Raw genomic sequence first — 55,071 nt, 5'->3', positions numbered from 1 at the left:
GACTCTCCGATAACACTATCGGTTTCTTCCGTTTCCGCTTCGAGCGTCCGCCCGCCATATCACTGTCCATGCAAGGAAAGGCATGGACATGGGCAAGACAAAAATTCTGATCGTCGGCGGCAGTTCCGGGATGGGGCTGGCTCTCGCCAGGCGATACCTCGATGAAGGCGCGACGGTCATTATCGCCGGGCGCGGCGAAGCGAAGCTGAGCGCCGCGCAGGAAGAACTCAGCTATTCGGGCTCACTCGAAATCGCAGTGGTCGACATCAGCCGCGAGGACGACGTCGCGGCACTGTTTCAGCGCATCGGCCGGCTCGACCATATCGTTAGCACCGCGGCCGACATCGCGGGCGCCTACCGGCTGTTGCCCGAAATCGAGCTGTCAGCGGCGCAAAGGGTGGTGGAGAGCAAGTTCTACGGACCGTTGCTGCTTGCCAAGCACGGCGCGCCGAAGCTGTCGGCCAACGGCTCGCTCACCTTCGTCTCCGGCATCGCCGCCTACCGGCCAGCGGCGCGCGGCGCGGTCGTCGCCGCCGTCAACGCGGCGCTCGAGGGGCTGGTGCGGGCCTTGGCCATCGAGCTGGCGCCAATCCGCGTGAACGCGGTGTCGCCCGGCTGGGTCGACACGCCGATCTGGCAGTTCGTCGCCGGCGATGCGAAGGACGAGACGCTTGCCGCCATGGCCAGGCGCCTGCCGGCGGGACGCGTCGGACGGCCGGAAGATATTGCCGACGCGCTTTGCTTCCTGATGGGCAACGGTTTCACGACAGGGACGACATTGCATGTCGAGGGCGGGCACCGGCTGGTCTGACGAAGCTCTCGCCTGCGGTTGCAAGCACCAATTTCAGTGCCGGCGGCTGGACGCGCCGGCGGCGCCAGATCATGACGAGGTCCGCCGACCGGCCAGGATCCGGCCAGGCCACCTCCGCCACCGCTCCACGATCGAGCGCCTCGGCAACCGCGAGCCGCGGCACCAGGCCAAAGCCCGCGCCGGCCGCCACCAGGCCCGCGATAGCGTCGATGCTGCCGACCTCGGCCGCGAGCTTCGGCCCGCCAAGGCCCGCCTCGGCGAAAGCCATGTCGACCATGGCGCGGTAGACGCATCCGGTTTCGGTGGCGACGAAGCGCTTTTCGGCAAGCTCGGCCAGATCGACATCCATCCGGTTCTCGCCGGGCGGCGCGATCAGCACCAGCGGCTCGGCCGCGACGACGCGCCTGGCAAAGCGCTTGTCCGGCTCGCCGGCGTCCGATCGCTCGAAGCAGAAGGCGACGTCGATCTCGCCCTCCCCCAGCATGCGGAGCAGCCCGCCGCTGCCACCGATCTTCAGCTTTATGTCGATGCCGGAATGGACGGCGCGAAAATCGGCAAGCCACCCGGCAAGCTTGACGGAAGCAATCGTCTCCAGCGCGCCGATCGACAACGTGCCGGCCGTCTCGGCCTTGGTGACATCGATGGCGGCCCGCGCATCGTCGGCGAGTGCCAGCAATTGTTCGGCATAGGGTTTCAGCGCCTCGCCGGCCGGCGTCAGTTCAAGCCCCTGCCGCGAGCGCGTGAACAGGCCGGCGCCAAGCTCGGCCTCCAGCGCCTGAATCTGGTCGCTGACGCTCGACTGCGCGAGATTGACCTCCGCCGCCGCGCGCGTGACGTTGCGCGTGCGCGCGACCGCAAGAAAGGTCTTCAGCAGCCTTGGATGCATGCGGCGTTACTGCAGCTGCGGCTTCTTGAGGAAGGAGTTGCGGTCGGCGGATTTTACCCTGAGCCAGGTCTCGCGGCCGTCGCGCACCACGCGCAACGGGATTTCCGCCCCGGCCGGGTTCTCCCAGAGCTTGCGGTAGAAGTCGGCGAGACCGTCGACCTCGCCGTCGCGCACGTCGGAGATGATGTCGCCCTGGCGCAGGCCAGCCTTCGCCGCCGGACCGCCTTCGGCGACGCTCATCACCACAACCATGCCGTTCGACTCTGCCGAGAAGGCGCCGAGCCATGGGCGCGGAGGCTTGGCCACCTGCCCGCGCTTCACAAGGTCGTCGAGGATCGGCGTCAGAAGGTCGATCGGCACGATCATGTTGATGTCGGCGATCTCGCCGGCGCGGCTCATTTGCAGGCGCAGCGACCCGACGCCGAGCAGCTTGCCGTCGCGGTCGAACAGCGCAGCACCACCCCAGGACGGGTGCGCCGGCGCGGTGAAGATCGCCTCGTCGATCAGATATTCCCAATAGCCGGCGAATTCCTGCTTGGTGACGATATGCGCGTCGACCTGCTGGCCTATGCCGTCGGCAAGCGTCACGGCGTCGCCGATATTGGCCTTCCTGGCGTTGCCGAACTTTACCGCTGGCAGGTTGAGCGGCGACAGCGCCTGCACCAGGCCGAAGCCGGTCTCCTGGTCGTAGGCCAGCGCATGCGCGGCGACCACGCGGCCGTTCTGATCGGTGAGCCATACCTCCTCGGCCTCGGTGATGAGATAGCCGATGGTGAGCACCAGCCCGTTGTCGCGGATCACCACGCCGCTGCCCTCGCGGCGCGTGCCCAGCGCATTGGCGGTGAAGGCGTCGTCCGGAACCGTTGCGCGAACGGCCACGACGGAGCGCGAGACTTTCTCGATGGTCATCGGTCGATCCTGAATTGCGAGTCTTTTTCTATAAGTATGGCCAAAGGGACGCGGTGCAAGGGCGCGCCTTGCCCTCCCCTCGTTGGAGAAGGGAAAGAGGCTGGCCCAGTCATTAGTTCAACGAAATTTGAACTTTTTTCTTTGACGCGCGCACAACCGCACCTAAATCTTGCCCCAACGAACTCGCATCCGCCCCGCAAGAACAAGGCCTTTCAAGATGAACCATTACACCCCGCCGAAAGTCTGGACCTGGAACAAGCCCAATGGCGGCGCCTTCGCCTCGATCAACCGGCCGGTCGCTGGCCCGACGCATGAGAAGGAGCTGCCTGTCGGCAAGCATCCGCTGCAGCTCTATTCGCTGGCCACGCCCAACGGACAGAAGGTCACGATCATGCTGGAGGAGCTTCTGGCGCGCGGCCACAAGGGCGCCGAATACGACGCGTGGCTGATCCGCATCAATGACGGCGACCAGTTCGGCTCAGGCTTCGTCGAGGTCAACCCGAACTCCAAGATACCGGCGCTGATGGACCGCAGCGAGCCGAAGCCGGTGCGGGTGTTCGAATCCGGCTCGATCCTGACTTATCTGGCGGAAAAGTTCGGCGAATTCCTGCCGACAGAGCGTGCCGCTCGCGCGGAAACCTTCTCGTGGCTGTTCTGGCAGATGGGCTCGGCGCCCTATCTCGGCGGCGGCTTTGGCCATTTCTACGCCTATGCGCCGGAAAAGATCGAATACGCCATAGACCGCTTCGCCATGGAGACCAAAAGGCAGATGGACGTGCTCGACCGGCGGCTGGCGGAAAGCGAATACCTTGCCGGCCCGGACTACACCATCGCCGACATGGCGGTCTGGCCCTGGTATGGCGGGCTCGCCAAGGGCCGCAACTACAACGATGCCGCGCAGTTCCTCTCGGTGCACGAGTACAAGCACGTGCAGCGCTGGGCCGACGCGATCGATGCAAGGCCGGCTGTCAAGCGCGGCCGCATGGTCAACCGCATTTCCGGCGACCCGGCCTACCAACTCCGCGAACGCCACGACGCCAGCGACTTCGAGACGAAGACGCAGGATAAGCTGCAAGCGGCGGAGTGATGAGCTTTACCCTCCCCCTTGTGGGGAGGGTCGCTGCGAAGCAGCGGGGCGGGGGTACGGCGCCGACCCCACCCGGACCTTCGGTCCGACCTCCCCACAAGGGGGAGGCGCCGCTACCTCCCGTAGGTATACGTCACTGTCGCCTCGCCGAGCGCTGAGCTTTTGGCGGCCACCGACACCATCTCCGGCGACGGATTTTCCGGCGTGCGCAGCTTCGGCTCGCCGAGCGCATAGAGCGTGAAGACATAGTGGTGCGCGCCGCTGCCGGGCGGCGGGCATGGGCCGAAATAGCCGGCGCGGCCGACGCCGCCCTCGCCGGATACCGTGCCCTTGGGCAAGCGCTTGCCGCCCTTGGAGCCGGCGCCTTCGGCCAGGCCCTTGGCGCTTGCCGGGATGTTCCAGGCCAGCCAATGCCAAAACCCTTTGCCGCCATTGGCGTCGGGATCGAACATGGTGAGCGCGTAGCTCTTGGTGCCGGCCGGCGGGTCCTTCCAGGCAAGCGCGATCGAGACGCTCTTGCCGCCGCATCCGGCCTTGTCGCCGAGATATTTTGCAGCCCATTTGCCGTTGGAGACCGACGGGCTGGAGATTTCGAAGGCGGATGCCTGGGTGGCGAAGGCGGCGAAGGCAAGCGCGATGAGGCTGAGACGTGGGATCATGGCCGTCCTCCTGGCTAAGATCGCAGAGTTTAGCCGAAAGGCCCCGCCGCACCCAGCAACTTTGCGTGACGGCGGCCGCCAATCTCTCCCTCGAGGGCCTCGAGGGGAGATTCACTCCGCCGCGTTGCATTCCTCCAGCGGCGGAGCCACCAGATCCGCGACGGCAGCCATCCAGAGCCGGTCGACGTGGGCAAGCTTGGCCCCGTCGATCTCGTCGAGGTGGTTCCAGTACATCCCGTCCTCGTAGAAATAGCCGAACTCGCGCTCCAGCGCCTCGGCCGCCTCCACCGCCTCGATATCGATGCCGGCGCGCAATTCGGCCCGCATGGCGGCGAAGCGCGACGGCGACGGGTCCCGAACCTCCTCGAAGGTAAGTTTCGGAAAAACCAGCCGGCTGCGCGAGAGGTCCGACAGGTTGACGCAGAGCGTGCCGCGCCGCAGCGCATGGATGAGCAGGCGCGCGGACTTGGCCTCCAGGCTCTGCAGTGTGACGTCGTCGCGCAGCGGGTCGGGCCGGCCAGTGCCGTAGAAATGGCTATTGCCGGGGTGATCATAGATCATGTCACAGCCGAGGAAGGCGAGCATGTCCGGGCGCCGGCTGTGGACGATCCAGTAGGCCGCCGTCATCGACATGGTGCCGCCGGCATAGACGAAGCCGCCGAAAGCGTTTTGCGCCGGCACGTAGTCGGGGGCGCTGAAAATCTGCCGCGACGGGCCAGGCTGCGGCATGCGATCGGCCGGGAAATCGCCAGCATGCACCAGCGCGTCCCAATCGGGGCGCACGCGCCAGGCGTTGTTGATGGCAACGATGCCGGCGAAGGCATGCTTCGGCCAGGCGGCGCAGCGCATGACATCGGGGGCGCTGCCGATGAGCAGCGTCACGCGCGGCGATGCATCCATACCATCCTCTCCCACGAACCCGGGCGACACATTTGACCTTGTCGGCCCTCCCCTACAAGGGCCAAGCGCCATGCGATCCGCCCGCCAAGCCTCAAAAAGGCACAGCGATGCGGCCTTCACAAATTCTTTCAAGCCGGGAACATCCCTTGGAATGCTCCGTTGGCAAATTAATCAACGATGCAAACCGATGGAGATTTCCTCATGATGAAGAAAATCCTCGCAGTTTGCATGCTACCCTTGCGCTCGCGACTTCGGCCGCGATGGCACAATCGGCTGGCACAAGCGGTGGCGCGAATGCGTCGGGCAGCGTGTCGGGTGGTATGAATGCTGGCGAAACGGTGACAGGTACAACGCCGAGTCAGACGGATACCACCACGACGAGTTCCACGAACAAGACGAACGGCATGGAAGATCGCTGCAAGGACAGCGGCGGCTACGACACCGACAACAATACCCCCAGCGGCGCCATGACCTCCGATATGCAGAACTGCAACAAGTAGCGCCGCTTGGCCCGCTTTACCGCGTCGGCCCGCCGGCGCGGGAAAGGCCCATGAAAAAGCCCCGCCGGTGGAGGCCGTCGGGGCTCTTTCGTTCGGGCCGTGAAGGTGGGACCTCGCGGCCGGTCGATCCAGGGGTGTTGGATCGGCCGGGACCCTAGCCGAAGAATCGGACGCGCCGATAATCACGCCTGCGCACTACCGATCACGCCTGCGCGAGCGGGAGGTGATAGCCGGCGAAGGAAGAGCTGATCTCCCCCAAGGGGGGAGATTGGGCTTCGCACCGGCCTTCGCCAATCTCCTACGCTGCCGAAGGTGGCAGCGCCGGCGCCTTACCCCCGCAGCAGCTTCGCCAGCCTCGGCACGCCCTCGTTCACCGCGCGGTCATCGGCAAGCGTGAAGGACATGCGCAGCGTGTTGCGGCCGGTGCCGTCGGCGTAAAAGGCGTTGCCCGGCACGAAGGCGACGCGCGCCTCCTGCACCGAACGCGCCAGGAGATCGGTGGCGTCACTACCTTCCGGCAGCGTCAGCCAGACGAACATGCCGCCGTCCGGCCGGCTCCACGAGATGCCCTTCGGCATGCTGGCTTCCAGCGCGCCGATCAGCGCGTCGCGGCGCCGGCGATAGGCGCCGATCAGCTTCTCCACCTGGCCATCGAAGATGGTTTCGGCGACGCGGTGCATGACCATCTGGTTGATCGAGGGGCTATGCAGGTCGGACGCCTGCTTCATCAGCACCAGCTTCTCCACCACATGGCGCGGCGCGCAGACCCAGCCGACGCGCATGCCGGGCGAGAGGATCTTGGAAAAGGAGCCGCAATAGAGCGTGCGGGCGTTGTCGATGCCGCCGGAGCGCGCGCAGTCGAGCGAAAGAATCGGCGGCACGGCCTCGCCGTCGTAGCGCAGCGCCCGGTAGGCGGCGTCCTCGACGACGGCGATGTCGAGCTCGCCGGCGAGATCGAGCACCGCCTCGCGCTGCCTGGCATCGAGCGTGTTGCCGGTCGGGTTGGCGAAATCCGGCACCAGATAGGCGAACTTCACCTTGCCGCCATTAGCAGCGGCTGCCGCGCGATAGGCCTCCGGCGTCATGTTGCCTCCGGCCGTGTTGAGCCGGTCGTAGCGCGGCTCATAGGCGTTGAAAGCCTGCAGCGCGCCGAGATAAGTCGGCCAGGTGACCAGCGCGGTGTCGCCGGGAGACAAAAAGAGCTTGCCGAGATAGTCGAGCGCCTGCTGCGAGCCGGAGGTGATGAAGATGTTGCCCTCGTCGCAGGCCACGCCGAGCTTGCCCATATAGCCGGCCAGCCATTTGCGCAGCGGCAGGAACCCTTCGCTGACCTGGTATTGCAGCGCAGTGCCTGCCTCCGCGCCGCCAAGCACGGCCTGGTAGGCGTCGCCGATGGCCTCGGCCGGAAACAGCGAAGGGTCCGGAATGCCGCCGGCAAAGGAGATGATGTCGGGCTGGTCGAGCAGCTTCAACAGCTCGCGGATTTCCGAGGCCTTCATGCGCGAGGAGCGCGAGGCCAGAAGGTTCAACAGGGTCAAGGCGCACCTCCCGCAGTGCTTTGTACTTATGGCTTCGTATTTAGGTCAGCTTAGTTGACCTATTATCAGGCCACGCCGCTTGCGTGAATACACAAAACGGTCATTGCGCATCGTTCAGGCGACATTTGGCCCACATATTTTCGGCAATGCTAATGGAAAAATGTTGCCCAGGAAGTGACATTGGCGCAGCATGCAAGCCTAGGCCGGCCTACCAAGAAGAAAATCAATCCGACCGAAGGGGGACGGCATGACACTCGAGCTTATCGGGGCCGGATTCGGCCGCACCGGCACGTGGTCCACTTTCGCCGCGCTGAACAAACTCGGCTTTCCGAGCTACCACATGCAGGAAGTCATCATAAACAAGGCCAACAAGGGCCATCTCGACTTCTGGCGCAAGGTGGCGAACAGCCCGGCGGGCACGCAGCACGACTGGAGCCGGGTCTTTGCCAACTACCGCGCGACCGTCGACAATCCAGGCTGCTGCGTGTGGCGCGAGCTGATGGCGGCCTACCCCGACGCCAAGGTGCTTCTGACATTGCATCCGAGCGGCGCCGAGGCCTGGTACGAAAGCACCATCGACACGATCTACTTCACCGAAAATGTCTGGCAGTTCAGGGTGCTGGAATGGCTCACGCCGTTCGGCCGCAAGTTCGGCGACATGTCGCGCAAGCTGGTCTGGGGCCGCACGCTGAAAGGCGTGATGAACGACCGCGACAAAGCGGTGGCGCGCTACAACGCCTATATCGACGAAGTGAAAGCGGCGGTGTCACCGGAGAGGCTCCTGGTCTTCAAGGTCACCGACGGCTGGGCGCCGCTCTGCGATTTCCTCGGCGTTCCGCTTCCGAACGAGCCCTTCCCCAACCTCAACGACCGCGCCAGCATCAAGAAGATCATCAATGGCATGATCATAGGTTCCTACGCGATACTCGCCGGCGTGGCGGCGCTGATCGCGCTGGTGATCGGCGGGTTGTGGTGGTGGCTGGGGTAGCGCGAGGGAATGCGGGCTTGGCCATTGCCATCCCGCAACGGCCCGTAAGAACGGCCAAGCGAACCGGGCGCACAGCAGGATTGTCGTCATATTAGAATAGGCGCATATTATCGCGAGCCGAAGCCATGCTCCGGCTGGACCGCCGTTGGCCATGCTTGCCCAGGCGGTCCACGACCAGGTCAAATGTCAGTGAAACAACAAGCACCTCGGTTCTGCTCAAGCCATTGAGCAGCCGAGGCAATGATATTTGGAGGAGGTTCCCATGAAGGTTACCATATTGGCGAATTACGAACCCCATGCCGCCAAAGGGCTGATGCAGGGATCGAACCGGGAAGTTGCAATCAAGGCGCTTTTTGAAAGCGTCGGCGGCAAGATGAGCAGCCTGATGTTCACGCGTGGCCTCTATGATGTCGTCGTCAATGGTGAGGTGCCGGATCAGGTTGCAGGGATGGGCATGGCGCTTGCGGTGCGGGCAAGTGGTTCGGTGAGCGACATGGTCGTCCTCGAAGAGCTCGACATGAAGGCGGTGCTCGCGGCCGCCAACAAGGCCGCCGGCGTCTACAAGCCCGCCGGCTGATCAACCCGACGCGGCGCCGCAGAGCCGCAAGGAGAATGCTGCTCAAATCGATCGGAGGAAGCTATGACCGCCTACAACGTAGTCCGCTTTCGCACCAAGCCAGGCAAGGAGAAGGCCTTCGTCGATGCGCATGAGAAGGTGTCGCTGAAGGCCAAGGGCTTTCGCAAGGGCGCCCTGATCAAGACCGGCGAGCGTACATTCTGCATGGTCGGCGAGTGGAACGACATGGACAGCCTCGCCGCGGCGCGCCCGACGATGATCGGCATTCTCGACACGTTCCGCGATATGCTTGAAGACCTCGGCGGCGATCTCGGCGTGACGGACCCGGTGTCCGGGACGGTCGTTGCGGAAATAAGCTGAGAAAGCCGCCGATGGGCAATGGCCGAGCCGCCAGACGCGCTCGGCCGGCGCCCTTCGGCCGGAAGCTCGCGCCTGCCTCGGCCCTTTAAAACGGCAAACGGATCTCTTCGATCTGATCTGCCTCCCGCCAGCCGATGTCCTTGCGGATCTCCGGCGGCAGGCTGTTCAGCTCGCGCGCCGTCCTGCGGCGCTTGCTCGCCTGCGCAAAGGCGGCTCGGATGCGGCTAAGGCTCTTAAACATTGGGACCTCCACAAAGCAGCGGCAGAAAGATCGGTGCTGCCCGCTCACCAGGGCGCCGCTTTTGCGATGCGTCTGTAACCAGCCGATTGCGCGGAAACGGTGAAATGCTTCACGAAGCCGGAATAGCCTGAAACATATGCATGCAAACTAACTAAATGGAGTTGTGGCGATCCCGCCGCCGTTTCAACGTGCCGCCCAATTGCTTTTCAGGCCGGTCGGCCCAGCCTCCCTCACGATGACCTCGCGGTGCGGATAGGGGATGCCTATGCCGTTCTGCTTGAACGTGTCCCACAGCGCCAGCAGCACCTTGCCGCGCACATTGGTCAGCCCCTGCTGGGGGTCATGTATCCAGAAGCGCAAGACGAAGTTGAGCGAGGAGTCGCCGAACCCCGTCAGCCAGCAGACCGGCCGGCGGTCGGCTTCGACCCGGCCGACGCTGATCGCGGCCTCTATCGCCAGTTCGCTGACCTTATGGGGGTCGGCGTCGTAGGACACTCCAAAGTCCACGTCGAGCCGCACGAGATTGTCGCTGAACGACCAGTTGATGACCCTTTGGGTTATGAAGTCCTCGTTCGGGATGAGATACTCGCGGCCGTCGCGCGTCACCACCGAGACGAAACGCGCCCGCAATTCACGTATCCAGCCGAATGTGCCTTCGAGCGAGATGGTGTCGCCCGGCTTGATCGACTTGTCGAGCAGGATGATGATGCCGGAGACGAAGTTCGAAACGACCTTTTGCAGCCCGAAGGCGAGACCGACGCCAATCGCTCCGGAGAAAACCGTTAGCGCCGTGAGGTCGATGCCGATGGCGGAAAGGGCGACAACGCCGGCAACCACGACCAGGCCGATCTTTGCCACCTTGCCGACGAGGACGCGAATCGAGGGCGTCAGTTCCTCGGAGATGCGGACGCGCTCATCGACATAGTTGCCGATGACCACGGCAAACCAGACCGCGGCGACCAGCAGCAGTAGCGCCTTGAACAGCAGGAGGGCCGACAAACGGATCGCGCCTAACGAGATCGCGAGGCTGTCGAGGAAGGTTCCAGTCTCCTCACTGATGCCCAAGATGACAAGCGCCGCATAGATCCAGATCAGCCAGCCGAGAAGCCGGGCGACGAGGCGGTTGTGGATGATGCGTGACAGCACCGACGCCACCAGCCATGCAAGCGACAGCGAAAGCGCGATATGGAGGAGATGGGTACGGCTTGGCCAGGTGAAGGCACGCAAGACGCTGAGTGCTGCAAACAGGAAGAGCGCGAAGAGGATCCAATCGGTGCGCCGCAACAGGGCTATCACGACCCTCAGCAGTCCGGGATGGCCCTTGATCTGGCGCGCTTGGTCCTCCGCGAGCGGCTCGATACGCCGCGCCGCGAGCTTGGCCGCGAGGAACAGTGTGACGATGATGGCGGCCTGATAGAGAAACCACGGATTCGCGGCATAGTCGAACCATCCGCTGGCCCAGGCCAGTGTTCGACCGATGGTGTCGCGAACATCCATTGCCACACGACCATCATGGACGGGCTAGCAAACCGCGACCCGCCGTTGCGGGGCCCACTTCAGGGCCGCGTATTCATGGCGCTCCGGGCTAGAGCGAATCAGCTTTTCAGAGAATCGCTGATCCGCTCCCAAGCATTTGTTTTTTACGCAATTCCGAACGGAAAACCGCTACGCACTTTTCCTGGAATTGCTCTATGCGCCGCCCTGGCCGGCGCGTTTGCCCGACCTATCCTGCCTTTGATCTTCTTCGTCGATCTCGCCCATCGCCTGTTCCCAAAAGCGCAAGTCGGCGCCCTCGGGCTTTCCTTCCTTTTCCCAAAGCTCATAGGCTCGCTGTCGGATGCGGTCTTCCCTGCTCTGGTCAGCCATGGATTCCTCCCGATCTCTGTTTCATCGGAAGGAACGTCGGCGCCAGCGAAACGATCCATGCGAAGGCCTGGCGGCAGCCAATTTTCTCGGCGCCGCCCGGCCCTCACCCGATCATTGCGCCATCCTTGGCAATCGCGTGCCGGCTCGATAGATCATGTGCGGTTTCAAATATTCTTTCTTCATGATTTGGCCCCCTGGCTAGCCCAGTTGCGGCGCGCAGGCTGGGCCTGTCAGACAAACCAGCAGAACTCGCGTCGCGGTCGCCCGCCTGTCACGACTTGCCTGTGGTCACCCTCAGAACTTGTAGTTGATCTTGCCGACGACGACGTTTTCCGTGTTTCGGTTGTCGACGAAGAAGCCCGGCAGCTGGTCGCTTTCACCGGCTTTGGTGCCGAAGTCGTAGTAATTCCATTCGACGCCGGCGGTCCAATGGTCGGTGAAAGCGTATTCGGCGCCGAGACCAGCAGTCCAGCCGACGCGTGAGCCACCACCAAACGACTGAGGAAAAAGGTCGACCTCGGCGATCTTATACTTGGTGAATGCGACGCCGGCGTCACCATAGATCAGGAAGCGGTCGAACGCGTATCCGAGACGTCCGCGCACCGACGCCAGATAGTCCTGCTTGGTCTCGCAAGTCGTACCAGGGGTGGTCGAACATTGGTTGTCGCCCTTTACGGTCGAGCCCGCAAGGTCGCCTTCAATGCCGATGACATACTGGTCGATCTGGTAGTTGTAGCCGATCTGTCCGCCGAAAATACCGCCGGAGCCGTTGGTGTTAAAGGGAACGAAGTCGCCCGACCAGCGGCTATTGTTCCATCCGCCGCCTGCCTGGCCGCCGATGTAGAAGCCGGTCCACGAAAAAGGCATGGCCGCAATGGGCTGGACGATATCCGCAGCCAGAACCGGAGAGGATGCCGCGAGAAATGCAACGGAACAAAGTAATGCCAGCTTCATGGAAGATCCCCGCATAGATCGATGCAAAATCAATACCACAACGCGGACTTCGCGGCATAACCAAAAGCCTCAACGCGAGACCTTTTTGAGCGAGTTCAGTTGCAGCAAAGCAACAAATAAGCACTTGCTGTTGCACGAAAACCCGATGTCTGTGGCGATGGCGTCAGCCCGCCATCCTGCCGTCCCTCCCGACCAGCCTGCCTCGGCGATACACGGCGCGCTGCTTAGGCACTGCCACCACCGCTTCCGGAGCGTGCTCGGCCTTCAATGCGACGAAATCGGCCTTGGCGCCGACGGCGATGCCGTAGCCCTCCAGGCCCAGCGCCTTCGCGCCGGCGCGGCTCACTACGTCATAGGCCGCTTCCAGTTCCCAGTCCTCGTAGAAGCCGGAGCGGTAGCCGATTATGTTGGCGCGGTTCAACATGTCGCCATCGCCATACGGCCACCAGGAATCGCGGATGTTGTCGGAGCCGCCGAAGACGGTGACGCCCGCCTTGCGCAATGCCGCCACCGGCGGGAAGGGATCGTTGCCCGGCGCGTTGGTCATGACGGCAACGCCGGAGGCGGCCAGCATCTCGCCGGCCCTGGCCAATGCGTCGGCGGAAATATGGCCCAGCGCATAGGCGTGGCTGATGGCGACTTTTCCTTGCATGCCCAGCGCCGCGGTCCGCGCGGCGATCTCCTCGATCTCGAACAGGCCGAGCATGCCGCCGTCATGCAGATGGATGTCGACGCCGACGCCGCGCTTTTCGGCGAGGCCGAAGACGACGTCGAGATGGCCCTTCACGTCGCGGTCGAAGCTCGCCGGGTCGAGCCCGCCGATCAGGCCGCAGCCGAGTTTTAAAGCCTCGTCCAGGAGCTCCGCCGTGCCGGGTGAGGACAGAATGCCGCTCTGCGGGAAGGCGACGAGCTGGATGTCGATCGCCTCGCGGTATTTTTCGCGCACGGCAAGGATCGTCTCGACATGCTTCAGCCCGACCGCGGCGTCGACCATGACATGGCTGCGCATAGCCAGACTGCCATTGCCAACGCAAAGCTCGAGCTGGTTTTTCGCGCGCTCTTCCATCGGCGCGGCCTGCTCAAGGTTTTGCATCTGGAAGGCGACCCGCTCGCGCACGTCGAAGCCGTTGGTGCAAGGCATATGCGGGCGCCAGGCATCGCCATAGAAGGAGGTGTCGAGATGGATGTGGCCCTCGACGAAGGCCGGCAGCACCAGTTGGCCGGCGAGGTCGATGGCGCCGGTCGGCGGGCTGTCAGAATTGTTGGCCGCAGGGGTAATGGCGCTGAAGCGGCCGTCGGAGACGGTCAGGTCGGCCAGCGAGCCGTCGGTGAGTTTTGCGTTGAGGAAATGGGGCTGGTGCAAGATGCATCCATTGGAAGTGAGAGCGTTATTCGTTGCCGTTCGGGAGGCCGAGGTCAATGCGACGGAAAATAGAAAGTCTTTCGCCGAAGCCGCCGATCTTTCCCGCAAGGGGGAGATTTGCGCGCTTGGTCACCTTCGCAACTGCCGCCGTTAACCATGATCTCACGCGGCGGTGGGGAAGTCCTTGCCCCCTGCCTATTCCGCTATCGCGGAAGTTTCCGCGCGCCAAAAATATGCGATAGTGCATTCTGCGGTACGAGGCCGCCGTGGTCGACGCGGACGCCCAAGCACATCCCCAACAATGTCGCCCCCAACGGCCGCGTCGACCATGAACTTAACGGCGATCTGACCCGGGTCGCCGTTTTGTTTGGGCCGATCAGGTTGTCTTGGCGTGTCAGGCTTGGGACCTGGCGTATTCCGCGACCAGCCCGTCATATTCCTCGAAGGCCGGCAGGGCCGCATAGCTGTGCGCGGCGGGCGTGGTCGCCCAGGGCAATTTCTCGCTGGTCCAGGTCTCGACGAAGGGCGTGAACCAGGCGGGGTCATCCAGCATGGTCGGGCGCAAATTGACGAACCAGTCAAGCCCTTCCGGCCGGGTGAACATCCAGGTCATGCAGTAGCCGCAGAAATAGTGTTTCGAGGCGCCGTGCAGGCCGCCGATCACCGGCTCGCCCTTGGTGATCTCGAAGCCGTCCGCGGGAATGGCGGCGCTCAACGAATAGGCGCTGGACGACATCCGTTGGCAGCCGGTGCAGTGGCAGGCCATGGTGAGCAAAGGCTTTGCCGAGATCCTCAGGCGCACGCGGCCGCAGCGGCAGCCTCCTTCGGCAGGCAGGGAAAGATTGGGCAAGACGGGTCTCCTTTGCGGGATGATAAGTTCGTTTCACGAACTGCGAATGCCGGCGCGAAGGATCGCGGCCTTTCAGCCCTCAGGCCCCAACCAGCGCCGCCGTCGTCGTCATCCGCGCGCCCTGCTCCGCAAAGGCCTGGTTGTGCCGCTCGATGATGTCGGACGCCTTCTCCTCCTGGGAATCCAGCGTCGAATGGGCGTCCGAAACCACGGTGACGCCAAGCCCTTCGGCAAAGGCGCCTTTCACCGTGGCGGCAACGCAGAAATCCGTCTGAGCGCCGATGAGCACGACGTCCTCCGCGCCCTGCCCCGCCACCCATTCGGCAAGGGCCGCGTTGGAGAACGCATTGCCGACCGTCTTGCCGAAGGTCGGCTCGTCTGCGGCCTGGCCGAGCAGCGGCCACACCGGCCAGCCGGACGCGCCCGGCGCCAGCGGATCGCCCGCCGGCCCGTCATGACGGATGAAGGCCACCTTGCGGCCGGATTTCCGCGCCCAGTCGATCAGCGCGCGGGCGCGCACGGCGATTGCATCGGCATCATGGATCGGCGGATCGAAACGGCCGTCGAACATGCCGGTCTGCAGGTCGATGACGATGAGCGGAGCGGCGGCAGAGGGTGCGGTGTCTGGCATGGCGCGAAGATAGCGTGGGTGGGGGATGGGTCAAGGCTGTGACGAGCCGGCCTTGAGTCAGGACTGACAATCCCCAGCTGAACTTGTAAAACGTCACAACCACGATGGTCGAGGGCCTGGGGGATGACAATGAATGAACAATACACCGTATTCCTGATCGGAGGAGGCACCGGGGGTAAGGAGCAAGCGGTGTTCATGCTGCATGACGTGGGAACCAGGTGCAGACTCACCTGCAGTTATCGGAACAAGGTCATCGAGGCGGAAGAAGACGACTATTTCGAAGCCCTGTGCCAAATCCGCAAGCAGCTCGAAGTGGAAGGAATTCTGCCCTTTTGTTACGGCGCGAGTTGCAATGTTTTCCCTGAAGGCACCGTGACAGACATGAGTCGTGGATTGGTGGTCTGCAAGGTGAAAGCGGGAGAGCGTCCCAAGGAGAGCGAATTAGTCAACATATTTTGACGAAGGTTATGACGTGGTGCCCGTATTCGTCAAAATGCAGCGGCAGTTTTGGGATTCATGGCTCGCCTCCCTGCCCTCTCCTGAGTTGAGCAAAGGGAAGGTCGGCGCTGCGCACCCTCTCTTGCGATTTCTAACACTTAGCTTCGCTAAAGTGTTGAAATCGCTTTCTCCCCCGGGGAGATAGCGCCGCCTCACGACATCAGGGGCATCGGGCCTTTCAGCGCCTCGGCCAGTGCGTCTCGGAAGGCCGCGATCGGCCGCGCCAGCCTGCCGGCCGGCGGGCGGTGGAGCAGCCAGCAGCGCACCTGCGGCTTGAAGCCGGGGCAGTCGACCACCTCGACCGCGTCGCGCCAGGGGCTGCCCGACAGCGCGCCGGGCGTGACGACGCCGATGCCGTGGCCGCGCGCCACCAGCGACATGCGCAGATCCGCACCCTGCGCCTCGACGCCGACATGGAAGGGCAGCCGCGCCACCTCGAAGCGGTGGCGGATGAAGGCGCGGAAACCGCAGCCGGTTTCGTTCAGCACCCAGGGGTAACGCGACAGCCCGTCGAGCTCGACCGGCTTCGGCACGCCGAGGCTGGGCGAGGCCACCAGCAAAACCTCCTGCACACCGAGATCGTCGCTGACCAATTCGGGTGGCGGCGCGACGCCCTCGGCGAGGCAGACCGCGACCGCGTCGATCTCGCTGTGCAGCACCTGCTCAACCAGGCGCGGCGACAGGCTGGAGGTGATCTTCAGCGTCAGTTGCGGGAAGGCTGCGCGCAAGCTGTCCAGCGGCTCGGAGAGCGCGCTGGTCGAGAGGTAGGGCATGATGCCGAGGCGGAATTCGCCCCTCACCTCGCCCGCCGGCGATACGCCGGCCTTCAGATCCTCCAGCGAGCGCAGCACGCGGCGGCCATGCTCATAGGCCTCGCGGCCCGAGGCGGTCGGCTTCAGCGGCTTCGACTGGCGGTCGAGCAAGGGCGTCGCCAGCCGCTCCTCGAGGTTCTGGATGCGGCGCGTGACACCTGGCTGGGTAAGGTTGAGCCTCGCCGAAGCGCCGACGATGGAGCCGGTTTCGACGACGGCGACAAAGGCTTCGAGGTCGTGAATGTTCATGCGTACCTCGCATAATCATTATCATGTCAATTCAATTGTAGCATTATGCTCGTTCGCAATAAAGTCCTCGCCGGATATGCCGACAACGAGGAAATCATGCACGGCAATGCACAACTGGCCGATCGACCAGCCGAAACCATCACCAGATCCCAGACGCTGCTGTTTGCCGCCTCGACCGGCATCATCGCCACCAACCTCTTCGCGCCGCAAACGCTGGTCGGGCTGATAAGTCATTCGCTGGGCGCCGCGACCTCGGCAAGCGGGCTCGTCTCGATGACGACTTTGCTCGGCTATGCCGCCGGGCTGTTCTTCCTGGTGCCGCTGTCGGACCTCGTCGAGAACCGGGTGCTGGTGCTGCGCATGCTAGGCGCGGGGGCGCTAGCGGCCGCCGTCGCTGCATTCGCACCTTCGGCAGGCTCGCTGCTCGCCGTGCTGTTCGTTCTCGGTGCCGCCTGCTCCTGCATCCAGGTGCTGGTGCCGGTCGCGGCCTCGATGGCGCCGCCCGGCCAGGACGGGCGCGTCATCGGCGACGTGATGAGCGGGCTGATGATCGGCATCCTACTCTCGCGCCCGCTGGCAAGCCTGGTCGCCGACGCGTTCGGCTGGCGCGCCTTCTACGGCATCAGCGCCGCGGCACTCGCATTGCTCGCCATCCTGCTCGGCCTCGCCTTGCCCAGGCGGCGACCGCCGGCGCAGTCGAGCTACGCGGCGCTGATCGCCTCGCTGCTGGAGCTTTTACGCCAGGAGCCGGTGCTGCGCCGCCGCGCCCTCACCGCCAGCCTGGTGATGGCAGCCTTCAGCGTGTTCTGGACGGCGGTGGCGCTCCGGCTCGCCGCTCCACCCTTCGAGCTTGGCCAGCGCGGTATCGCGCTGTTCGCGCTGGCCGGTGCCGGCGGCGCCGCGGTGACGCCGCTCTTCGGCCGCGCCGGCGACCGCAGCCTTACCCGCCCGGCGACGATCGCCTGCCATCTCGGTGTGATCGCGGCGCTCAGCCTCGCCGCCTGGGCGGGCGCGATCGAAGCCGGCGGCGCATGGCTGCCGCTCGCGCTGATGGGCGCCAGCGCCGTGCTGCTCGACATCGGCGTCACCGGCGACCAGACGCTCGGCCGCCGCGCCGTCAACCTGCTGCAGCCGAAGGCGCGCGGGAGGCTCAATGGGCTCTTCGTCGGGATATTCTTCCTCGGCGGCGCGGTTGGGTCGCTGCTGGCGGGGATTAGCTGGGCGTGGGGCGGATGGAATGCCGTGTGCGCGGCGGGGGCGGCGTTTGGGGTGGTCGCGCTGGTGGTGGATTGGGTGGAGTAGCAGCGGCGCCTGAACTGCTGATCTCCCCCTTGTCGGGGAGATGCCCCGCAGGGCAGAGGGGGGCGCGAAGGAACGCTACTTCGCGCATTTGTCTCTTGCGAGACACGTCACTACTGGTTGCCAAGTTAACTGAGACGCCGGCGGGACAGCGCCCCCCTCTGGCCTGCCGGCCATCTCCCCGACAAGGGGGAGATCAGCAGTTTCGGCGCCTCAGCCAATCCCGCCTGTCACCACATAAGCCCCCGCTACGCATCCATCCGGCAACCGCACGATCGCCGTGACGATCGAGCCATAGGAGCCGCGCCAGACGCTGTGGAAGCCCTGATGTGTCGAGGCCGGCAACACGACCCGACCGGTGTAGCGGCTGCCATCCGCCTGCATGAGGACCGGCTCACCGTTTACGTGGACCTTGACGGTGGCTGCATCCGGTCCCGTGCCGGCAGCATCGATCTCCAGCGCGATCGCGATCTCGTCGGTGTCGCCAGCGCGAACCGTTTCGGCAACCAGCGAAAGCGTGAGCGACTCATCGCCGGCGCGACCTCCAGCGCCCCTGCTCTCTGCGAACACATCATCCGCCAGCGCCGGCGTGCGCGGCGGGACGGTGCGGCGCTGGGTGGCGCGCTCGTAGTCGCCGGCGAAGCGCAGCAGCGCCGTGTCGTCATAGGCCTTGCCCGCGAAGGTCAGGCCCACCGGCATGCCGATATCGGGCATGGTGCCCATCGGCACCGTCACCGTCGGGATGCCGAGATGGCGCCAGACGAGATTGCCGTTGGCGACCCAGGTGCCGTTGCGCCAGGCGAGCTCGGCGGAGGCCTCGTTGACGTCGGCATCGGCCGGGCCGACATCGGCGGCGGCGGGCAGCACCACGGCATCGAGCCTGTTCGCCTGCAGCCACTCCTCGAAATCGACGCGGCGCGTTGCCTCCAGACCCTTCAGCCCTTCCTCCATGGTGGGAATTTCTTGCAGCGGCGCCACGCCTTGCTTCGCCCGCTCGACATATTCGGCAAGGTCAAAACCGTCGTCGCCGTAGCGGTCGGGCAGCGCGCCCGGCGGCTGCGGAAAGATCTTCGGGCCATCGACAGATGCGAGATCGGGGATGGCCGGATCGGCATTGGCGCGCAGGAAATCGTCCCACGACCAGATCGAGAGATCCCAGATCTCGCGGGCGGCAAACTCCTTTGGCACCAGGCCGCGATCGACCATGGAGCGTGCGCCCGGCCGGTCGCGCTCGTAATTGGAGACGACGGGGAAATCGACCTCGACCACCTCGGCGCCGAGCGCTTCCAGGTCACGCGCGGCCTGCCGCCAGAGCTCCAGCACCGAAGCGCGGGTCTCGATCGGCCGCTCGGCGCCGGCGTCCTTGCCGATATACATTTTCGGCACGCCGAGCCGCTTGCCCTTGAGCGCGCCTTGCAACGCCAGCCCGGCATAGCTTGCCGGCCTCAGCGTCGAGGCTTGCGGGATCGGCACCCAGGGCTGCACGCGCCAGAAATCGCCCCTCGCTTCGGCATCGTCGGCGACGATCACGTCGAGCAGTTCCAGCATGTCGGGAACAGTGCGCGTATGCGGCACCACCACATCCATCGTCGGCACCAGCGGCCAGTTGCCGCGCGCCGAGATCACGCCACGCGAGGGCGTGTAGGCGACAAGCGCGTTGTTGGAGGCCGGCGCGCGGCCGGACGACCAGGTTTCCTCGCCCAGCCCGAAGGCGGCGAAGCTCGCGGCCGTCGCCGTGCCCGAGCCATTGGACGAACCTGAGGCGAAAGCGGCGGTCAGCCAGTCGGCATTGTACGGGCTTTCGGCGCGGCCATAGACGCCGCGCTGCATGCCGCCATTGGCCATCGGCGGCATGTTGGTGAGCCCGATCAGCACCGCGCCCGCCGCGCGCAGCCGGGCGATGGTGAATGCGTCCTCGGTGGCGACCAGATACTCGAAGGCCGGCGAGCCGGCGGCGACCGTTAGGCCCTTCGCCTTGTAGCTGTCCTTGGCGGTGTAAGGGATACCGTCGAGCGGCCCGAGAGTTTTGCCCTCTCGGCGCCGCCGGTCGGAAGCTTCCGCCTCTTCGAACATCTTTGGATTGAGGATCGGCACGGCGTTGAGCGCGATGGCGTGGCGGTCGTAATGGGCAATGCGCCGCAGATATGCGCCAACCAATTCGACGCTGGTGACGGTGCCCGCTTCTAACGCACGGCGCAGGTCGGCGATCGAGGCTTCGACGAGGTGGAGTGTGGACATGATTGGCTGTTAGGTTGGCGTTTCCGTCACCTCTTGCCCTGCCGGATGTCTATACCGCAAGGGGGAGATTAGATGTCGCGATGGGTTTCGCCTGCGGTGGAGGATGGACCGGCAGAGGGAGATGCTGTCCTGCCGACGGCTTAGACCGCGCCAGCGCTTGTTAATGTTCGCGATGCTCGCAGCTTTGCACGCGATCACAACGTCTTGCTGTCGAACTGGCCGTTCTGCTTCATAAGCTCGATATAGGTCTTGGCCTGGGCGTTGCCGTGCTCCGCTGCCTTGAGGAACCACTTGGCCGCTTCGCGGTAGTTTGGCTTGCCGTCAATCCCAAAATAGTAGAGCGTCCCAAGACCGAACTCAGCATCGACATTGTCGGCCTTTGCCGCCTCCAGCCACCAGAACTCGGCTGCTTTGAGGTCCCTGGCTACGCCCTTGGCATTGGCGTAGGCGTATCCAACCCCCAACTGACCTGAAACATGCCCCTGCTTGGCCGCCTTCAGCCACCAAAGCATCGCATTCGCATCGCTTTGGACCAGGCCAATGCCTTTTGAATAGGCGACTCCAAGATTCGACTGCGCGCTGGCGTCGCCCTGGTTGGCTGCTTTCAACCACCAAGACGCCGCGTCCGCGTCACTCTTGGCAACACCTCTGCCCGTTGAATAAGCGGCTGCCAGCGCCGACTGCGCCTGAACGTCGCCTTGCTCGGCCGCTTTGCGATACCACGCTGCAGCTTGAGCGTCGTCCTTGCCCACGCCCTTTCCGAGCGTATAAGCGCTTCCAACGCTATACTGCGCCTGGGGAACGCCGCTGATCGCGGCCTTCATCCACCATTGAAATGCCAGCCTCTCGTCCTGCGCCAGCCCTTCACCTTCATGGTAGAGAACGCCGAGCATGTATTGGCCATTCGCGTTCCCCTGATCCGCAGCCTTGCGCGCCCATATGGCTGCGAGCTGGCTGTCTTTGCCGACTCCTAGACCGAACTTGTAAGCCTTGCTGAGGACATAGGCGGCTTCTGGATGCCCCTTGTCGGCCGCCCGGCGGGTCCACATCGCTCCCATTTTGTCGTCTTTTTTGACGCCCTGGCCGTCGAAGTAAACCTGACCGAGACTGTAAGCGGCCTCGACGCTCCCCGCATCGACCGCCTTGCGCCACCTGCTCATCGCTTTTGGTCAGCCCCTGGCCCCGAAAGTACAGAGCGCCGAGCTGGTATTCGCCATTAGCATTGCCCTTGTCGGCCGCTTTTTTCGCCAAACTGGCGGCAAGCTGATCGTCCTTCGCGACACCGCGCCCCAGAGAATAAGCCTGACCAAGCGCGGCCTGAGCCTCCGCATTTCCTCCGTCAGCGGACTTGCGCCACCAATAGACCGCCTGCTAGTCGTTTTGCGCGGTTCCTTCGCCGCGCCAGTACATAGCGCCTAGATAGCCCTGCGAATCCACGTTGCCCATGTTAGCAAGCAGCGAAAGCTGTCGAAACTCTTCACCATAGTCTTTGGCCAGGAAGGCGGCCTGCATCTTTCTTATGGCAGACCACTGCACATAGTAGTTTTTGACCGGCCCGAACAGGACATAGACGGCCAGGACTACCAAGGCGAGGCACAGCAATGGCCCGGGACGCGGCAAACGCGGGCTATAGACTTTCGTCTGCGACCCAGGTGGCCATTCGAAATTGCTCAAGATCACCCGCCCATTTGCAATCAACAGTAGTTGATAGCGCAATCTGGGCCGTTCTGAAATATACGCTGTAATAAAAAGCTACTCCGGCGCCCCAGCGAACAGCACCGTGCCATCCCCGCCTGCTGCCGGCCAGTCGCGGATGGTGCGGTCGATGCCGCCGGTCAGCAGCGTGCCGTCGGCGGCGAAGGCGACCGCGTATATCGGGCCGGTGCCGGGGTCGAACTCGGCGATCTCGGCGCCGGTGTCCATGTTCCATAGCCTGGCGGTGCCGTCGAGCGAGACGGAGCCCAGGCGTTTGCCGTCCGCCGACAGCGCCAGCGCATAGACGGTACCGGAATGGCCGTCGAAGCGGCGCACTTCCTTGAAGCTATCCAGGTCCCAGAGCTTGATCGTGTAGTCGCCGCTGCCGGTCACCGCATGATGGCCGTCGGCCGTGAAGAGCGCACCGTAAGCGCCGCGGTCGTGGCCGAGCCAGCTGCGCAGTTGCTTGCCGGCGACTATGTCCCACAGCTTCAGCTCGCCATCGATGCTGGCGGTCAACGCCTTGGTGCCGTCGGGTGAGACGGCGACGGCGCTTACCGACCAGTCATGGCCGGGCAGCAGGTGCAGGACAGTGCCCTTCTCAAGATCCCAGACGATGACGGAGCCGGTGTCGTGCCCGCTGACGGCGCGCTTACCGTCGGGGCTGACGGCGAGCTTGTTGACGCCGCCGTTCTGCCCTGAGGAGAAGACGTGCAGCACCGCGCCGTCGGACAGCTGGCGCTGCGCGATCTCGCCGTCGTCGCCGGCGGTGAGCGCGGTTCTGCCGTCCGGCATGAAGAGCGCGGTGCGCGCCATGTCCTTATGGACGCCCAGATTGCGGATCAGGCGCTTGCCGTCGATGTCCCAGAGCTTGATCATGCGGTCGGTGCTGGCGCTCATGATCTCATGCCCGTCTGCCGACACCGCCAGCCAGACTACAGCGTCACGATGGCCCTCCGGCGCGGTCGGCTGCGCCGAGGGCTGCGGCGGGAGCGGCGCCACCGTCTCAGGCGGCGTGGCCATTTCAGGCTGCGCGGCCGGCGCCAGCGCGGTTTGCTGGACGGGCTGTGCCGGGGTGACGGGCGCTGGTGCCAGCTCGGCTGGCGGTGACGGCTTCGCGGCCGATTCCCGCGCGGGCACGGCCGGCTCTGGCGCGGGAGCAGACACGGGCCCGGCCGATGGCGGCGCCGGTTGCGCCGGAGCGGTGGCGACTTCCTTCGGCTGCGCCGGCTGTTCGCGGACGGCTTCCCGCCACGGGCCGAACTGGTCGGCGACGATGACGAACAGCGCAATGAGCGGCACGGCAAGCACGATACGGCGCAGCGTAGAACGCCCGGTAGGCACGATCTCGGCATCGCGGCCAAAGAGAGGCGCCGAAGGATCATGCCTTGCCGCCGCCGGCAGCAGACCGGCAAGGAACAAAAACCCGGCGAGAATCGAAAGCACGCCCGCAGCGCCGAAGATCTCGGCGCTCGTCGTGGCCGGGGGTTTGCCGCCCAGCGCCACACAGAGCTTGGCGAAGCAGGCGAAGCCGACGACGAGCATCGCCAGCGCCAGCAGGCTGTCGGTCGATCCTTTCATCTATCCCCCAGCCGCCTTCAATGGCGGAAGCCACCAGCCATCTTAGCGGAGCTTGGCGCGGAGGCTAAGTGCAAGACATCACACGAGGAACGATAAATGTGCTTTGGCCAAGCATGTCTTTTCGATCGAGTGATGCCTTCTCGGATTTACACGCCCGGCCGACCAAATCGCCATGCCCGGCTCTCTCGCACCGTGACCGACCGACACTGTGAGCAGAAAGCCACATTTTCCCAAGAATAGACGGGACTGCTAGCCGGCTTGGTTGACAGGAAAGGCCCTTGTGACATCGTCCGACGGGGATTTTTAGGAGAGCTTGGCATGAAGAAGATTTATGAGAGGCCTTCCCTGGTGAAAAAGGGCCGGCTTTCGGCAGTCACTGCGCAGGTGGCTCCATCCACACAGCCGCCGCCGCTGACTTAAACGATTTTGAGACAGTGATAAGGGGGTTATCATGAAGAAGACCTACGAGAAGCCGACCTTTGTCCGCAAAGGCAAGCTTTCGGCGACCGTTGCGGCAGTTGTTTCACTCGCCAACGGCGCGGCAGCGTAGTCGGACAGTCGGATTGCAACCTGCCGGCAGTACTCGCACGGAGCAGCCTGCCGGCGAAAGGCTGCGCATTTTCGGCACACTCTTCAGAGCGCCAGCACCAGATCATCTAGCACCATCTGCCAGTGATGCGTCGTCGACAGGCGTACACGCGTCACCGCCTTCAGCATCGGCGCGTGGTGAACCGGCGCCAGCGCCGACAGCGCGACGTCGTCGCGCGCGACCAACTCGTCCCCCAGCCAGCTTTCGACCAGCGCGGTCTCCCCCTCTGAGCGCAGCCATGCGGCAGTCAGCATCACCGAATGGAAGCCGAAGGGCGCAGCGCGGCTGAACTCTGCCGGATGGCCGCTGCTGGTGTAGGCGATGTAGGCGCCCGAGACGTTGCCGTTGACATAGCCCTCGCTGTTCTTGGTGTGGTCACGCGACATGGCGTTGAGATTGTACCAGCCGAGCCCGGCATGGCCCGACGGTATCTTGCACAGGCCGCGGGTGGTGACATCGTCGAAGCCGATGGTGCTGAGCGCCGCATCGGGCTCAAGCGCGCCGGGCGCGAGCAGGCCAAGCTCGGCCGGATAGGCCGACAACGCGAGGCGCCGGTCGAGCCCGCCGCCGGCAATCACGATCTCATCCGCTTCGCCCGCGAGAGTAAAGCGGAAGGCCTCGCCCGGGCTGAGCGGCCGACTGTCGAGCAGCCGGCCCTTGCCCATCACGGATAGCGTTGCCGTGGCCGCGGCCGGCATCCTGCCGCTCACCATGCGCGCCGGCGTGAGGCCGACGGGCCTTGGCAGGCCCTCGCCGGCCAGGCCCACAAGCGAGCCGGGCGCGTCCACTAGGCGCACAAGCTGGTTCTCGTTGGCGCCGCTGGCACGCCAGCCCGGCGGCACCGAGACCGAAAAGCGATAGGTGCCGGGCGAGCGAATCGCGGCGCTGCGCCGTGTCGACGACATCGGGAAATTGGCAAAGCCGGCAGCGTTGCTTCGCGCCGCGACGATGAAGCGGCCGTGCTCGTTGAACAGCCGCACCACGATGCCGGCCATCGGGCGGTCAGCCTGGCCATAGGTTCCGTCGCCGTCGACATCCATGAAGACGAAGGAGGAGAAATTGAGCTTGCTGGATGTCAGGCCCCAGGCGGTGCGGGGCGCATAGTCGCGGGTCGGATCGGCGCTGCCGCGCGCCTTGCGCCGCTTGCGCCGCCAGCGCAGGGCGAGCGCGATGAGAGCGACGGCGCCGGCGAGGACAAGGGCGGAGATGAAGAGGACGAGGGCGTTGTCAGCCATGGCGGGGGAGCGATGCGCGAGAAATAATGTCCAAGATGAAAAGCATGAAGTCTGAGATCCCCCTTCCACGTCCGCAAAAGCTGGCTTGAGACGTCGTTACTGCACAGCCACTACTTGCGAGAGACAGCGCCCCCCTGACCTTCTCCCCTCGTGGGAGAAGGTCAGGTCGCCAATTCCACCCACACCGGCGCGTGGTCGCTGGCGTTGTCCTGGCCCCGTATGTCACGGTCGATCCCCGCCCCCTTCAGCTTCCGCGCCAGCTTCTTCGACAACAGGATATGGTCGAGCCTGAGCCCTGCATCGCGCGGCCAGCGGTTCCGGCGGTAATCCCAGAAGGTGTAGAGCCTCTCTTCTTTCGGGAAGACTTTGCGCAACGCATCGGTCCAGCCCTGCTCGATCAGCGCCGCAAAGGCGGCGCGGCTTTGCGGCTGGACCAGCGCGTTGTCGTCATAGGAGTGGGTTTGGTAGATGTCGCGCGGCTCGGGCACGATGTTGTAATCGCCGGCGAGCACCACCGGCAGGCCGGTGTCGAGCAACTCGCCCGCATACGCCGCGAAGCGCTCGTGCCAGGCGAGTTTGTAGTCGAATTTCGGTCCTGGCCTCGGGTTGCCGTTCGGCGCGTAGAGGCAGGCGATGACGACGCCGTCGACCGCCGCCTCGATGTAGCGCGCCTGGCGGTCGGCTTCGTCGCCGGGCAGCGCGTCGCGCGTCAGTACCGGCTCGGTGCCACGGGCAAGGATGGCGACGCCGTTCCAGGTCGGCTCGCCCTTCCACACCGCGCCATAGCCGGCATTGGCGAACCTGGTCAGCGGAAACTGCGTATCGCGGGACTTCAGCTCTTGCAGGCAGACGACGTCTGGTTTTGCCTTGGCGAGCCAGGCCAAGAGGTTTTCGAGGCGGCTGTTGATGTTGTTTATGTTGAAGGTGGCGAGTTTCATGCAAGTCTGCGCGATCCAGTCACGCCATCCGTGCCTTAATCGTCTCCGCCACCGTTTTCAGGTGATCCGCCGTCGAGAAACCCGAGATCTTCTTGCGCGGCTTCAAATCATGGTCGCCGTCCTCCAGCCAGATCACCTCGATGGCGTCGGAGAGGCCGTAGGTCGCGACCTCCTCCTTCGTGCCGAACTCGTCGCGCGTTCCTTGGAAGATGAGGGTCGGCGTCTTCAAGTCAGCGAGATGCTTCGTCCGCAGTTGCTCGGGCTTGCCGGGCGGATGGAAAGGGTAACCGAGGCAGACCAGGCCGGCGATCTCGCCCTTGGCAAACATATCGTCGGCGACCATCGAAGCGACGCGCCCGCCCATAGACTTGCCGCCGATGATGAGCTTTCCGGTCACGCCCTTGGCCCTGAGATCGGCGATCGCCTTGACGTATTCCGGGTTCACCGTCTCGGCGCGCGGCGGCGGCTTGCGGTGACCGTAGCGGCGCGCCGCCATGTAGTGGAACTCGAAGCGGGCGACGCGGAAGCCGGCGGCCGCGAAGGCCTTGGCCGTGGCGGCCATCGAGGCGGAATCCATCGGCGCGCCGGCGCCATGGGCGAGCAGGATGGTGACGGGGGCGGAGTCCGGGCCGTCGAAGAGGAAGTAGGTCATGAGGCGACCTTTCTGGAGAGGCCGAGTTCCTTCGCACCCCCCTCTGCCCTGCCGGGCATCTCCCCCGCAAGGGGGGAGATTGGCAGCTTTGGCGCCCCGCCCATTCTTGCAACGTTCGAGATTGGCGAAAGCGATTGAGCGCGCAATCTCCCCCCTTGCGGGGGAGATGGCCGGCAGGCCAGAGGGGGGTGCTCAGGCGCGAACATCTCGCTCACCTACCATGTGCAAATCCACGAACTGAATGCCCTTCTGCGCCAGCCTTGCCCATTCTGACTCTGCATCGAGCTCCAGATAGCGCGCCCACAGCCGGCGGGCTTCGGTAAAATTGCCGGCGTCGAATTCCAGTCGGGCGAGGTTGAACACCGGGTCGGCATAGGCGTTGTCCAGTGCGATCGCCTTGTGCAGATGCCTTCGCGCCGAAGCCACTTTGCCCTCGTCGCTCATCAGCCCGGCGAGGTTGAACCAGGCCTCGACGAAGCCGGGATCGAGTTTTATCGCGCGTGCATAATCATGCGCGGCTTCGGCGACGCGGCCGGCGCCGCGCAGGCAGTTGGCACGATTGAAGGCGGCGATGGCGTCCTTGGGATCGATCGCGAGGCAACGCTGGTAGAGTGCTGCCGCATCGTCGTGGCGCTCCTCCTCCTCTGCCGCTTCCGCCTCGGCGAACAGCTCCTCCAGCGTGTCGTCTTCCGATGACCCGAGGTCGAACAGCAGCTGGCCGTCGAGCTCGCTCGTCCCATCGTCGAGATAGATCGCGTCCGGACGGCCATACTGGGAGCCGAGATTGAGCGACTTGGCGGTGAGCGAGGTGACCGGGCCGGAGCGATGCACGGAGCGGACGATCGCCCCCCACGTGGCGCCGCTGGCGATCAGCCCGGCATATTTCTTGGCCAGGATCAGGTCGCGGAAGGAATAAGGTTCGCCGTCATGCTCGAAAGCGTCGAACAGCGACAGCATGTCGAGATCGTCGCCGGCAAGCCGCGATTGGTCGATCAGCGACTGCCTGGCCAGCGATGACGCCTCGGGCGCTTTCATCAGGCCAAGCAGGCGCAAAAAACCGTTCTCGCTGATCAGCGTGCGCCCTGCGGCACGCTCGCCCCTCGCGCGGCGCTCGATCTCGGCATCGCCGGTTTTCGCGACCTTGGCGAGAAGCACACGGCCGAACACGACATGCGTGGTGCGGCGGGTGACGCCGCGCCTCAGCTCCGCATGGCGGCGCTCGACCTCGCGCGCGGCGAGGCGCAACGGAAAGGCGGCCAGCGCGCCGACGACGCCGAAGACGGCGCCGGGAACGATCACCGGCCCTCCCGTCACTTCTTGCTCTTGCCGACGGCCTTCAACAGGTTCGCCCTCAGCGGGTTCTCAGGCGCGCCGCCGCCCGCGGCCGCCTTCTTGGCGGGCTTTGCCGGCGCCTCCTCGGCCTTGCTCTTCGACTTGGCCGGCGGCTTGGCCGACTGCGACAGGCTCGCCTTCAGCGCGTCCATCAGGTTGATGACGTTGCCGCGCTCCGGTGCTGCCGCGATGATCGGCTTGTGGCCCTTCAGCTTCTCGCGGATCATCGCCATCAGCGCCACTTCGTAGCGATCCTCATAGTTCTTCGGATCGAAATGGGTTTCCTTCTGCTTGATCAGCGCCTGGGCGAGATCGAGCATTTCCGGGTCCGGCTTGCCGGCCGGGATGTTGCCGAAATATTCAGCTGTGCCGCGCACTTCGTTCGGGTTTCTCAAGGTGCAGACGAACATGCCGTTCTCGCGCGCGCCGATCGTCACCACGCGCTCGCGGCTGGAGAGAACCAGACGCGCAATCGCCAGCTTGCCGGACTTGCGCATCGCCTCGCGCAGCACCACGAAGGTCTCCTCGGCCATGGCGCCGTCGGGAGCGAGATAATAGGGCGAGTCCTGATAGATGACATCGACCTCGCTCTCATCGACGAAAGCCTCGATGTTCATCGTGTGGTTGGATTCGATCCGGACCGCCTCGAGATCGCTGTCATCGATGATGATGTACTGCTTGTCCTCGTATTCATAGCCCTTGACCAGGTCCGAGCGCTCGACAAGGCCGAGCTCGGGATCCACCGGCTTCATGTTGATGCGGTTGTGGGTCTTCTTGTGCAGCTGATTGAACGAGATGCGTTCGCTCGCGCTGGTGGCCGGATAGAGCCGGACCGGACAGCTGACGAGGCTGAGCTTGAGGTAACCTTTCCAACTTGCCCTGGGCGCCATGATGAACTCCTACGCGGCCATGCACTGACATTTTAGCTTGAGCATGATCTTATCCGAAAACCGGTTCCCACTTTTCGGGATCATGCTCGCTGCAGCGCTTTTCGTCCGTGGGACGATTGGCGCCGTGGAAATCCTACACCGACCCCTGATGGTACCGCGAAATCCCTAGCGAAGTGTTTTTGGGGGCGGGTTGGCGCGGAGAATAGTTCAAATTGTAGGAAGCGTCGATGGGCGCCGCCCCCTTCCTCGCCCCCGCGAAGGCGGGGAGAGGTGGCTCGGCGAAGCCGAGACGGAGAGGGGGAATGGCGCAAAGCTGAATGCTTTCTGGCGCCTTGATCACATTCGCCGGCGCTGCCCCTTCTCCGACCGCTGCGCGGCCACCTCTCCCCACTTCGTGGGGGCGAGGAAACTAGGGCTGCACCACCGGCAAATCCCGTGCAAACTCATCGATCTCCGCCCACGGGTCGCCCGATGTCTCGAGCAATCCAGGCAGCGAGGCGTAGTTCAAATCCTCCGGCGCGTCGATCGCTTCGAGGTCCGTCCAGCTTACCGGGGTCGAGGCAGGCAGGTTGGTGCGGGCGCGCAGCGAATAGGGGGCGGCGGACGTGTGGCCGCGGGCGTTGCGGTGGAAGTCGATGAAGATGCGCCTCTTGCGGTTTTCCTTTCCCATGGTGGTGGTGAAGGTGTCGGGCGCGGTCGCGGCGAGAAAAGTTGAAATGGCGCTCGAGGCCTGGTGCAGCTTCTTCCAGTTCTGTTTTTCCGTCACCGGCACGGTGATGTGGATGCCCTTGCCGCCGGAGGTCTTTGCGAAAGGAACCAGGCCTAGGCTTTCCAACCCACCCTTGATGTGGACGGCCGCCTCCACCACCTCACGCCACGAAATCCCCTCGCCGGGGTCGAGGTCGAAGACGATCTGGTCGGGCTTGTCGAGCTTGGCGCGGTGCGTGCCCCAGGTGTGGAACTCGACGACGCCGAACTGCGCCAGCGCCAGATAGCCCTTCGCATCCTCGACCGAGAGGTAGGTCTTGGCCTCGCCCTCCGAATTGGTGCTCTCGAACACCGCCACCGAAGGCGGCATGCCGGTGAAGGCGTGGCGCTGGAAAAAGCAGTCCTGCGGCTTGCCGGTCGGGCAGCGCACCAGCGACACCGGCCGGCCGATGATATGGGGCAGCATGAAATCGCCGACCAGCGCGTAATAGACGGCGATGTCGAGCTTGGTCGGTCCGGTCTTGCCGAACAGCCGACGCTCGGGATTGGTCACCCAGATGGTGGCGAGATCGGATTCCGCGATCAGCCGCTTGCGCTTGACCGGCACCGGCGTGGTGAGGCCGCCGACATCGCGCAGACCGCGGAAGACGCCGTGGCGCAAGGCATTGTCGGCGGTGCGATTGGCGTAGTGAATGCGAGCCGACAGCAGCGGCTTCACCCAGTGCATCTCGCGCATGATCTCGCGCGGCGCGCCCTCGGGCGGCGTGGCGCCGGCGGTCAGCCGCTCCAGCCTTGCGAGCAGGTCCGTCGCCATGTCGCGGTCGAAGCCGGTGCCGACCTTGCCGCGATAATGGAGTTCGCCGTCGACGAACTCGGCCATGCCTAGCGCCGCCAACCCTTCCGCCCGGTCGGAAACGGTATAGCCGGCGATGACGAAATCGTCCGTCTTGAGCGCCTTTGCCTTGGTCCAGCTCTTGGTGCGACCGCTCTGGTAGATGGCGTCGGCGCGTTTGGAGACGACGCCCTCGAGCCCCAGTTCCGTCGCCTGTTCGTAGAGCCCGCGCCCATCGCCCTCGACATGGTCGCTGAACTGGATGGCGGAGTTGGCGGCCTGACCGGCGAGCAGCTCGGCAAGCAGCGCCTTACGCGTCTGCAGCGGCGCCTTGCGCAGGTCCCAGCCGTCGAGGTGGAGAAGATCGAAAGCGTAGAAATGCAATTTGGACCCGGCGCCTTCGGCCAGCGCGTCCTGCAGCAGCGCGAAGCGGGAGATGCCTTTATCGTCGAGCATCATGATCTCGCCGTCGATGATCGCCTGGCTCACCGGCAGGCGCGAAAAAGCTTGAGGGAGATCGCCGTAGCGCTTCGTCCAGTCGATGCCGCCGCGGGTGATCAGGCGCACCTCGCCGTCGACGACATGCGCCATGGTGCGGTAGCCGTCGAATTTTATTTCGTGCAGCCAGAGTTCGCGCGTTTTCTCCGCCGGCCCTTCGCCGCCCGGCGGCTTCGGCGCCTGGGTGGCGAGTTGCGGCTCGATGCGGCTTGGCGGCTCGCCCTTCACGGCGCCCGGCAGCGCGCCGGGCTTCAGCGAGCCAGGCTTCGGCGGCAGGCGCTGCGGCTTCTTCGGCGGCGCCACCAGCTCCTCGATGCGGCGGCCCGACTTCACGCTTTCCGGGCGCGCCTCGAGAATGTCGAGACTGGTGTCGGAGGCGAGGTCACGCTCCTTGAACAGCAGCCAGTTTTTCTTGTTCTCGTCCTCGCCGGGCTTCGGCTTCAGCCTGGTCAGCATCCAGCCGCCGTTGAGCTTCTGCCCGGCCAGCCGGAACTTGAAGGCGCCAGTGCGCAGGCTTTTCTCGACATCCTCCATCGGCGCCCAGGTGCCGGTGTCCCAGACGATCATCGGCCCGCCGCCATATTCGCCTTCGGGAATGACGCCCTCGAAGTCGATATATTCGATCGGATGGTCCTCGGTCTCGACGGCGAGGCGCTTGTCGGCGGGGTTGAGCGAGGGGCCGCGCGGCACCGCCCAGCTTTTCAGGACACCTCCCACCTCCAGGCGCAGGTCGTAATGGTCGGCCGTGGCATGGTGCTTGTGGACGACGAAGCGGTTGCCGCCCTCGCCTGCCAGTCCGCCCGCCGGCTCTGGTGTCCGGCTGAATTCGCGCTTGGCACGGTAGGATTTGAGTTTGGAGGGCATGGGTCAGATGCCAAAGCGCACGTAGGATTTGAGTTTGGAGGGCATGGGTCAGATGCCAAAGCGCAGAGCAGACAATCGCAAAGGCTGCGTTCCTTCGCGCCCCCCTCTGTCCTGCCGGACATCTCCCCCTCTAGTGGGGAGATTGGCAGTTCGAACGCCGGCACTCCCCCTAAAACGTTCGCGATGGGCGAAAGCGGCGGCGACATCTGATCTCCCCCCTTGTGGGGGAGATGTCCGGCAGGACAGAGGGGGGTACTGTCCCGCCAGCCTCTCAGTTGTCATCCTCAAATACTCAATCGTCGGCAGCCGGCGTCAGTTCCAGCTCGGCGGGCGAAAGCCCTTGCCTGAGTTGCGCCAGCCGGAACTCATCGACCCAATAGGCCTCGCCATCGACCAGCACGCGCGCGCTGTAAGTGCCGCCGGAAAAGCTCTGCGCGGTGACATAGATCTTGTGGCGGTCGAGCGCCTTTTTCACCGCGGCGCGGCGGGAATTTTCTCTGGCGACGGGACTGGCCATGGCCTCACTCTGTACACGCTGCCGATCAAAGGCGGCGCCTATAAGGATGGCGGAGAGCGGCGAATGAGTCAATTTGGCGCAGCTGGCGGCGATCACGCCTGCAACACGATAGATTGCGAAGCCTCCCGGCTTCGCAATCCGCGAGGCGCGGGCTGCTTAGCCAGCCATGGCCGCTGCCCTAATAGTCCATTCCCGCCCCCGGAGGCATTGCGGAACGGGTCTCCTTCTTCGGCTTTTCCGCCACCATCGCCTCGGTGGTGACCAACAGCCCGGCGATGGAGGCGGCGTCCTGCAGGGCGGTGCGCACCACCTTGACCGGGTCGATCACACCTTGGCCGTAGAGGTCGCCGTAATCGCCGGTCTGCGCGTTCCAGCCGAAAGAGAATTGCCCGTTCTCGCGCAGTTTGCCGACGATGATCGAGCCCTCGGCGCCCGCGTTCTCGGCGATCTGGCGCACCGGCGTTTCCAGCGCGCGGCGCACGATCTCGATGCCGGTCTTCTGATCGGGATTGTCGGCGGTGGCAGCGTCGAGCGCCTTCGCGGCTCTCAGCAGCGCCACGCCGCCGCCGGGCAGGATGCCTTCCTCGACCGCCGCGCGGGTGGCGTGCAGCGCGTCGTCGACACGATCCTTGCGCTCCCGAACCTCGACCTCAGTCGAGCCGCCGACGCGGATGACAGCGACGCCGCCGGCGAGCTTGGCCAGCCTTTCCTGCAGTTTCTCGCGATCGTAGTCGGAGGTGGTTTCCTCGATCTGCTGCCTGATCTGGGCGACGCGGCCCTGGATCTCGGGCTTGGCCCCGGCGCCGTCGACGATGGTGGTGTTCTCCTTCTCGACAGTGATCCGCCGTGCGCGGCCGAGCATCTCCAGCGTGACATTCTCCAGCTTGATGCCGAGATCCTCCGAGATGACCTGGCCGCCGGTGAGGATGGCGATGTCCTCCAGCATCGCCTTGCGGCGATCGCCGAATCCCGGCGCCTTGACGGCGGCGACCTTCAGGCCGCCACGCAGCTTGTTGACGACCAGCGTCGCCAGCGCTTCGCCCTCGACATCCTCGGCGATGATCAGAAGCGGCTTGGCCGACTGCACCACCGCCTCCAGGATCGGCAGCAGCGCCTGCAAATTGGACAGCTTCTTCTCGTGGATCAGGAGATAGGGCTCCTCGAGATCGGCACGCATCTTATCCTGGTTGGTGATGAAGTAAGGGCTAAGATAGCCGCGGTCGAACTGCATGCCCTCGACGACCTCGAGCTCGGTCTCGGCGGTCTTGGCCTCCTCGACGGTGATGACACCTTCATTGCCGACCCTCTGCATCGCTTCGGCCAGGAAGCGGCCGATCTCGGCGTCGCCGTTGGCCGAGATGGTGCCGACTTGGGCGATCTCGTCGTTGCGGGTCACCTTGCGGGCATTGGCCTTGAGCTCGGCGACGATCACTTCGACGGCCCTGTCGATGCCGCGTTTCAGATCCATCGGGTTCATGCCGGCGGCAACCGCCTTGTTGCCTTCCTGGACGATGGCTTGGGCCAGCACCGTGGCGGTGGTGGTGCCGTCGCCGGCAATGTCGCTGGTTCTCGACGCCACCTCGCGCACCATCTGCGCGCCCATATTCTCGAATTTGTCGACCAGTTCGATTTCCTTCGCCACGGTCACGCCATCCTTGGTGATGCGCGGCGCGCCAAACGACTTCTCGATGACGACGTTGCGACCCTTGGGGCCGAGCGTCACCTTAACCGCGTCGGCCAGAATATCGACGCCACGCAGCATCTTGTCGCGAGCTTCGGTGTGGAATTTTACTTCCTTGGCAGCCATTGAAACCCTCCCTCCGCGAGCCTTCTCCTGCAAGGGCTCGCATGTTCTATCGAACTAGCTTGGCACCGAGGGGTTTCAAGGGCGGCAGCCGGGAATTTTTCGACCCTGCCCGACTTCAACGCACTGTAATCACGGCGTTATTCAGGATCGCGCGGGCGCAAGAACGGGCGATTTCGAGAGCGGGCGGACTCGTGCGGCGCAGTATCGGAACACTTCGCCTCATCAGCTCGTTCAGATGGGCCCGGCAATTGTCGACCGGCCCTTGCCAGGCAGGCGCGCGGGCTGCAGTAGTGGGCCGCGTCACGTTGCGCCGGCGAATGAGGGAGATGGCAATGGTCCAGATCAGGGCAATGGCGAAAGAGGATCTGGCCGCTGTCTCGCGGCTGCTCGGCCAATCCTGGCGGCGGACCTATGCGCCGATCATGGGGGAGGAAAACACGGCCCGGCTGTCCGACGAGAAGCATGCGCCGGAAAAACTCGCGGCCGAACTCGAGGACGACAACAAGATGTCTTTCGTCGCCGAGCGGACCGACGGCTCGATCGCGGGCTACGCCATGGCGGCGATGGACGAGAAAGGCGATGTCGTGCTCGATCGCCTCCACATCGAACCGGAAGAGTTCGGCAGCGGGCTTGCCGTCGACCTTTTGCATGCCGTGCTTGCCGCTCATGCCGGCATTCCCAGCATAGCGCTGGAGGTGATCGAGGGCAACGACCGGGCGGTCGCCTTCTACCGCAAGCACGGCTTCGAGGTGGCCGAGCGCCGCCCGGCCGCGCATGGCGTCGGCGGTCATGCCTCGCTGATCATGCGCCGGCTGCTGCCGAGGGCTTGAGGCGCTGGACGTGTTCCGTCACGGCCCTATAATTTAGCCGGGTTGCAAATTCGGCCGGAGCAAGACGCATGAGCCTGGGCAAGCAGAAACTCGGGAGCCAGGGGCTCGTCGTCTCGGCCATCGGCCTCGGCTGCATGGGCATGAGCCAGTCCTACGGGCCGGCAGACGAGGCGGAGTCGATCGCGACGATCCACCGGGCGATCGAGCTCGGCTGCACCTTCCTCGACACGGCCGAGGTCTACGGGCCTTTCATCAACGAGGAATTGCTCGGCCGCGCCCTGAAAGGGCGGCGCGATCAGGTGACGATCGCGACGAAATTCGGCTTCCGCATCGTCGACGGCAAGCAGGATGGAACGGGGCGCGACAGCCGCCCGGAGCATATCCGCGAGGTGGTGGATGCCTCGCTGCAACGGCTCGCCACCGACCGCATCGACCTGCTCTACCAGCATCGCGTCGACCCCGCGGTGCCGATGGAGGATGTCGCCGGCACCGTCGGCGAACTGGTGGCGGAAGGCAAGGTGCGCTTCTTCGGCCTGTCGGAAGCGGGCATCGCCAACATCCGCCGCGCGCATGCCGTGCATCCGGTCTCGGCGCTGCAGAGCGAATACTCGCTGTGGGAGCGCAACCTCGAGCCCGAGATCATCCCGGCGCTTGTGGAGCTCGGCATCGGCTTGGTGCCATTCGCGCCGCTCGGCCGCGGGTTCCTCGCCGGCGACGTCAAGCGCGCGGAAGAGTATCCGGAGGGCGATTTCAGGCGCGGCGACCCACGCTACCAGGGCGAGAATTTCGACGCCAATGTCGCCGCGGCCACCGCCGTGCGCGACATCGCCGACGCCAAGGGCGTGAAGCCCGGCCAGGTGGCGATCGCGTGGCTGCTCGCCAAGGGTCCGGAATTCGGCATCGACATTGTGCCGATCCCCGGCACCAAACGGCGGACCTATCTGGAGGAAAATGTCGCGGCGGCCGACATCGAGCTCGACGCCACCGAGATGCTCGGGCTCGACATGGCGCTCTCGCCCGACAAGGTGTCAGGGCCGAGGTATAACGAGCGGACGATGTCGATGGTGGACCGGTAGGGGGCTCTAATCCCCCTCAAGGGGGAAATCGGCGCTACTTCTTCTTGCAATCCGGCAACGCCTCCATGGCCTTTCTGGCCTCGCCCTCGCTGGCGTATTTCTTCTTGCCGAGATCGATGACAAGCGTTCCGTCGGGCTTCTTCGGCACAATCTCGCACTGCTTCGAGACGGCATCCCTGGCGACCCAGTATTCCTCCGCTGCCATGGCGGGAAGGCCGATGAAGCCGGCGGCGAGGATTGCTATGGCGACGGTGCGAACCATTTCCTGGTCTCCATTTGCCTGTGTTGCCGGAAAGCAGGCCGCAAAGATCGGCGCCGGGACGGCGCCGGCACGCTGCTCTAGTCATGTTTTTCACGCAATTCCGAAACGCGTGCCCCGCGCTTCCGTTCCAGGCATCCGGCGGCGCCGTAACGGGCATGGAGAAAAACCCGGGGTGCGCCGACAAGGCGAGCCTTGACTTCGGCCGGACGGCCTCCAGATCGATTTTTGCCGATCTCGTGCGAGCGCCAGACATGCAAGGCTGCATTCCGGGCGCCGCCGGCGCGCTGAACAACCGGTCCGGCGAAACGCACAGCCAAAGGCTGTCCGGCACCGTCGCACCCGCATCGCCGTGCCAAAAAGGAGGAATTGAAATGGCAATTCGTGATCTCATTCCCTGGGCCAGGGAAGGCAATCAGGTTCCCGGATTCTATCGCGAGGGCGATCGCGATCCGTTCATGGCGCTGCACCGCGAGATGAACCGCCTGTTCGACGACGCGTTCCGCGGCTTCGGCGTCGGACTGCCCTCGGTCGGCGGCGCCTATGGCGGGCGTCCCGGATGGCCGAGCCTCGAAATCTCCGATACCGGCAGCGAAATCCGCGTCATGGCGGAAGTCCCCGGCATGGAGGAGAAGGACATCGAAGTGACGCTCGACGACGGCGTGCTGACGTTGCGCGGCGAGAAGCGGTCGGAGAGCGAGGACAAGGACAGGCAGTTCTCCGAGCGCTTCTACGGGCGCTTCGAGCGGCGCATTCCGATCGGCGCCGAGGTCGAGGAAGACAAGGTCAACGCGGCCTTCCACAACGGCGTGCTCACGGTGACGCTGCCGAAGAGCCAGCGCGCCCAGGCCAAGGCCAAGCGCATCCCGATCAGCGGCGCCGCCCCGAGTTCCGGCAAGAGCAAGCATTGACTGTGCCGGATCCCGGTTGCATGGCTCAGCCGCCCGAATGCGGGTCGACGCTATAGGGATGCGCCGGATAACCCGTGCCAATCGCGTCGCTCACCCGATCGATCCAGGCGCTGACCGCCGGATAATCGGCGAGCGCAAAGCCGCAATCCTCGGCTCGGTGGCTGTAGGCATAGACGGCGATATCGGCGACGGTGAGCGAGCCGCCGACGAGGAACGGCGTATCTTGCAGGCTGCGTTCGAGAGCGCCAAGCGCGCGGGCGCCCGCCTCGCGTTTGCCGGCAACCATCGCCTGGTTGCGCTCCAGCCGCCCGGTCAGCGTCCAGAAGCGCAGCGAGCCGATGACCGGCTCGACATGATACTGCTCGAAGAATAGCCACTGCATGACCTTGGCGCGGGAAAAGCGGTCCGCCGGCAGAAAGGGCGTGCCCTCAGCGAGGTAGACGAGGATGGCGTCGGACTCGGCGATCGCCTCGCCATTCTCCAGGCCAAGCACCGGGACGGCGCCGGCCGGATTGAGCTTGAGAAAGTCCTCCGTGTGGCTCTCGCCCTCGAAGATCGACACCTGCCGGGTTTCGTAAGCGATGCCGAGCAGCCCCAGCAAGACGCGCACCTTCCAGGCGTTTTGCGACGGCAGATAATCGTAGAGCGTGAGCATGGCTAGGTCCCCGGTTGACTGGGATTGGATTGGCATGGAGTGATGAGGGGTGCCACCCGATTTATGCCGCGCGGCGATCAAGGAACTCGGCTTATGCCATTTGCGCCGCAGCCGCCCTCACCGCCCCGCAATATCCTTCGCCACGGCCTGTGCCTCGATGCCGATCTCGCGCAGCAGGCCGGTGACCGGATTGTAGAAGCCGACGAGATAGACGCCGAGCTGCGAGGCGCCGGCATTCACCCCGCTTTTCCCAGGCCTGAGCTCCGCCGGCAGGAAGCCGTCATAGCCTGGCCGGTAGCCGGTGGCGAAGATCACAGCGTCGAAATTTTTCTCCTGCCCGTGGGCGAACTTGGCGCCATCCCCGGTGAAGCGGACGATGTCGGGCAGGATGCCGATCCTGCCCGCCTTGATCGCCGCCACCGTGCCGACATCGATGACGGGAATACGCCCGGCGTCGATCTGCTTGAGGATGCCGTCCTTCGGCCGGACGATACCGTATCTGTCGAGCCTGCCCAACGCCAGGTCGAGGATTTTTGGAAACATCCAGTCGTTCAGCGCCTGCGGCATCGGCCGGCTGGCGATGTCGACCATCTGGATCGGCACGCCGAAGAGCTGGCGCGGCACGATGTGGACGCCCTTGCGCACCGAGATCGTCGGACGGGCGCCGCTTTCGGCAAGGTCGAGCGCGATCTCGGCGCCGGTGTTGCCCATGCCGACGACCAGCACGTTCTTGGCCGTATAGGGCGCCGCTTCGGTGTAGGCGGCGCTGTGCAGCACCTCTCCCTTGAACACCTCGATGCCGGGGAAGGTCGGCACGACGGGCTCGGCATTGTTGCCGGTGGCGACGACGACCTTGCGGGCGGTGATCTCGCCGGCATCGGTCTCGATCAAGAGTCCTTCGCCCGCGCGGCGGATCGATTTCACGCTGACGCCGAAACGTGGCTTGAGGCCAAAACGCTCGGCATAGGCATCGAGATAGGCGACCACTTTTTCGCGCGGAACGTAGCGGGGATGGTTTTTGGGGAACGGCACAAAAGGCAGCGACGAAAAGGACTTCACCGTGTGCAGATGCAGCCGCCGGTAATGCCGCCGCCAGGCCGGCGCCACCTCGCTGGCCTTTTCCAGAATGGTGAAATCAACCCCTGCCTGTTTCAGGCAGGCGCCGACGGCCAGACCCGCCGGCCCGGCGCCGACAATGACGACGTTGGTGTCCAAGATAGCCTCCTCCCCCAAGGCGGGAAGAAGCTATGCCCGAGGTGACGGAGGAGCAAGTAGGGGAAATCACCTATCCTTCTCTCTCGACGGCGAAGATGCCGGACCGAGCGAGGCGGTGTTATCTCGCCACCCTCCAGGGTCACCGCCCAGCCCCCTCTCTTGCGATTTCCAACACCAGCTTCGCTAAAATGTTGAAATCGCTTTCTCCCCACGGGCGCCGGCGCTACTGCATCCCGCTAGGCACCTCGGGCTCGTCTTCGGGCGGTTCCAGAATCTCGATCAGCCGTGCCACCCTGGCGCCCGGCATCGCGTGGCCCTCGTTCACCAGCGCCTCGTCGGCGCCGATCCAAGCAAAGGCCTCGCGCAATTCCTCGAGGCTGGCACCGGTGAGCGCGATGTCGGCGATCACGGCCTCATCGACCGGGCCAAGAACGGAAATGATCTCGTTGCGGGTCATCCTTGTCTCCCCTGGGTCGGAACGATGCCAAGGAAACGGCGGGCGGGTGGAGCGGGTTCCGACGCCGCCGCCATCTTTGCTCCCGCGCCGACAACCGCTATGCACGAAGCCTCGCCCGCGATCCTACAGAGTCCTCATGAAACCCGCCCTGCTGCTTTCCGCCCTGCTGCTCGCCACGCCGGCCTCCGCCGACTGGAAGCCGGTCGAGAAAATCGAGACCTATGCAATCTCGGGGCAAACGGTGGAGGAGCTCTATGTCTCGATCGGCGAGAAAGGTCCGGTGATCGGCAAGGACTCGGCCGGCAACGAGCGGCGGGCGATCGCGCACACTTTCTTCAAGCTGACCTGGCAGCGGGACTACCGGCCGCAGGGCGGCGCCTGCGTGCTGAAGTCGGCGCGGCCAAAACTCATCATCACCTATACGCTGCCCAAACCCGCCGGGAAACTTGCCCCCGGCGTGCAGGCGCGCTGGAATGCGTTTGCCGATGGGCTCGCCGCGCATGAGAAGGTGCACGGCGCCGGCATCGTCGACATGGTGGACAAGATCGTCGCTTTCAGCATTGGCCTCACCGTCGCCGACGACCCCGGTTGCAAGAAGATCAGGGTCGGGCTGACACAATATCTCGACCAGCTCTCCAAAGCGCAGCGCCAGGCCAGCCGCGACTTCGACAACGTCGAGTTCGGCCAGGGCGGGAATTTGCAGAAGCTGATCGCAGCGTTTTTGATCGGCGGGTAAGAGGGACCAAGCGGCTGCGGCGGCCTACCCGCCGCGGCGAGCAGAGCTACAACGGAAGCACGAGCAGCCAATCTCCATTCCGCCGACGAGTCAGAATTTCTCGGGCAGGTGCAGATCTAGTATCTTAGTAATCGCTAATGTTTAATCGGCCGCCATTCGACGAGTTGTCGGCGCACGGCCCGGCTTGACTTCGCCTTGAGACAGGCTTGGCTCATCTGTCATCAGCGACGAAAGTATAAGCCTGCGCGCCGCCGCTTTACAGGCGGATTTGGTAGCGCTACCGTTTCACAGTCGCGTGACCCGGGGGGAGCTGGGGCAAACGTCGCCGACGCCAGTGGTGGATGCCTGCCGGCATCCGTTTCAGCCACGCCTGATAGAAACGGCTCCCGGCGAGACCTCGCAGGGACCATCGGGAGGAATTCGATGGCGTCTGTCGCGATTGGCAATGTCTACAAATCTTTCGGGGCCACCGAGATCCTGCATGGCGTCAGCGTCGATATAGAAGACGGCGAGTTCGTCACGCTTGTGGGGCCCTCGGGCTGCGGAAAATCGACGCTTCTTCGGATGATTGCCGGCCTGGAAAAAATCTCGCGCGGCCATATCTCGATCGGCAGCCGCATCGTCAACGACGTTGCGCCGAAGGAGCGCGACGTGGCCATGGTCTTCCAGAACTACGCGCTCTATCCGCACATGACGGTCGCCGAGAACATGGCGTTCTCGCTCATGCTCAAGGGAGTCCCCAAGGCGCAAAGCGATGCCGGGGTGAAGCGGGCGGCCGAAATCCTCGGGCTGGTTCCGCTTTTGTCGCGCTATCCGCGCCAGCTTTCGGGCGGCCAGCGCCAGCGCGTCGCCATGGGCCGGGCGATCGTGCGCGATCCGCAGGTGTTCCTGTTCGACGAGCCGCTCTCTAATCTCGACGCCAAGCTCAGGGTTCAGATGCGCGCCGAGATCAAGGAGTTGCACCAGCGGCTGAAGACGACGACGGTCTATGTCACCCACGACCAGATCGAGGCCATGACCATGGCCGACAAGATCGTGGTCATGCATGACGGCGTCGTCGAGCAGATCGGGCCGCCGCTCGAACTCTACGACCGGCCGAACAACCTGTTCGTCGCGAGCTTCATCGGCTCGCCCGCCATGAACATGCTCAAGGGCACATTCGCCAACGATGGCGCGCCTTCTTTCCGGGGCGCGGGAGGCGTTTCCCTGTCTTTGCCGAAACCACCTTCGATCGGCAACGGCGAAGCCATTGTGCTCGGAGTACGGCCCGAGCACCTGCGGCTGGCCGACGACGGCATTCCGGTCACGGTCGTGGTGATCGAGCCGACCGGCTCGGAAGTGCAGATCATCGGCCGGACGGCCGGCGGCGAGGACATCGTCGCCAATTTCCGGGAACGCCATTCCTTCGCGCCGGGAGAAACCATCCGGCTGTCGGTCGAGCCTGGCCCCATCCATCTGTTCCACGGCGAGACGGGCCAGCGGATCGAAGCGGCGCGCTAGAGCTACGCAACAAGGAAACAAACAGGAGGAAACGAGCATGAAGTTCACCAGACGCGACGTGATCCGCACGACCGCCGGCGCGGCCGCCGGAGCCTTGGGCAGCCGTTTCGTCGGCTCGAGCGCCTTCGCGCAAGAGGGCCTGACCTACAAGCCGGAGGAAGGCGCGAAGCTCAGGCTGCTGCGCTGGTCGCCTTTCGTGCAGGGCGACGAGGACCAGTGGCTCAAAAATACGAAGCGGTTCACCGAAGCGACGGGCGTGGAGGTCCGCGTCGACAAGGAGAGCTGGGAGGACATCCGGCCCAAGGCGGCGGTCGCCGCCAATGTCGGCTCCGGCCCCGACCTGATGCTCGTCTGGTTCGACGACCCGCACCAGTATCCCGACAAGCTGCTCGACGTGACGGAGCTGGGCGACTATCTCGGCAAGAAGTATGGCGGGTGGCACGACGGCCCGAAGCAGTATGCGACGCGCGAGGGCAAATTCCTCGGCCTGCCTCTGGCCACCATCGGCAACGCCATCGTCTATCGCGAAAGCTGGGTGAAGGAGGCCGGCTTCTCGGAATTCCCGAAGGACACGGCGGGCTTCCTCGAGCTTTGCAAGGCGCTGAAGGCGAAGGGGCATCCGGCCGGCTTCACGCACGGCCATGGCGTCGGCGACGGCAACAACTACGCTCACTGGCTGCTGTGGAGCCATGGCGGCCAGATGGTCGACGAGAAGGGCAAGGTCACGATCAATAGCCCCGAGACGCTGAAGGCGATCGAATACGCGCAGGAGCTCTACAAGACCTTCATTCCCGGCACCGAAAGCTGGCTCGACGTGAACAACAACCGCGCCTTCCTGGCCGGCGAAGTGAGCGTCATCGCCAACGGCATTTCCGTCTACAACACGGCCAAGGTCAACAAGGACAAGGATCCGAAACTGACCGAAATCGCCAAGGACATGCGCACGACCAACCTGCCGATCGGTCCCGTCGGGAAATCGGTCGAGCTGTTCCAGGTGACCACGGCCGTCATCTTCAACTACACGCCCTACCCCAACGCGGCCAAAGCCTATCTGCAGTTCATGTTCGAGGACCCGCAGATGTCGGACTGGATCACGTCGTCGGCCGGCTATTGCTGCCAGACGCTGAAGGCCTTCGACAACAACCCGGTGTGGAAGGCCGACCCGAACAATGCGGCTTACGCGAAAGCCTCGGCGACGCTGCGTCCCAACGGCTATGCCGGGCCGCTCGGCTACGCCTCGGCGGCGACCATGGCCGACTACGTTCTGGTCGACATGTTCGCCAAGGCCGTGACGGGCCAGGCCACACCGCAGGAGGCGATGGAAGAGGCGGAGAAGCGCGCCAACCGGTACTACCGCGTTTGATCATATCGATCACCGCTGGGCCGGGCAGCCGCGCCCGCGCTGTCCGACCCTTCCGGAAGCGCAGGGCGGCCGCTCGGCCGATCAACGAGACCTCGTAAGGAGCCGCTCCATGGCCGTGCCATCCGTTGCCGTTCAGCCGCGTTCTTCGATTCTGGCGCGTCTGGCCGAAAGCCGGAACGCGCTTGGCTTCGGCTTCATGCTGCCGGCGGCGGCGCTGCTCTTGGTGTTTCTCACCTATCCGCTCGGGCTCGGTGTCTGGCTCGGCTTCACCGATGCCCGCATCGGCCGTCCCGGCATCTTCATTGGCATCGAGAACTATCAATATCTGTGGAGCGACGGCGTCTTCTGGCTCTCCGTCTTCAACACCCTGCTCTACACGATAAGCGCGTCGATCCTGAAGTTCATACTCGGCCTCTGGCTGGCGCTCATCCTCAACGAGAAATTGCCCTTCAAATCGTTCTTCCGCGCGATCGTCCTACTGCCCTGGGTGGTGCCCACGGTGCTGTCGGCCATCGCCTTCTGGTGGATCTACGACTCGCAGTTCTCGATCCTGTCCTGGGCGCTGCAGCAGATGGGACTGATCGACCACCGGATCAACTTCCTCGGCGATCCGACCAATGCGCGCGCTTCCGTCATCGCGGCCAATGTCTGGCGCGGCATCCCGTTCGTCGCCATCACGCTGCTTGCCGGCCTGCAGACCATCCCACAATCGCTCTACGAGGCCGCCACCCTCGACGGCGCCAGCCGCTGGCAGCTGTTCCGCCATGTGACGCTGCCGCTGCTGACGCCGATCATCGCCATCACCATGACCTTCTCGGTGCTGTTCACCTTCACCGACTTCCAGCTGATCTATGTGCTGACCCGCGGCGGACCGGTGAACGCCACCCATCTGATGGCGACATTGTCCTTCCAGCGCGGCATTGCCGGCGGCCAGCTCGGCGAAGGCGCGGCAATCGCGGTCGCCATGATCCCCTTCCTGCTGGCGGCGATCCTGTTCAGCTATTTCGGCCTGCAACGGCGTAGGTGGCAGCAAGGCGGCGGAGACTGACATGGCCGCGATCAAGCAAGTCGAGCGCCCGGACATCGACGAAGGCGGCATGGGCTACCTTCAGAGCCTGCCGCGTCGAGTGGTGACGGTCTATCTGCCGCTCTTGGTGTTTCTGATCGTGCTGTTGTTTCCGTTCTACTGGATGACGATCACGGCGGTTAAACCCAATGTCGAGATGACCGACTATGTGAACTACAATCCGTTCTGGGTCGTGCATCCGACACTGGAGCACATTCGCTACCTGCTTTTTGAGACCTCCTATCCGGGCTGGCTGCTCAACACCGTCATCATTTCGACCGCCGCAACCTTCCTGTCGCTGGCGGCCGCGGTGCTTGCGGCCTATGCGATCGAAAGGCTGCGGTTCTCGGGGGCGCGGCAGGTCGGCCTCGCCGTGTTCCTCGCCTATCTCGTGCCGCCCTCGATCCTGTTCATCCCTCTGTCGGTGATGGTGTTCAACCTCGGCCTCTACGACACGCCGTTCGCGCTGATCCTCACCTATCCGACCTTCCTGATCCCGTTCTGCACGTGGCTGCTGATGGGCTATTTCCGCTCGATCCCGTTCGAGCTGGAGGAATGCGCGCTCATCGACGGAGCGAGCCGCTGGCAGATCCTCACAAAGATCGTGCTGCCGCTGTCGGTGCCGGGCCTGATCTCGGCCGGCATCTTCGCCTTTACCCTGTCATGGAACGAGTTCATCTACGCGCTGACCTTCATCCAATCGTCCGAGAAGAAGACTGTGCCGGTCGGCGTGCTCACCGAGCTCGTCCGCTCCGACGTCTATGAATGGGGAGCGCTGATGGCGGGTGCGCTGATCGGCTCGTTGCCGGTGGTCGTGCTCTATTCCTTCTTCGTCGAGCACTATGTGTCGTCGATGACGGGCGCGGTGAAGGAATGAGAGCGGAAATGCTCTAAAAGCTGATCTCCACCGCATCGGCGCTCCGCTTCGCCTCGCCGTGGAACACCGCCTCGATGTTGTTGCCGTCCGGGTCGAGCAGGAAGCAGGCATAGTAGCCGGGGTGGTAGGGGCGCTCGCCGGGTGCGCCGTTGTCCTTGCCGCCGGCCGCAAGCCCCGCCTCGTAGAAGGCATCGACCATGGCGCGGTCCTTCGCCTGGAAGGCGAAATGGTGCCGGCCGGTGAGCACGCCGAGGGCCGCGCGGCTGTCGGCGCTGGAGATGAAAAGTTCGTCCGCCCAGAAATAATCCTCGGCCTCGCCGCCGATCGCGATGCCAAGCACCTCGAGCACCGCGCCGTAGAAGCGTCGGCTCGCCTTGAGGTCGCGCACCACAAGCTGGATATGGTCGATGAGCCGGCCGCGATAGAGTTCCATAGGGGTGCCTCCTGTTGACGGGTCAAATCTAGATGGGACTGGTGCGCGGTCAATGTGGGGAGTCGGGGTCTGCTGACACTTGGGGACGTCGGCGGGACAGCGCCCCCCTCTGGCCTGCCGGCCATCTCCCCCACTTGGGGGGAGATCAGCCGTCACGCGGCCTTTCGCCAATCTCCAACGTCGCTAGGAAAAAGCGCCCGGGTCGAAGCTGCCAATCTCCCCACCCGTGGGGGAGATGGCCGGCAGGCCAGAGGGGGGCGCGAAGGAACGCGACCCTTCTGGCCGAATATCCATCAGCCCGGAAAATCCGGATAAAAAATGCAACCAGATTGTAGGATCGGTTTCTCCTCCGGCGTCCTTCGGACGCAAGCGGCACGGTGAGCCTGGAAAAACCGTGCTCCGCATCAAACAGGATATGCCTTATGGCATGGGAGAAAACCATGAATCATTCCTATCGTTGGGTCATCGTCGCGGCTGGCGCGCTGATGACCTGTGTGGCGCTCGGCGCGATGTTCTCGCTGGCGATCTTTCTCGAGCCGATGTCGCTCGACACCGGCTGGTCGCGCGCCGGCATTTCCAGCGCCATGACCTTGAACTTCCTCGTGATGGGCGTAGGCGGCTTCGCCTGGGGCTCAATCTATGATCGCCTCGGCGCCCGCCCCGTCGTGCTTGCCGGCGCGGTGCTGCTTGGCCTGGCTCTGGTGGTGGCGAGCCGCGCCAACTCGCTGCTGATCTTCCAGCTCAGCTACGGCGTGATCGTGGGCCTCGCCGCCAGCGCCTTCTTCGCGCCGATGATCGCGCTCACCACCGCCTGGTTCGACACCAACCGCAGCCTTGCCGTGTCGCTGGTCTCGGCCGGCATGGGCGTAGCCCCGATGACCATCTCGCCCTTCGCGCGCTGGCTGATCTCGGCTTATGACTGGCGCACCGCCATGTTCGACATCGGCGTGATGGCCTGGGTGCTTCTGCTCCCGGCCGTCCTGCTGGTGCGCCAGCCGCCAGCGGCGCTTGCGGCAGCCGATGGTGCACCGGCGCCTGTCACGGACGATCCCGGCATGAGCGTCGGCCAGGCGTTGCGCTCGCCGCAATTCCTGGTGCTGGGCATGACGTTCTTCGCCTGCTGCGCGGCGCATTCCGGCCCGATCTTCCACATGGTGAGCTATGCCATGGCCTGCGGCGTGGCGCCGATGGCCGCCGTCTCGATCTACAGCGTCGAGGGCCTCGCCGGACTCGGCGGCCGCCTGCTCTATGGTGTCCTCGGCGACCGGCTGGGCGTCAAGCCGGTGCTGATCACCGGCCTTGCGATCCAGGCCGCGGTGATCGCCGCCTATCTCGCGGTCGGCCGGATCGAGCAGTTCTACGTTTTAGCCGTCATCTTCGGCGCCACCTATGGCGGCGTCATGCCGCTCTATGCGGTCCTGGCGCGCGAATATTTCGGGCCCCGCATTATCGGCACGGTCTTCGGCGCCGCCACGATGCTCTCCAGCCTCGGCATGTCGTTCGGGCCGCTTGCCGGCGGCATGATCTACGACGCCTATGCCAGCTATTCCTGGCTGTTCATCGGCTCGGCGTTGGTCGGCCTCGGCGCCGCGGGCATCGCCATCGCCTTCCCGCCGCAGCCGAACAGGCAGCGGCTGCAGATGGCGTGAGCAGAAGCCGGGTTGCTCGCCTCCGCTGTCTCGGGGGCGAGCGACGGCTAAGCCGACACCCCTTCGAGGGCTATGATGCGTGTATGGGCGCAGCGGAAACGGATTTGCTTCAGCCTCTCATACTCCGGCGAGTCGTACCAAGCGGTGAGCGCGGTCATGTCGGGAAACTCGATGATGACCAGGCGGTGCGGCTCCCAGTCGCCTTCAAGCACCCGCGTCGCGCCGCCCCGCGCCAGATAGTGCCCGCCATAGCGGGCCTCGGTCGCCGGCACCTCGCGCCGGTACTCGTCGAATACGGCCATGTCGGTGACATCGACATCGGCAATCAGATAGGCGGCCATTCTTTGTCCCTCCTTATCTTCGCCAAAGCGCGGTTGAAAGGATACACGCTATATTAGCACACACTCATATCAAAGCCGGATGGAACTTCGCGTTGACAGGGTTGGCGCGAAATCCATTTGCCGGACGGCGGCGAGTGTGAAACTCTGAGCCAACGCTGCACCTGAAATGCCGGCCAGGCCGGCGCCTTGGTCTGGGGGAATTGCAGTGGCCGCAGGTATTGAAGCCGCAGAAGCCAGGAACTGGTCAAGCCTGCTGGTCGCGGCCGAAAAGGGCGACGCCAAGGCCGTCGGCGTGGAACTGGCGACGGGCGCCGACATCAACCAGGCCGACGAAGATGGCTGGTCGGCGCTGCATCTCGCCGCGCACAATGGCCATACTGCCGTGCTCGAAACCTTGATCGGCCACCCCGCAATCGAGGTGAACTCTCGAAACAAATGGAAGGGCACGCCCTTGAGCCTGGCCGCCGCCAAGGGTCATCTCGACTGCATACTGGCGCTGGTGAGGCACCCACAGATCGATGTCGATGCCCGTGCCGACTATTACGGCAGAACGCCGCTCATCGAGGCGGCAAGAAATGGGCACCTGGATATTGTCAAGCTGCTCGTCGAGAGTGGCGCGGACGTCAATCTGGCCGACAAGACGGGGCGCAACAGCGCGCTCATAGAGGCCATCAAGGGACGGCACTACGAAGTCGCGGAATATTTGCTTGACTCCCGGAAGGTGAACTTCCTCAACAAGGACATGCGGCTGAACGCGCTGATCTGGGCCGGCAGCGCGCGCAACGCTGAGCTCATCGGGAAGCTGGATGCCGCGATCCACGCTTTCTTCGATGGCAAGTGAGCAACCGACTTCAGTTTCGTAGCGCGATCGTCGCCGCCGCGCCGCCCATGCACACGGCAGCGCCGCGGTTGAACAGGCGCGTGGTGCGCGGCGACTGCAAGCTGCGCCGCGTGCCGGCGCCGGCGACCGCAAAGGGAAACTGTACCGCGGCCAAAATGATGGCGGTGATGGCCAGGAGGATCGGCACGTCGAGCGCGGACAGCGCGCCGATGTCGACCACCGTCGGCAGGATCGAGATGTAGAACAGCACCGATTTCGGATTGCCGAGCGTGACCAGCACGCCGGACAGGAAAGCGTTGCCGCCGCTTTTCACAGCGCCGGCCTCAGATGCCTCGAACGTCTCGCCCGCCCGCCAGAACTGGACGGCAAGCCAGCAGAGATAGGCGACGCCCGCCCACTTGATGACGATCAAGAGAAAGCTGAAGGTCTCGGCGACGAAGGCAAGCCCGGCGAGCACCGCGGCAAGGTAGAGAACGTCGCCCAGCACCATGCCGGCAGTCATCCAGGCCGCCTGCCGGTAGCCGCTCTGCAGCGCCTGCGCCACGATGGCGACGATCTGCGGCCCCGGGATGATGGCGGCGATCGCCAGCGCGCCGGAATAGGCGGCAAAGCCCGACAATGTCATTGGCGTGGAGTCCTTAGAGGTGGGATCGGATGGCGACATTCTGTTGGCGGGGCGACGGTGTCAACCGGATCAAAGTTCCTCGCCCTCAGTGTTCAGTGCCGCGCCTATGATCCACCGACGCCTAAGGGTGGCCCGGTAATCTCCATATCGAATTGGGCCGCGATCGCTTTGATTTCTGCGAGATCGCGCGGAATCTCCAACCCTTGCGCCGCAACTGTCGGGAAAAGCTTTCGAGACCGCCCGGGGACAGAATGGCGATCCATCGTGCACGCTCAGCGACGACGAACGCGTGCTGGTAGCGCCGCTGATGATCGAGTCGACATGGTTCGCGACCGGCCGCCCCGCCGCGATCGTGTTCGTGGCCGATCCGGACAGTGCGCCGGACCAGTTGCGCAATCTCTATCGGCTGACCCCGGCCGAGGCCGCCGTGGCGATGGCGATCGCACGCGGCGAAGGGCTGCAGGCGGTCGCAGATCAGCTCGATATCAGCCTGACCACCGCGCGCACTCACCTGCAGCACGTATTCGAAAAAACCGAGACGCGGCGACAGGCGGAGCTGGTGCGCATCATCGCGGCCAGTGGGCCCTGCGTCCGACAATAAATAGCCGGAGCGCAGCCAGGCTTTTTCGCGGGCAGCGCTGCAATTGCGGAAGGTGGGAGATCGCTAATCGCCGCCGGCCGCCACCGTCTTCTTGACCACCCAGCGATGCTTGCCGATCTGGCGGTTGTGGCTGGAACCCTGGGCTTCGAACATCGCCAGCGTGCCGTTGTGCAGGAAGGCGCCGGCCGCCGCGCGCGCTTCTGTATCCTCCGGGTAGCTTTCCACCGTGCCGCCGCCGAGACAGGCGATTTCGACCAGCGCGCCGGCAAGGGCTGCCGCGGCCACGCCCTTGCCGCGAAAAGCCTTGTCGGAGAAGAAGCACGTGATGCGCCAATCCGGCAGCGCCACCAGCCCCTCGCGATAGGCGCGATAGTGTTTTATGCGCGGCAATTCGGCGGTCGGGCCGAACTGGCACCAGCCGACGCAGGCTGGACCGTCGAAGACGAGCGCAGCATGCGCCCGGCCCTCGCGCACCAGCGCCTGCTTCGCGTCGCGGTTACCGGCGGCGCCGACGCCCTTGGCATGGAAGGCCATGCACCAGCAGCCGCCCCACACGCCATTGTGCCGCTCGACCAGCGCGGCGAAATGCGGCCAGGTGGTCATATCGAGAGGCTTAATACTGAAGCTCATCGCCACCTCCTCCGGCGGCGAGGATAACCGATTTGAAGCGAAAGCTGGTATCTCCCCCTCGAGGCGGAGATCACCCGTCACCCCGTTCCCGAACGCAGCGCCTCCCTGCCCTCGTCGTCGCGGCGGAGCCGCGCGTCGGAGATCAGCACTACGGGGCATGGGCAGCGCCGCAGCACGCCGCTCGTCGTCTCGCCGAAGATGAGCTCCTCGCCCGGCCGCCGGGCCACTCCCATGACGATCAAAGCCGCGCTCCTGCCCGCCTGGCGGGTAATGGCATCGGCCGCAGCAGCCCGGCTGCGGATGGCGGTCTCGATCTCGACGCCATAGCGGTCGGCAAGCGCGACAATGTCCTTCAGCACAGCCTCCCTGCGGCGATGCGAGACGGTGTCGCGCGGTTCGTCGCGACCGGGGCGCGCGACATAGAGAACCTTGACCGGCGCGCCGGTGACAGAGGCGATGGAAAGCGCGAGTTCCGCGCCGCGGCGCGCGTTCGCTGTGCCGTTGACCGGCACCAGGATCTTGCCGGATCCCGGCCCAAGGCGCGGCATCTGCCGGCCGGCGCCGGCCGGCTTCAGCACCAGACAGAGAGGGCCCTCGAAGGCGCCCGCGACCTCGTTCAGCCGGCGCGAGAAGCCGCCCTTCGGGGTCACCGCTCGGCCGAGGCCGATGAGCAGCATGCCGTAGCCCTTGCGCGCCTCCTTGGCGACCGCCTCCGCGGAGAGCGGAGCATCGTGCCGGCGGCGCGTGAGCGGGACTTCATGCGCGGACTCCTCGTCGGCTTCCTTCGCCGCCTCGCGGCCCTCCTCGGCGCCCTTCTCGATCTCGTCCAGATGCGCCGCCTCGCCGGGCTCGGCTTCGCTTTCGCCGCTTGTATGAAGCATGGTTGTCGGCTTGCCGGCGCCTATGACACCGGCAAGGTAGGCGGCGAAGCGGCCGACGACGCCCTCGTCGACCACCACCAGCAGCCGCTCCAGATTGGTGATGAAGCCGCGCAGGTCGACCTCCTCTCGCTCCAGCCTTTTCTTCTCCGCCTCGCCCATCGGCAGCCGGCCGAGCGCCCAGCGCAGCGTCGGCGGCATGGCCAAGGTGGTGATGACGGCCATGGTGACGATCATGGTGAAGAGGTTGTGCGAAAGCACGCCGATCGACAGGCCGATCGAGGCGACGATGACCTCGGTCGAGCCGCGCGCGTTCATGCCGCAGCCGACCGCGATGCCCTCGGCGCGGCTCATGCCGGCTGCTTCCGCGCCGATGAAGGCGCCGCCGAACTTGCCGAGGCTGGCGATCGCCACCAATGCAACGGTGAGCAGCGCAAGCTGAGGGTCCATGAGCACGGTGAGGTCGGCCGAAAGCCCCGCCACGCCGAAGAACACCGGCATGAAAAGTGCAGTGATCACCCCGCGCAATTGCCCCTCGATGTGACGCGACAGGATCGGCGACTCGCCGACCAATATGCCGGCGACGAAGGCGCCGAGCACCGTGTGCACGCCGATCAGGTCGGTGATCAGCGCCATGGCGCCCATGATGGCGAGGATGACGGTGACGACCGCATATTCGCTCCGGAAGGTGTCGTTGGTCCAGCGGATGGCGTCGAAGACGATGCGGCGGCCGAGCGTGAAGGAAAAGGCCATGAAGAGGGCGACGCCGGCCAGCGTGAAGGCCAAGCTGCCGGCCTCGATGCGGCCGTGGGTGGCGATGCCGATGGTGATGGCGATGATCACCCAGCCGATCGTGTCTTCGATAATGGCCGAGGAGACGATGATCTGGCCGAGGTCGCGGCGCATGAAGTTCATCTCGCGCACCACCATGGCGACGATCTTGACCGAGGAGATCGACAGCGCCGTGCCGAGGAACAGGCCGGCGACGACGCGCTCGCTGCCCGCGGCGAGCAGCGTGTCCGGCATGAACTGCGCCGCCACGAAGCCGAGCACGAACGGCACGGCGACGCCGGCGGCGGAGATGGAAAAGCAGGCGCGGCCGACCCGTCGCACCAGCCTCAGATCCGTTTCCATGCCCGTCAGCAGCAAAAGCATCAAGACGCCCAGCTGGGCGATGGCGTTGATCATCGACTTCTGCGCGGCATCGCCAGCAAAGACCACGCGCTCAGCTGCGGGCCACAGCCAGCCGAGCAGCGAGGGCCCGAGCAGGATGCCGCCCATCAGTTGCCCCATCACCGCTGGCTGGCCGAGGCGCTCCAGCAATTCGCCGATGCCGCGGCCGACGACGAGCAGCAGGATGACTTCGAGAACGAAGATACCTTCGCTGGACATGCCGCTCTTCTCGGCGGTCCAGGCGACGGCCGGCATCAGCGCAAGCGCCGCCGCACTCAGCGCGATCGTCCAGCGCCGATTAGACATGAAGGACAATTTCTGCACCCCTCGATTAAGTCTGCGCATAACGGTTTGGCATATGCATCGGTTGCACGACAGGCCTCGTTTCCTTGCCCCTACGATAGTGGGGGCAGAGGTGGTTTGGCGAAGCCGAGACGGAGAGGGGGAGCGCCCTATGACGGCCCCTTTCCGTCCGCTTCGCGGACAGCTCTCCCGCGCTTTGCGGGGCGACGAAAGACTGCCCACAATTCTATTCAAATGCGATTGTGGATGTTTGCGTTTGGGTAAAGCGACTCGCGCATGGTCGAGACAAGGCGGGCAATAAGGAGAAGCTAATGAAAAGCGACTTTGCCGCCGCCCACCTGCACCTCGACAGGGCCTGCCACTATCTTCGCGGCGACGACGAGACCAGCCGCACGGCGCTTGCGGCGCTCGACCTTGTGATCGAGGCGGTCGCGACCGCCCAATATGCCCGGCCCGAGGCCGAAGTGGTGCCGTTTCCGGCGGCTTCAAAGCGGGCGCTGCCTCCCATCGCATCCTGACTTATCCGCCTGAAAGGCGGGAACATTTTTGCCGGCCGCACGTTACAGCGCATGGGGTGTGGCCGGTTCGTTTCGGCCGGCCACGGCGGGAGGCGCGTGGCAAGGGGATGTCGCAGGTCCAGACCATAAAGCCGGCCGAGGCGGCTGCGGCGCCGCGCGGGTCTGACGCGTTCGCGCTGAAGCTGACGTCTTCCGAATTCGCTACTACCATGTCGCATTTCCACCGCGCAGAGATCGCGCGCATGGCCGGCTGGCGCGACCGGCTCGACCGCACCAGCAACTGGGCGATCACCGTGGTGGCGGCGATGCTGTCGGTGTCGCTGTCGACGCCTTCCGCCCATCACGGCGTGCTGCTCTTCGCCATGCTTCTGATCACGCTGCTGCTCTGGATCGAGGCGCGACGCTATCGCTTCTTCGACGTCTACCGGGCGCGGGTGCGCCAGTTCGAGCGCTATTACTTCGCACAGATCTTTTCGCCGCAGCCGGATTTCGCCTCCAACTGGCTGGCAATCCTCGGCGAAGGCCTGCGCTCGCCGCGCTTCCTCATCACGCAGCGCGCGGCGCTGATCAGGCGGCTGCGCCGCAACTACGTCTTCATGTACACGATCCTGATGCTCGCCTGGGTGCTGAAGATCACCACGCCCAGCCTGTCGCGCGAAGGCTCGCCGATCGGCTTCGGCGCCTCGCTCCTCGACACCTTCCGTGTGGCGACGCTGGGTCCCATCCCCGGCGTCGTGGTGGTTTGCGGCGTCGTGGTGTTCTATCTCGCGATGCTTGCCGCCGCCTTCCTGATACGCGCCGACGACGGCGAGCTGTCGTTCGGCGACGTGCATGTGTGAGCCGGAGGCGTCAGCCTTCATCTTCCAGCAGCCCTTTCCACCCGATCACAATCCCGGCGGTCTGACGAAGCCGTCGGTAAGTCGCGCCAGCGCCTTGGCGACTGCCAGCAGCCTCATATCCGAATGGCGGCGGCCGACGAGCTGGGCGGCGATCGGCAGGCCCTCGCGGTCGAGGCCGATCGGAATGACGGCTGCGGGATGTCCGGTCAGGTTGAAGCGGCAGGCGTGGCTGAGCGCACTCCAGTAGGGCGTCTCGATGCCGTCGACGGGGATCGGCGCCCCCATCTCGCGGTGGCGGAAGGCGGTGCACATCATCGCCGGGCAGATCAGCACATCCCAGTCGTCGAAGAAGCGCTCCCAGGCGAAGATGAATTCGTCGCGCCGGTTGAGCGCCTCAAGATAGGCGGCCAAGGAGGGCGAGGCTTCGCGCGGCTGCCGGAAGGCCTGCGAGTACCAGGTGATAAGATCGGAGAACAGCGCCCGCTCGGCGTCGAAATCATGTGAAGGCAAGGCCTGTCCCACTCGCGCGCCGCCGACCTCGATCGCGCCGACAAAGCCAGCAATCGCGTCGGCGATATCGCGCGCGGTCGGCACGCCCGGAAATTCGGGCGCGAAGGCCACTCTGAGCGCACCCAGCGGCGGCTCCGGCGCTTCGTCCGTCGTCACCGGCGGAACTTCGGTGTCGAGGCCGTCGGCGCCGGCGATGATGCGGTGCGCAAGGATGAGGTCGTCGACGTCGCGGGCCAAAGGCCCAATGTCGAACAGGAGGCGGAAGGAGCGCGGCATGTCGGGCGGATCGGCATAGCTGCCGGTGATCGGCACCGTCGCCTGCGTTGGCTTGAAGCCATAGACGCCGCACAGATGGGCCGGCACGCGGATCGAGCCGCCGGCGTCGCTGCCGACCTCGAGCGGCACGAGCCCGGCGGCGACCGCGGCCGCCG

At 64.8% G+C, this 55,071-nt stretch carries 58 protein-coding genes and 1 pseudogene; 23 read left to right on the top strand and 36 right to left on the bottom strand.

Annotated elements, in window-relative coordinates; translation table 11 throughout:
- Positions 1 to 82: 82 nt before the first annotated feature.
- Positions 83 to 811 (top strand): SDR family oxidoreductase, encoded by a 729-nt coding sequence (locus AU465_RS12690; RefSeq protein WP_192247465.1) that lies wholly within the window; start codon positions 83 to 85, stop codon positions 809 to 811.
- On the opposite strand, the gene AU465_RS12685 is transcribed toward AU465_RS12690, so the two are convergent.
- Together AU465_RS12685 and AU465_RS12680 are read right to left on the bottom strand one after the other, a co-directional pair.
- On the bottom strand, positions 762 to 1,697 hold the full coding sequence (locus tag AU465_RS12685; protein WP_192247462.1) for a LysR family transcriptional regulator: 936 nt from the start codon (positions 1,695 to 1,697) through the stop codon (positions 762 to 764). The two genes, AU465_RS12690 and AU465_RS12685, sit on opposite strands and share 50 nt — an antisense overlap.
- A 6-nt stretch (positions 1,698 to 1,703) precedes the next feature.
- Positions 1,704 to 2,606 (bottom strand): S1C family serine protease, encoded by a 903-nt coding sequence (locus AU465_RS12680; protein ID WP_192247459.1) that lies wholly within the window; start codon positions 2,604 to 2,606, stop codon positions 1,704 to 1,706.
- Between the two features lie 217 nt (positions 2,607 to 2,823).
- On the opposite strand from AU465_RS12680, the gene yghU reads away from it, so the two are divergent.
- Entirely contained in the window at positions 2,824 to 3,693 is an 870-nt protein-coding gene (gene yghU / locus AU465_RS12675; protein ID WP_192247456.1) for a glutathione-dependent disulfide-bond oxidoreductase, read from the top strand.
- A gap of 113 nt (positions 3,694 to 3,806) precedes the next feature.
- On the opposite strand, the gene AU465_RS12670 is transcribed toward yghU, so the two are convergent.
- Positions 3,807 to 4,352: a YbhB/YbcL family Raf kinase inhibitor-like protein gene (locus AU465_RS12670; RefSeq protein ID WP_192247453.1), complete on the bottom strand. Its 546-nt coding sequence runs from the start codon at positions 4,350 to 4,352 to the stop codon at positions 3,807 to 3,809.
- 111 nt (positions 4,353 to 4,463) lie between these two features.
- Positions 4,464 to 5,252 (bottom strand): hypothetical protein, encoded by a 789-nt coding sequence (locus AU465_RS12665; RefSeq protein WP_192247450.1) that lies wholly within the window; start codon positions 5,250 to 5,252, stop codon positions 4,464 to 4,466.
- A 32-nt stretch (positions 5,253 to 5,284) separates the two neighbouring features.
- Between AU465_RS12665 and AU465_RS36505 the strand changes: the two genes are divergently transcribed.
- Positions 5,285 to 5,752: a hypothetical protein gene (locus tag AU465_RS36505; protein WP_246506053.1), complete on the top strand. Its 468-nt coding sequence runs from the start codon at positions 5,285 to 5,287 to the stop codon at positions 5,750 to 5,752.
- A gap of 329 nt (positions 5,753 to 6,081) precedes the next feature.
- Here the strand turns inward: AU465_RS36505 and AU465_RS12655 are convergent, their stop codons facing one another.
- Entirely contained in the window at positions 6,082 to 7,251 is a 1,170-nt protein-coding gene (locus AU465_RS12655) for an aminotransferase-like domain-containing protein (protein WP_192247480.1), read from the bottom strand.
- Positions 7,252 to 7,537: 286 nt separating this feature from the next.
- Between AU465_RS12655 and AU465_RS12650 the strand changes: the two genes are divergently transcribed.
- The 3 genes from AU465_RS12650 (at position 7,538) to AU465_RS12640 (ending at position 9,215) form a co-directional block, all read left to right on the top strand.
- Positions 7,538 to 8,278, top strand: a complete 741-nt coding sequence (locus AU465_RS12650) for a sulfotransferase family protein (RefSeq protein ID WP_192247447.1) — start codon at positions 7,538 to 7,540, stop codon at positions 8,276 to 8,278.
- A gap of 262 nt (positions 8,279 to 8,540) precedes the next feature.
- Entirely contained in the window at positions 8,541 to 8,855 is a 315-nt protein-coding gene (locus AU465_RS12645; RefSeq protein ID WP_192247444.1) for a GYD domain-containing protein, read from the top strand.
- A 63-nt stretch (positions 8,856 to 8,918) separates the two neighbouring features.
- Positions 8,919 to 9,215 (top strand): putative quinol monooxygenase, encoded by a 297-nt coding sequence (locus tag AU465_RS12640; RefSeq protein WP_192247441.1) that lies wholly within the window; start codon positions 8,919 to 8,921, stop codon positions 9,213 to 9,215.
- Between the two features lie 85 nt (positions 9,216 to 9,300).
- Here the strand turns inward: AU465_RS12640 and AU465_RS12635 are convergent, their stop codons facing one another.
- The 7 genes from AU465_RS12635 to AU465_RS12605 form a co-directional block, all read right to left on the bottom strand.
- The gene (locus tag AU465_RS12635) at positions 9,301 to 9,456 is read right to left on the bottom strand and encodes a DUF1127 domain-containing protein (protein ID WP_192247439.1); all 156 of its coding nucleotides are present in this window, start codon (positions 9,454 to 9,456) and stop codon (positions 9,301 to 9,303) included.
- A 183-nt stretch (positions 9,457 to 9,639) separates the two neighbouring features.
- Positions 9,640 to 10,953 (bottom strand): mechanosensitive ion channel family protein, encoded by a 1,314-nt coding sequence (locus tag AU465_RS12630; protein WP_192247477.1) that lies wholly within the window; start codon positions 10,951 to 10,953, stop codon positions 9,640 to 9,642.
- 192 nt (positions 10,954 to 11,145) lie between these two features.
- Positions 11,146 to 11,322, bottom strand: coding sequence for a DUF2934 domain-containing protein (locus tag AU465_RS12625; protein ID WP_192247436.1), 177 nt, complete (start codon positions 11,320 to 11,322; stop codon positions 11,146 to 11,148).
- A gap of 294 nt (positions 11,323 to 11,616) precedes the next feature.
- Positions 11,617 to 12,315, bottom strand: coding sequence for an outer membrane protein (locus AU465_RS12620; RefSeq protein ID WP_312891246.1), 699 nt, complete (start codon positions 12,313 to 12,315; stop codon positions 11,617 to 11,619).
- A gap of 124 nt (positions 12,316 to 12,439) precedes the next feature.
- On the bottom strand, positions 12,440 to 13,639 hold the full coding sequence (locus AU465_RS12615; RefSeq protein ID WP_192247433.1) for an amidohydrolase family protein: 1,200 nt from the start codon (positions 13,637 to 13,639) through the stop codon (positions 12,440 to 12,442).
- A 394-nt stretch (positions 13,640 to 14,033) separates the two neighbouring features.
- Positions 14,034 to 14,489 carry a GFA family protein gene (locus AU465_RS12610; protein ID WP_192247430.1) on the bottom strand — a complete coding sequence of 152 codons (456 nt, stop codon included), beginning with the start codon at positions 14,487 to 14,489 and terminating at the stop codon, positions 14,034 to 14,036.
- A 79-nt stretch (positions 14,490 to 14,568) separates the two neighbouring features.
- Complete coding sequence (locus AU465_RS12605) at positions 14,569 to 15,120, bottom strand: isochorismatase family protein (protein ID WP_192247427.1); 552 nt, start codon at positions 15,118 to 15,120, stop codon at positions 14,569 to 14,571.
- Between the two features lie 129 nt (positions 15,121 to 15,249).
- Here AU465_RS12605 and AU465_RS12600 point away from each other — a divergent pair, with 129 nt between their 5' ends.
- Complete coding sequence (locus AU465_RS12600; RefSeq protein ID WP_192247424.1) at positions 15,250 to 15,579, top strand: hypothetical protein; 330 nt, start codon at positions 15,250 to 15,252, stop codon at positions 15,577 to 15,579.
- 191 nt (positions 15,580 to 15,770) lie between these two features.
- Here the strand turns inward: AU465_RS12600 and AU465_RS12595 are convergent, their stop codons facing one another.
- Positions 15,771 to 16,679, bottom strand: coding sequence for a LysR family transcriptional regulator (locus tag AU465_RS12595; protein WP_192247421.1), 909 nt, complete (start codon positions 16,677 to 16,679; stop codon positions 15,771 to 15,773).
- 96 nt (positions 16,680 to 16,775) lie between these two features.
- On the opposite strand from AU465_RS12595, the gene AU465_RS12590 reads away from it, so the two are divergent.
- On the top strand, positions 16,776 to 17,981 hold the full coding sequence (locus tag AU465_RS12590; RefSeq protein WP_192247418.1) for an MFS transporter: 1,206 nt from the start codon (positions 16,776 to 16,778) through the stop codon (positions 17,979 to 17,981).
- 210 nt (positions 17,982 to 18,191) lie between these two features.
- Here AU465_RS12590 and AU465_RS12585 read toward each other — a convergent pair whose 3' ends face one another.
- From AU465_RS12585 to AU465_RS12565, 5 genes and pseudogenes are all read right to left on the bottom strand, one after another.
- Positions 18,192 to 20,216 carry an amidase gene (locus AU465_RS12585; protein ID WP_192247415.1) on the bottom strand — a complete coding sequence of 675 codons (2,025 nt, stop codon included), beginning with the start codon at positions 20,214 to 20,216 and terminating at the stop codon, positions 18,192 to 18,194.
- Positions 20,217 to 20,410: 194 nt separating this feature from the next.
- Positions 20,411 to 21,376, bottom strand: coding sequence for an SEL1-like repeat protein (locus AU465_RS12580; protein ID WP_192247412.1), 966 nt, complete (start codon positions 21,374 to 21,376; stop codon positions 20,411 to 20,413).
- 73 nt (positions 21,377 to 21,449) lie between these two features.
- Positions 21,450 to 21,533 (bottom strand): annotated as a pseudogene (locus AU465_RS37805) (hypothetical protein); the annotation flags it as partial.
- Positions 21,534 to 21,587: 54 nt separating this feature from the next.
- The gene (locus AU465_RS12570) at positions 21,588 to 21,890 is read right to left on the bottom strand and encodes a hypothetical protein (RefSeq protein WP_192247409.1); all 303 of its coding nucleotides are present in this window, start codon (positions 21,888 to 21,890) and stop codon (positions 21,588 to 21,590) included.
- A gap of 78 nt (positions 21,891 to 21,968) precedes the next feature.
- Positions 21,969 to 23,492 (bottom strand): WD40 repeat domain-containing protein, encoded by a 1,524-nt coding sequence (locus tag AU465_RS12565; protein WP_192247406.1) that lies wholly within the window; start codon positions 23,490 to 23,492, stop codon positions 21,969 to 21,971.
- Positions 23,493 to 23,810: 318 nt separating this feature from the next.
- Here AU465_RS12565 and AU465_RS37800 point away from each other — a divergent pair, with 318 nt between their 5' ends.
- Positions 23,811 to 23,912: a putative RiPP precursor gene (locus tag AU465_RS37800; protein ID WP_376774850.1), complete on the top strand. Its 102-nt coding sequence runs from the start codon at positions 23,811 to 23,813 to the stop codon at positions 23,910 to 23,912.
- Between the two features lie 31 nt (positions 23,913 to 23,943).
- A complete protein-coding gene (locus tag AU465_RS12560; RefSeq protein ID WP_192247403.1) occupies positions 23,944 to 24,042 on the top strand; it encodes a putative RiPP precursor in 99 nt (32 codons plus the stop codon).
- Positions 24,043 to 24,125: 83 nt separating this feature from the next.
- Here AU465_RS12560 and AU465_RS12555 read toward each other — a convergent pair whose 3' ends face one another.
- The 8 genes from AU465_RS12555 to groL form a co-directional block, all read right to left on the bottom strand.
- The gene (locus tag AU465_RS12555) at positions 24,126 to 25,316 is read right to left on the bottom strand and encodes a hypothetical protein (protein ID WP_192247399.1); all 1,191 of its coding nucleotides are present in this window, start codon (positions 25,314 to 25,316) and stop codon (positions 24,126 to 24,128) included.
- Between the two features lie 161 nt (positions 25,317 to 25,477).
- Positions 25,478 to 26,254: an exodeoxyribonuclease III gene (locus AU465_RS12550; protein WP_192247396.1), complete on the bottom strand. Its 777-nt coding sequence runs from the start codon at positions 26,252 to 26,254 to the stop codon at positions 25,478 to 25,480.
- A gap of 19 nt (positions 26,255 to 26,273) precedes the next feature.
- Positions 26,274 to 26,906, bottom strand: coding sequence for an alpha/beta hydrolase family protein (locus AU465_RS12545; protein ID WP_192247393.1), 633 nt, complete (start codon positions 26,904 to 26,906; stop codon positions 26,274 to 26,276).
- A gap of 192 nt (positions 26,907 to 27,098) precedes the next feature.
- A complete protein-coding gene (locus AU465_RS12540; protein WP_192247390.1) occupies positions 27,099 to 28,205 on the bottom strand; it encodes a tetratricopeptide repeat protein in 1,107 nt (368 codons plus the stop codon).
- Positions 28,206 to 28,216: 11 nt separating this feature from the next.
- A complete protein-coding gene (ku, locus tag AU465_RS12535) occupies positions 28,217 to 29,128 on the bottom strand; it encodes a non-homologous end joining protein Ku (protein ID WP_192247387.1) in 912 nt (303 codons plus the stop codon).
- A 409-nt stretch (positions 29,129 to 29,537) separates the two neighbouring features.
- Entirely contained in the window at positions 29,538 to 32,030 is a 2,493-nt protein-coding gene (ligD, locus tag AU465_RS12530; RefSeq protein WP_192247384.1) for a DNA ligase D, read from the bottom strand.
- Between the two features lie 292 nt (positions 32,031 to 32,322).
- Entirely contained in the window at positions 32,323 to 32,547 is a 225-nt protein-coding gene (locus tag AU465_RS12525) for a hypothetical protein (RefSeq protein ID WP_192247382.1), read from the bottom strand.
- A gap of 178 nt (positions 32,548 to 32,725) precedes the next feature.
- Entirely contained in the window at positions 32,726 to 34,354 is a 1,629-nt protein-coding gene (gene groL, locus AU465_RS12520; protein WP_192247379.1) for a chaperonin GroEL, read from the bottom strand.
- A 332-nt stretch (positions 34,355 to 34,686) separates the two neighbouring features.
- On the opposite strand from groL, the gene AU465_RS12515 reads away from it, so the two are divergent.
- Complete coding sequence (locus tag AU465_RS12515) at positions 34,687 to 35,184, top strand: GNAT family N-acetyltransferase (protein ID WP_192247376.1); 498 nt, start codon at positions 34,687 to 34,689, stop codon at positions 35,182 to 35,184.
- 68 nt (positions 35,185 to 35,252) lie between these two features.
- Positions 35,253 to 36,260 carry an aldo/keto reductase gene (locus tag AU465_RS12510; RefSeq protein ID WP_192247373.1) on the top strand — a complete coding sequence of 336 codons (1,008 nt, stop codon included), beginning with the start codon at positions 35,253 to 35,255 and terminating at the stop codon, positions 36,258 to 36,260.
- A gap of 34 nt (positions 36,261 to 36,294) precedes the next feature.
- Here the strand turns inward: AU465_RS12510 and AU465_RS12505 are convergent, their stop codons facing one another.
- Positions 36,295 to 36,522 (bottom strand): hypothetical protein, encoded by a 228-nt coding sequence (locus AU465_RS12505; RefSeq protein WP_192247370.1) that lies wholly within the window; start codon positions 36,520 to 36,522, stop codon positions 36,295 to 36,297.
- A gap of 371 nt (positions 36,523 to 36,893) precedes the next feature.
- On the opposite strand from AU465_RS12505, the gene AU465_RS12500 reads away from it, so the two are divergent.
- A complete protein-coding gene (locus AU465_RS12500) occupies positions 36,894 to 37,430 on the top strand; it encodes an Hsp20/alpha crystallin family protein (protein WP_192247367.1) in 537 nt (178 codons plus the stop codon).
- Between the two features lie 25 nt (positions 37,431 to 37,455).
- Here AU465_RS12500 and AU465_RS12495 read toward each other — a convergent pair whose 3' ends face one another.
- The 3 genes from AU465_RS12495 to AU465_RS12485 all read right to left on the bottom strand — a co-directional run bounded on the left by AU465_RS12495 (position 37,456) and on the right by AU465_RS12485 (position 39,757).
- Positions 37,456 to 38,085, bottom strand: coding sequence for a glutathione S-transferase family protein (locus tag AU465_RS12495; RefSeq protein ID WP_192247364.1), 630 nt, complete (start codon positions 38,083 to 38,085; stop codon positions 37,456 to 37,458).
- A 117-nt stretch (positions 38,086 to 38,202) separates the two neighbouring features.
- Positions 38,203 to 39,300 carry a flavin-containing monooxygenase gene (locus AU465_RS12490; RefSeq protein ID WP_192247361.1) on the bottom strand — a complete coding sequence of 366 codons (1,098 nt, stop codon included), beginning with the start codon at positions 39,298 to 39,300 and terminating at the stop codon, positions 38,203 to 38,205.
- A gap of 223 nt (positions 39,301 to 39,523) precedes the next feature.
- Positions 39,524 to 39,757, bottom strand: a complete 234-nt coding sequence (locus tag AU465_RS12485; protein WP_192247359.1) for a hypothetical protein — start codon at positions 39,755 to 39,757, stop codon at positions 39,524 to 39,526.
- 136 nt (positions 39,758 to 39,893) lie between these two features.
- Here AU465_RS12485 and AU465_RS12480 point away from each other — a divergent pair, with 136 nt between their 5' ends.
- From AU465_RS12480 to AU465_RS12460, 5 genes are all read left to right on the top strand, one after another.
- Positions 39,894 to 40,493: a DUF922 domain-containing Zn-dependent protease gene (locus tag AU465_RS12480; RefSeq protein ID WP_192247356.1), complete on the top strand. Its 600-nt coding sequence runs from the start codon at positions 39,894 to 39,896 to the stop codon at positions 40,491 to 40,493.
- A 423-nt stretch (positions 40,494 to 40,916) separates the two neighbouring features.
- Positions 40,917 to 41,993: an ABC transporter ATP-binding protein gene (locus AU465_RS12475; protein WP_192247353.1), complete on the top strand. Its 1,077-nt coding sequence runs from the start codon at positions 40,917 to 40,919 to the stop codon at positions 41,991 to 41,993.
- Between the two features lie 37 nt (positions 41,994 to 42,030).
- A complete protein-coding gene (locus tag AU465_RS12470; protein ID WP_192247350.1) occupies positions 42,031 to 43,356 on the top strand; it encodes an ABC transporter substrate-binding protein in 1,326 nt (441 codons plus the stop codon).
- 109 nt (positions 43,357 to 43,465) lie between these two features.
- Positions 43,466 to 44,404, top strand: coding sequence for a carbohydrate ABC transporter permease (locus AU465_RS12465; RefSeq protein WP_192247347.1), 939 nt, complete (start codon positions 43,466 to 43,468; stop codon positions 44,402 to 44,404).
- A gap of 1 nt (position 44,405) precedes the next feature.
- On the top strand, positions 44,406 to 45,299 hold the full coding sequence (locus AU465_RS12460) for a carbohydrate ABC transporter permease (RefSeq protein ID WP_192247345.1): 894 nt from the start codon (positions 44,406 to 44,408) through the stop codon (positions 45,297 to 45,299).
- Between the two features lie 13 nt (positions 45,300 to 45,312).
- Here the strand turns inward: AU465_RS12460 and AU465_RS12455 are convergent, their stop codons facing one another.
- Positions 45,313 to 45,732 (bottom strand): VOC family protein, encoded by a 420-nt coding sequence (locus AU465_RS12455; RefSeq protein WP_192247343.1) that lies wholly within the window; start codon positions 45,730 to 45,732, stop codon positions 45,313 to 45,315.
- Between the two features lie 440 nt (positions 45,733 to 46,172).
- On the opposite strand from AU465_RS12455, the gene AU465_RS12450 reads away from it, so the two are divergent.
- Positions 46,173 to 47,381, top strand: coding sequence for an MFS transporter (locus tag AU465_RS12450; RefSeq protein ID WP_192247341.1), 1,209 nt, complete (start codon positions 46,173 to 46,175; stop codon positions 47,379 to 47,381).
- Positions 47,382 to 47,428: 47 nt separating this feature from the next.
- On the opposite strand, the gene AU465_RS12445 is transcribed toward AU465_RS12450, so the two are convergent.
- Entirely contained in the window at positions 47,429 to 47,722 is a 294-nt protein-coding gene (locus AU465_RS12445) for a DUF1330 domain-containing protein (protein WP_192247339.1), read from the bottom strand.
- Positions 47,723 to 47,927: 205 nt separating this feature from the next.
- Between AU465_RS12445 and AU465_RS12440 the strand changes: the two genes are divergently transcribed.
- A complete protein-coding gene (locus AU465_RS12440) occupies positions 47,928 to 48,563 on the top strand; it encodes an ankyrin repeat domain-containing protein (protein ID WP_192247337.1) in 636 nt (211 codons plus the stop codon).
- Positions 48,564 to 48,573: 10 nt separating this feature from the next.
- Here AU465_RS12440 and AU465_RS12435 read toward each other — a convergent pair whose 3' ends face one another.
- Positions 48,574 to 49,188: a LysE family translocator gene (locus tag AU465_RS12435; RefSeq protein WP_192247335.1), complete on the bottom strand. Its 615-nt coding sequence runs from the start codon at positions 49,186 to 49,188 to the stop codon at positions 48,574 to 48,576.
- A gap of 307 nt (positions 49,189 to 49,495) precedes the next feature.
- Here AU465_RS12435 and AU465_RS12430 point away from each other — a divergent pair, with 307 nt between their 5' ends.
- Positions 49,496 to 49,789, top strand: coding sequence for a helix-turn-helix transcriptional regulator (locus AU465_RS12430; RefSeq protein WP_192247333.1), 294 nt, complete (start codon positions 49,496 to 49,498; stop codon positions 49,787 to 49,789).
- 63 nt (positions 49,790 to 49,852) lie between these two features.
- Here AU465_RS12430 and AU465_RS12425 read toward each other — a convergent pair whose 3' ends face one another.
- Together AU465_RS12425 and AU465_RS12420 are read right to left on the bottom strand one after the other, a co-directional pair.
- Complete coding sequence (locus AU465_RS12425; protein WP_192247331.1) at positions 49,853 to 50,419, bottom strand: GNAT family N-acetyltransferase; 567 nt, start codon at positions 50,417 to 50,419, stop codon at positions 49,853 to 49,855.
- Positions 50,420 to 50,496: 77 nt separating this feature from the next.
- Complete coding sequence (locus AU465_RS12420) at positions 50,497 to 52,776, bottom strand: cation:proton antiporter domain-containing protein (protein ID WP_192247329.1); 2,280 nt, start codon at positions 52,774 to 52,776, stop codon at positions 50,497 to 50,499.
- 308 nt (positions 52,777 to 53,084) lie between these two features.
- On the opposite strand from AU465_RS12420, the gene AU465_RS12415 reads away from it, so the two are divergent.
- Entirely contained in the window at positions 53,085 to 53,291 is a 207-nt protein-coding gene (locus AU465_RS12415) for a hypothetical protein (RefSeq protein WP_192247327.1), read from the top strand.
- A 107-nt stretch (positions 53,292 to 53,398) separates the two neighbouring features.
- A complete protein-coding gene (locus AU465_RS12410; RefSeq protein ID WP_192247325.1) occupies positions 53,399 to 54,130 on the top strand; it encodes a DUF2270 domain-containing protein in 732 nt (243 codons plus the stop codon).
- A gap of 45 nt (positions 54,131 to 54,175) precedes the next feature.
- Here AU465_RS12410 and AU465_RS12405 read toward each other — a convergent pair.
- Positions 54,176 to 55,071: amidase (locus AU465_RS12405; RefSeq protein WP_192247323.1), on the bottom strand; the 896-nt coding region annotated here is incomplete at its 5' end.

The organism is Mesorhizobium silamurunense (assembly GCF_014843905.1).
Classification (GTDB): Bacteria; Pseudomonadota; Alphaproteobacteria; order Rhizobiales; family Rhizobiaceae; genus Mesorhizobium; species Mesorhizobium silamurunense.
This window is presented reverse-complemented; position numbering and strand designations above follow the sequence as displayed.

Coding starts and splice junctions, on each gene's coding strand:
- AU465_RS12690 (WP_192247465.1), top strand. CDS start 83: ATGGACATGGGCAAGACAAAAATTCTGATCGTCGGCGGCAGTTCCGGG.
- AU465_RS12685 (WP_192247462.1), bottom strand. CDS start 1,697: ATGCATCCAAGGCTGCTGAAGACCTTTCTTGCGGTCGCGCGCACGCGC.
- AU465_RS12680 (WP_192247459.1), bottom strand. CDS start 2,606: ATGACCATCGAGAAAGTCTCGCGCTCCGTCGTGGCCGTTCGCGCAACG.
- yghU (WP_192247456.1), top strand. CDS start 2,824: ATGAACCATTACACCCCGCCGAAAGTCTGGACCTGGAACAAGCCCAAT.
- AU465_RS12670 (WP_192247453.1), bottom strand. CDS start 4,352: ATGATCCCACGTCTCAGCCTCATCGCGCTTGCCTTCGCCGCCTTCGCC.
- AU465_RS12665 (WP_192247450.1), bottom strand. CDS start 5,252: ATGGATGCATCGCCGCGCGTGACGCTGCTCATCGGCAGCGCCCCCGAT.
- AU465_RS12655 (WP_192247480.1), bottom strand. CDS start 7,251: ATGAAGGCCTCGGAAATCCGCGAGCTGTTGAAGCTGCTCGACCAGCCC.
- AU465_RS12650 (WP_192247447.1), top strand. CDS start 7,538: ATGACACTCGAGCTTATCGGGGCCGGATTCGGCCGCACCGGCACGTGG.
- AU465_RS12645 (WP_192247444.1), top strand. CDS start 8,541: ATGAAGGTTACCATATTGGCGAATTACGAACCCCATGCCGCCAAAGGG.
- AU465_RS12640 (WP_192247441.1), top strand. CDS start 8,919: ATGACCGCCTACAACGTAGTCCGCTTTCGCACCAAGCCAGGCAAGGAG.
- AU465_RS12635 (WP_192247439.1), bottom strand. CDS start 9,456: ATGTTTAAGAGCCTTAGCCGCATCCGAGCCGCCTTTGCGCAGGCGAGC.
- AU465_RS12630 (WP_192247477.1), bottom strand. CDS start 10,953: ATGGATGTTCGCGACACCATCGGTCGAACACTGGCCTGGGCCAGCGGA.
- AU465_RS12625 (WP_192247436.1), bottom strand. CDS start 11,322: ATGGCTGACCAGAGCAGGGAAGACCGCATCCGACAGCGAGCCTATGAG.
- AU465_RS12605 (WP_192247427.1), bottom strand. CDS start 15,120: ATGCCAGACACCGCACCCTCTGCCGCCGCTCCGCTCATCGTCATCGAC.
- AU465_RS12600 (WP_192247424.1), top strand. CDS start 15,250: ATGAATGAACAATACACCGTATTCCTGATCGGAGGAGGCACCGGGGGT.
- AU465_RS12595 (WP_192247421.1), bottom strand. CDS start 16,679: ATGAACATTCACGACCTCGAAGCCTTTGTCGCCGTCGTCGAAACCGGC.
- AU465_RS12590 (WP_192247418.1), top strand. CDS start 16,776: ATGCACGGCAATGCACAACTGGCCGATCGACCAGCCGAAACCATCACC.
- AU465_RS12585 (WP_192247415.1), bottom strand. CDS start 20,216: ATGTCCACACTCCACCTCGTCGAAGCCTCGATCGCCGACCTGCGCCGT.
- AU465_RS12580 (WP_192247412.1), bottom strand. CDS start 21,376: ATGAGCAGGTGGCGCAAGGCGGTCGATGCGGGGAGCGTCGAGGCCGCT.
- AU465_RS12565 (WP_192247406.1), bottom strand. CDS start 23,492: ATGAAAGGATCGACCGACAGCCTGCTGGCGCTGGCGATGCTCGTCGTC.
- AU465_RS37800 (WP_376774850.1), top strand. CDS start 23,811: ATGAAGAAGATTTATGAGAGGCCTTCCCTGGTGAAAAAGGGCCGGCTT.
- AU465_RS12560 (WP_192247403.1), top strand. CDS start 23,944: ATGAAGAAGACCTACGAGAAGCCGACCTTTGTCCGCAAAGGCAAGCTT.
- AU465_RS12555 (WP_192247399.1), bottom strand. CDS start 25,316: ATGGCTGACAACGCCCTCGTCCTCTTCATCTCCGCCCTTGTCCTCGCC.
- AU465_RS12550 (WP_192247396.1), bottom strand. CDS start 26,254: ATGAAACTCGCCACCTTCAACATAAACAACATCAACAGCCGCCTCGAA.
- AU465_RS12545 (WP_192247393.1), bottom strand. CDS start 26,906: ATGACCTACTTCCTCTTCGACGGCCCGGACTCCGCCCCCGTCACCATC.
- ku (WP_192247387.1), bottom strand. CDS start 29,128: ATGGCGCCCAGGGCAAGTTGGAAAGGTTACCTCAAGCTCAGCCTCGTC.
- ligD (WP_192247384.1), bottom strand. CDS start 32,030: ATGCCCTCCAAACTCAAATCCTACCGTGCCAAGCGCGAATTCAGCCGG.
- AU465_RS12525 (WP_192247382.1), bottom strand. CDS start 32,547: ATGGCCAGTCCCGTCGCCAGAGAAAATTCCCGCCGCGCCGCGGTGAAA.
- groL (WP_192247379.1), bottom strand. CDS start 34,354: ATGGCTGCCAAGGAAGTAAAATTCCACACCGAAGCTCGCGACAAGATG.
- AU465_RS12515 (WP_192247376.1), top strand. CDS start 34,687: ATGGTCCAGATCAGGGCAATGGCGAAAGAGGATCTGGCCGCTGTCTCG.
- AU465_RS12510 (WP_192247373.1), top strand. CDS start 35,253: ATGAGCCTGGGCAAGCAGAAACTCGGGAGCCAGGGGCTCGTCGTCTCG.
- AU465_RS12505 (WP_192247370.1), bottom strand. CDS start 36,522: ATGGTTCGCACCGTCGCCATAGCAATCCTCGCCGCCGGCTTCATCGGC.
- AU465_RS12500 (WP_192247367.1), top strand. CDS start 36,894: ATGGCAATTCGTGATCTCATTCCCTGGGCCAGGGAAGGCAATCAGGTT.
- AU465_RS12495 (WP_192247364.1), bottom strand. CDS start 38,085: ATGCTCACGCTCTACGATTATCTGCCGTCGCAAAACGCCTGGAAGGTG.
- AU465_RS12485 (WP_192247359.1), bottom strand. CDS start 39,757: ATGACCCGCAACGAGATCATTTCCGTTCTTGGCCCGGTCGATGAGGCC.
- AU465_RS12480 (WP_192247356.1), top strand. CDS start 39,894: ATGAAACCCGCCCTGCTGCTTTCCGCCCTGCTGCTCGCCACGCCGGCC.
- AU465_RS12475 (WP_192247353.1), top strand. CDS start 40,917: ATGGCGTCTGTCGCGATTGGCAATGTCTACAAATCTTTCGGGGCCACC.
- AU465_RS12470 (WP_192247350.1), top strand. CDS start 42,031: ATGAAGTTCACCAGACGCGACGTGATCCGCACGACCGCCGGCGCGGCC.
- AU465_RS12465 (WP_192247347.1), top strand. CDS start 43,466: ATGGCCGTGCCATCCGTTGCCGTTCAGCCGCGTTCTTCGATTCTGGCG.
- AU465_RS12460 (WP_192247345.1), top strand. CDS start 44,406: ATGGCCGCGATCAAGCAAGTCGAGCGCCCGGACATCGACGAAGGCGGC.
- AU465_RS12455 (WP_192247343.1), bottom strand. CDS start 45,732: ATGGAACTCTATCGCGGCCGGCTCATCGACCATATCCAGCTTGTGGTG.
- AU465_RS12450 (WP_192247341.1), top strand. CDS start 46,173: ATGAATCATTCCTATCGTTGGGTCATCGTCGCGGCTGGCGCGCTGATG.
- AU465_RS12445 (WP_192247339.1), bottom strand. CDS start 47,722: ATGGCCGCCTATCTGATTGCCGATGTCGATGTCACCGACATGGCCGTA.
- AU465_RS12435 (WP_192247335.1), bottom strand. CDS start 49,188: ATGACATTGTCGGGCTTTGCCGCCTATTCCGGCGCGCTGGCGATCGCC.
- AU465_RS12430 (WP_192247333.1), top strand. CDS start 49,496: ATGATCGAGTCGACATGGTTCGCGACCGGCCGCCCCGCCGCGATCGTG.
- AU465_RS12425 (WP_192247331.1), bottom strand. CDS start 50,419: ATGAGCTTCAGTATTAAGCCTCTCGATATGACCACCTGGCCGCATTTC.
- AU465_RS12420 (WP_192247329.1), bottom strand. CDS start 52,776: ATGTCTAATCGGCGCTGGACGATCGCGCTGAGTGCGGCGGCGCTTGCG.
- AU465_RS12415 (WP_192247327.1), top strand. CDS start 53,085: ATGAAAAGCGACTTTGCCGCCGCCCACCTGCACCTCGACAGGGCCTGC.
- AU465_RS12410 (WP_192247325.1), top strand. CDS start 53,399: ATGTCGCAGGTCCAGACCATAAAGCCGGCCGAGGCGGCTGCGGCGCCG.